General features: G+C 36.1%; 53 protein-coding genes (1 of these 53 running past the window's edge). 31 read left to right on the plus strand and 22 right to left on the minus strand.

Features of this window, described 5'->3' with window-relative positions; all coding sequences use genetic code 11:
* Positions 1-649 precede the first annotated feature (649 nt).
* From J2S19_RS02285 to J2S19_RS02300, 4 genes are read right to left on the minus strand one after another with little or no spacing between them, the layout of a single operon-like run.
* Positions 650-1,723: a Gfo/Idh/MocA family protein gene (locus J2S19_RS02285; RefSeq protein WP_307336613.1), complete on the minus strand. Its 1,074-nt coding sequence runs from the start codon at positions 1,721-1,723 to the stop codon at positions 650-652.
* Positions 1,724-1,735: 12 nt separating this feature from the next.
* Complete coding sequence (locus tag J2S19_RS02290) at positions 1,736-2,473, minus strand: ThuA domain-containing protein (protein ID WP_307336616.1); 738 nt, start codon at positions 2,471-2,473, stop codon at positions 1,736-1,738.
* Between the two features lie 56 nt (positions 2,474-2,529).
* The gene (locus tag J2S19_RS02295; RefSeq protein ID WP_307336619.1) at positions 2,530-3,690 is read right to left on the minus strand and encodes a Gfo/Idh/MocA family protein; all 1,161 of its coding nucleotides are present in this window, start codon (positions 3,688-3,690) and stop codon (positions 2,530-2,532) included.
* Between the two features lie 23 nt (positions 3,691-3,713).
* Entirely contained in the window at positions 3,714-4,757 is a 1,044-nt protein-coding gene (locus J2S19_RS02300) for a LacI family DNA-binding transcriptional regulator (RefSeq protein WP_307336622.1), read from the minus strand.
* A 344-nt stretch (positions 4,758-5,101) separates the two neighbouring features.
* On the opposite strand from J2S19_RS02300, the gene J2S19_RS02305 reads away from it, so the two are divergent.
* The 12 genes from J2S19_RS02305 to J2S19_RS02360 all read left to right on the plus strand — a co-directional run bounded on the left by J2S19_RS02305 (position 5,102) and on the right by J2S19_RS02360 (position 26,282).
* Positions 5,102-10,174: a rhamnogalacturonan lyase family protein gene (locus J2S19_RS02305; RefSeq protein ID WP_307336625.1), complete on the plus strand. Its 5,073-nt coding sequence runs from the start codon at positions 5,102-5,104 to the stop codon at positions 10,172-10,174.
* A 1,158-nt stretch (positions 10,175-11,332) separates the two neighbouring features.
* Positions 11,333-11,719: a hypothetical protein gene (locus tag J2S19_RS02310; RefSeq protein ID WP_307336627.1), complete on the plus strand. Its 387-nt coding sequence runs from the start codon at positions 11,333-11,335 to the stop codon at positions 11,717-11,719.
* Positions 11,720-11,856: 137 nt separating this feature from the next.
* Positions 11,857-12,855 carry a LacI family DNA-binding transcriptional regulator gene (locus J2S19_RS02315; protein WP_307336631.1) on the plus strand — a complete coding sequence of 333 codons (999 nt, stop codon included), beginning with the start codon at positions 11,857-11,859 and terminating at the stop codon, positions 12,853-12,855.
* A gap of 211 nt (positions 12,856-13,066) precedes the next feature.
* Positions 13,067-13,837, plus strand: coding sequence for a sugar phosphate isomerase/epimerase family protein (locus J2S19_RS02320; RefSeq protein ID WP_307336635.1), 771 nt, complete (start codon positions 13,067-13,069; stop codon positions 13,835-13,837).
* Positions 13,838-13,859: 22 nt separating this feature from the next.
* Complete coding sequence (locus J2S19_RS02325; protein WP_307336639.1) at positions 13,860-15,167, plus strand: extracellular solute-binding protein; 1,308 nt, start codon at positions 13,860-13,862, stop codon at positions 15,165-15,167.
* Positions 15,168-15,320: 153 nt separating this feature from the next.
* On the plus strand, positions 15,321-16,253 hold the full coding sequence (locus J2S19_RS02330) for a carbohydrate ABC transporter permease (RefSeq protein WP_307336642.1): 933 nt from the start codon (positions 15,321-15,323) through the stop codon (positions 16,251-16,253).
* Positions 16,250-17,074 carry a carbohydrate ABC transporter permease gene (locus J2S19_RS02335; RefSeq protein ID WP_307336645.1) on the plus strand — a complete coding sequence of 275 codons (825 nt, stop codon included), beginning with the start codon at positions 16,250-16,252 and terminating at the stop codon, positions 17,072-17,074. The genes J2S19_RS02330 and J2S19_RS02335 overlap by 4 nt, the downstream gene beginning before the upstream one ends.
* Positions 17,075-17,223: 149 nt before the next feature.
* Complete coding sequence (locus tag J2S19_RS02340; RefSeq protein WP_307336648.1) at positions 17,224-18,264, plus strand: Gfo/Idh/MocA family protein; 1,041 nt, start codon at positions 17,224-17,226, stop codon at positions 18,262-18,264.
* A 465-nt stretch (positions 18,265-18,729) separates the two neighbouring features.
* Positions 18,730-19,422, plus strand: coding sequence for a response regulator transcription factor (locus tag J2S19_RS02345; protein WP_307336650.1), 693 nt, complete (start codon positions 18,730-18,732; stop codon positions 19,420-19,422).
* Positions 19,400-21,589, plus strand: coding sequence for a sensor histidine kinase (locus J2S19_RS02350; protein WP_307336653.1), 2,190 nt, complete (start codon positions 19,400-19,402; stop codon positions 21,587-21,589). The genes J2S19_RS02345 and J2S19_RS02350 overlap by 23 nt, the downstream gene beginning before the upstream one ends.
* 507 nt (positions 21,590-22,096) lie before the next feature.
* Entirely contained in the window at positions 22,097-24,859 is a 2,763-nt protein-coding gene (gene ppc / locus J2S19_RS02355) for a phosphoenolpyruvate carboxylase (protein ID WP_307336655.1), read from the plus strand.
* Positions 24,860-25,319: 460 nt separating this feature from the next.
* Positions 25,320-26,282, plus strand: coding sequence for a 2-hydroxyacid dehydrogenase (locus tag J2S19_RS02360; protein WP_307336658.1), 963 nt, complete (start codon positions 25,320-25,322; stop codon positions 26,280-26,282).
* Positions 26,283-26,368: 86 nt separating this feature from the next.
* On the opposite strand, the gene J2S19_RS02365 is transcribed toward J2S19_RS02360, so the two are convergent.
* Positions 26,369-26,542 carry an SE1832 family protein gene (locus J2S19_RS02365; protein ID WP_307336661.1) on the minus strand — a complete coding sequence of 58 codons (174 nt, stop codon included), beginning with the start codon at positions 26,540-26,542 and terminating at the stop codon, positions 26,369-26,371.
* Positions 26,543-26,925: 383 nt separating this feature from the next.
* Here J2S19_RS02365 and J2S19_RS02370 point away from each other — a divergent pair, with 383 nt between their 5' ends.
* Positions 26,926-27,876, plus strand: a complete 951-nt coding sequence (locus tag J2S19_RS02370) for a sugar kinase (protein ID WP_307336664.1) — start codon at positions 26,926-26,928, stop codon at positions 27,874-27,876.
* Positions 27,877-27,889: 13 nt separating this feature from the next.
* On the plus strand, positions 27,890-28,525 hold the full coding sequence (locus J2S19_RS02375; RefSeq protein ID WP_307336667.1) for a bifunctional 4-hydroxy-2-oxoglutarate aldolase/2-dehydro-3-deoxy-phosphogluconate aldolase: 636 nt from the start codon (positions 27,890-27,892) through the stop codon (positions 28,523-28,525).
* Between the two features lie 94 nt (positions 28,526-28,619).
* On the opposite strand, the gene J2S19_RS02380 is transcribed toward J2S19_RS02375, so the two are convergent.
* Positions 28,620-28,904 (minus strand): hypothetical protein, encoded by a 285-nt coding sequence (locus J2S19_RS02380; protein ID WP_307336670.1) that lies wholly within the window; start codon positions 28,902-28,904, stop codon positions 28,620-28,622.
* Between the two features lie 359 nt (positions 28,905-29,263).
* Between J2S19_RS02380 and J2S19_RS02385 the strand changes: the two genes are divergently transcribed.
* The 3 genes from J2S19_RS02385 (at position 29,264) to kduI (ending at position 31,809) form a co-directional block, all read left to right on the plus strand.
* A complete protein-coding gene (locus tag J2S19_RS02385; protein WP_307336672.1) occupies positions 29,264-30,028 on the plus strand; it encodes a DeoR/GlpR family DNA-binding transcription regulator in 765 nt (254 codons plus the stop codon).
* A gap of 137 nt (positions 30,029-30,165) precedes the next feature.
* The gene (gene kduD, locus J2S19_RS02390; protein WP_307336675.1) at positions 30,166-30,921 is read left to right on the plus strand and encodes a 2-dehydro-3-deoxy-D-gluconate 5-dehydrogenase KduD; all 756 of its coding nucleotides are present in this window, start codon (positions 30,166-30,168) and stop codon (positions 30,919-30,921) included.
* 57 nt (positions 30,922-30,978) lie between these two features.
* Complete coding sequence (gene kduI / locus J2S19_RS02395) at positions 30,979-31,809, plus strand: 5-dehydro-4-deoxy-D-glucuronate isomerase (protein WP_307336678.1); 831 nt, start codon at positions 30,979-30,981, stop codon at positions 31,807-31,809.
* A 116-nt stretch (positions 31,810-31,925) separates the two neighbouring features.
* On the opposite strand, the gene lepB is transcribed toward kduI, so the two are convergent.
* The gene (gene lepB / locus J2S19_RS02400; protein WP_307336681.1) at positions 31,926-32,474 is read right to left on the minus strand and encodes a signal peptidase I; all 549 of its coding nucleotides are present in this window, start codon (positions 32,472-32,474) and stop codon (positions 31,926-31,928) included.
* 323 nt (positions 32,475-32,797) lie between these two features.
* Here lepB and J2S19_RS02405 point away from each other — a divergent pair, with 323 nt between their 5' ends.
* A complete protein-coding gene (locus J2S19_RS02405) occupies positions 32,798-33,160 on the plus strand; it encodes a VOC family protein (protein WP_307336684.1) in 363 nt (120 codons plus the stop codon).
* Positions 33,161-33,263: 103 nt separating this feature from the next.
* Here J2S19_RS02405 and J2S19_RS02410 read toward each other — a convergent pair whose 3' ends face one another.
* Both J2S19_RS02410 and J2S19_RS02415 read right to left on the minus strand, forming a co-directional pair.
* Positions 33,264-33,860, minus strand: coding sequence for a hypothetical protein (locus J2S19_RS02410; RefSeq protein ID WP_307336687.1), 597 nt, complete (start codon positions 33,858-33,860; stop codon positions 33,264-33,266).
* Between the two features lie 149 nt (positions 33,861-34,009).
* The gene (locus tag J2S19_RS02415; RefSeq protein ID WP_307336690.1) at positions 34,010-35,629 is read right to left on the minus strand and encodes an RICIN domain-containing protein; all 1,620 of its coding nucleotides are present in this window, start codon (positions 35,627-35,629) and stop codon (positions 34,010-34,012) included.
* 292 nt (positions 35,630-35,921) lie between these two features.
* Between J2S19_RS02415 and J2S19_RS02420 the strand changes: the two genes are divergently transcribed.
* The 3 genes from J2S19_RS02420 (at position 35,922) to J2S19_RS02430 (ending at position 38,677) form a co-directional block, all read left to right on the plus strand.
* The gene (locus tag J2S19_RS02420; protein ID WP_307336693.1) at positions 35,922-36,488 is read left to right on the plus strand and encodes a TetR/AcrR family transcriptional regulator; all 567 of its coding nucleotides are present in this window, start codon (positions 35,922-35,924) and stop codon (positions 36,486-36,488) included.
* Between the two features lie 323 nt (positions 36,489-36,811).
* Positions 36,812-37,750 carry an SDR family NAD(P)-dependent oxidoreductase gene (locus J2S19_RS02425; protein ID WP_307336696.1) on the plus strand — a complete coding sequence of 313 codons (939 nt, stop codon included), beginning with the start codon at positions 36,812-36,814 and terminating at the stop codon, positions 37,748-37,750.
* 234 nt (positions 37,751-37,984) lie between these two features.
* Positions 37,985-38,677 (plus strand): YesL family protein, encoded by a 693-nt coding sequence (locus J2S19_RS02430; protein WP_307336699.1) that lies wholly within the window; start codon positions 37,985-37,987, stop codon positions 38,675-38,677.
* A 163-nt stretch (positions 38,678-38,840) separates the two neighbouring features.
* On the opposite strand, the gene J2S19_RS02435 is transcribed toward J2S19_RS02430, so the two are convergent.
* The 4 genes from J2S19_RS02435 to J2S19_RS02450 form a co-directional block, all read right to left on the minus strand.
* Entirely contained in the window at positions 38,841-39,017 is a 177-nt protein-coding gene (locus J2S19_RS02435; RefSeq protein WP_307336701.1) for a hypothetical protein, read from the minus strand.
* Between the two features lie 153 nt (positions 39,018-39,170).
* The gene (locus J2S19_RS02440; protein ID WP_307336703.1) at positions 39,171-39,356 is read right to left on the minus strand and encodes a hypothetical protein; all 186 of its coding nucleotides are present in this window, start codon (positions 39,354-39,356) and stop codon (positions 39,171-39,173) included.
* A 109-nt stretch (positions 39,357-39,465) separates the two neighbouring features.
* On the minus strand, positions 39,466-39,690 hold the full coding sequence (locus J2S19_RS02445; RefSeq protein WP_307336706.1) for a hypothetical protein: 225 nt from the start codon (positions 39,688-39,690) through the stop codon (positions 39,466-39,468).
* 258 nt (positions 39,691-39,948) lie between these two features.
* Positions 39,949-40,740, minus strand: a complete 792-nt coding sequence (locus J2S19_RS02450) for a Cof-type HAD-IIB family hydrolase (protein ID WP_307336708.1) — start codon at positions 40,738-40,740, stop codon at positions 39,949-39,951.
* A gap of 226 nt (positions 40,741-40,966) precedes the next feature.
* Here J2S19_RS02450 and J2S19_RS02455 point away from each other — a divergent pair, with 226 nt between their 5' ends.
* Entirely contained in the window at positions 40,967-41,167 is a 201-nt protein-coding gene (locus J2S19_RS02455) for a cold-shock protein (protein ID WP_307336710.1), read from the plus strand.
* A 262-nt stretch (positions 41,168-41,429) separates the two neighbouring features.
* On the opposite strand, the gene J2S19_RS02460 is transcribed toward J2S19_RS02455, so the two are convergent.
* Entirely contained in the window at positions 41,430-43,103 is a 1,674-nt protein-coding gene (locus tag J2S19_RS02460; RefSeq protein WP_307336713.1) for a ribonuclease J, read from the minus strand.
* Positions 43,104-43,265: 162 nt separating this feature from the next.
* On the opposite strand from J2S19_RS02460, the gene J2S19_RS02465 reads away from it, so the two are divergent.
* The 3 genes from J2S19_RS02465 to J2S19_RS02475 all read left to right on the plus strand — a co-directional run bounded on the left by J2S19_RS02465 (position 43,266) and on the right by J2S19_RS02475 (position 45,647).
* A complete protein-coding gene (locus J2S19_RS02465; protein ID WP_307336718.1) occupies positions 43,266-43,685 on the plus strand; it encodes a hypothetical protein in 420 nt (139 codons plus the stop codon).
* A 180-nt stretch (positions 43,686-43,865) separates the two neighbouring features.
* Positions 43,866-44,546, plus strand: a complete 681-nt coding sequence (locus tag J2S19_RS02470; protein ID WP_307336720.1) for a Crp/Fnr family transcriptional regulator — start codon at positions 43,866-43,868, stop codon at positions 44,544-44,546.
* 102 nt (positions 44,547-44,648) lie between these two features.
* Positions 44,649-45,647, plus strand: a complete 999-nt coding sequence (locus J2S19_RS02475; RefSeq protein ID WP_307336723.1) for a multicopper oxidase domain-containing protein — start codon at positions 44,649-44,651, stop codon at positions 45,645-45,647.
* 560 nt (positions 45,648-46,207) lie between these two features.
* Here J2S19_RS02475 and J2S19_RS02480 read toward each other — a convergent pair.
* From J2S19_RS02480 to J2S19_RS02515, 8 genes are all read right to left on the minus strand, one after another.
* Positions 46,208-46,438, minus strand: a complete 231-nt coding sequence (locus J2S19_RS02480) for a DUF2249 domain-containing protein (RefSeq protein ID WP_307336725.1) — start codon at positions 46,436-46,438, stop codon at positions 46,208-46,210.
* A gap of 127 nt (positions 46,439-46,565) precedes the next feature.
* Positions 46,566-46,862, minus strand: a complete 297-nt coding sequence (locus J2S19_RS02485) for a metal-sulfur cluster assembly factor (RefSeq protein ID WP_307336726.1) — start codon at positions 46,860-46,862, stop codon at positions 46,566-46,568.
* Positions 46,863-46,882: 20 nt separating this feature from the next.
* Positions 46,883-48,130: a hypothetical protein gene (locus tag J2S19_RS02490; RefSeq protein ID WP_307336728.1), complete on the minus strand. Its 1,248-nt coding sequence runs from the start codon at positions 48,128-48,130 to the stop codon at positions 46,883-46,885.
* A gap of 20 nt (positions 48,131-48,150) precedes the next feature.
* Complete coding sequence (locus J2S19_RS02495) at positions 48,151-48,378, minus strand: DUF2249 domain-containing protein (RefSeq protein ID WP_307336730.1); 228 nt, start codon at positions 48,376-48,378, stop codon at positions 48,151-48,153.
* A 1-nt stretch (position 48,379) separates the two neighbouring features.
* Complete coding sequence (locus J2S19_RS02500; RefSeq protein WP_307336733.1) at positions 48,380-48,622, minus strand: DUF2249 domain-containing protein; 243 nt, start codon at positions 48,620-48,622, stop codon at positions 48,380-48,382.
* Positions 48,623-48,806: 184 nt separating this feature from the next.
* Entirely contained in the window at positions 48,807-49,949 is a 1,143-nt protein-coding gene (locus J2S19_RS02505) for a zinc-dependent alcohol dehydrogenase (protein ID WP_307336736.1), read from the minus strand.
* Between the two features lie 24 nt (positions 49,950-49,973).
* Positions 49,974-50,336, minus strand: a complete 363-nt coding sequence (locus tag J2S19_RS02510; RefSeq protein WP_307336738.1) for a spore coat protein — start codon at positions 50,334-50,336, stop codon at positions 49,974-49,976.
* Positions 50,337-50,348: 12 nt separating this feature from the next.
* Positions 50,349-50,558: a spore coat protein gene (locus tag J2S19_RS02515; RefSeq protein WP_307336740.1), complete on the minus strand. Its 210-nt coding sequence runs from the start codon at positions 50,556-50,558 to the stop codon at positions 50,349-50,351.
* 150 nt (positions 50,559-50,708) lie between these two features.
* Here J2S19_RS02515 and J2S19_RS02520 point away from each other — a divergent pair, with 150 nt between their 5' ends.
* The 6 genes from J2S19_RS02520 to J2S19_RS02545 all read left to right on the plus strand — a co-directional run.
* On the plus strand, positions 50,709-50,909 hold the full coding sequence (locus J2S19_RS02520; RefSeq protein ID WP_307336743.1) for a hypothetical protein: 201 nt from the start codon (positions 50,709-50,711) through the stop codon (positions 50,907-50,909).
* Entirely contained in the window at positions 50,902-51,198 is a 297-nt protein-coding gene (locus J2S19_RS02525) for a spore coat protein (RefSeq protein ID WP_307336746.1), read from the plus strand. Before J2S19_RS02520 ends, J2S19_RS02525 begins: the two co-directional genes overlap by 8 nt.
* Positions 51,199-51,886: 688 nt before the next feature.
* Entirely contained in the window at positions 51,887-52,735 is an 849-nt protein-coding gene (locus J2S19_RS02530) for a DUF6574 domain-containing protein (RefSeq protein WP_307336749.1), read from the plus strand.
* A gap of 150 nt (positions 52,736-52,885) precedes the next feature.
* Positions 52,886-54,322, plus strand: coding sequence for a zinc ribbon domain-containing protein (locus J2S19_RS02535; protein ID WP_307336753.1), 1,437 nt, complete (start codon positions 52,886-52,888; stop codon positions 54,320-54,322).
* The gene (nagZ, locus tag J2S19_RS02540) at positions 54,322-55,635 is read left to right on the plus strand and encodes a beta-N-acetylhexosaminidase (protein ID WP_307336756.1); all 1,314 of its coding nucleotides are present in this window, start codon (positions 54,322-54,324) and stop codon (positions 55,633-55,635) included. The genes J2S19_RS02535 and nagZ overlap by 1 nt, the downstream gene beginning before the upstream one ends.
* 399 nt (positions 55,636-56,034) lie before the next feature.
* On the plus strand, positions 56,035-57,671 hold the 5' portion of the coding sequence (locus tag J2S19_RS02545) for a zinc ribbon domain-containing protein (protein WP_307336759.1). The gene runs 304 nt beyond the window's last position; 1,637 of the gene's 1,941 nt are visible here — the first part of the coding sequence; its start codon is at positions 56,035-56,037; its stop codon lies beyond the right edge, outside the window.

The following is a 57,671-nucleotide window of genomic DNA, read 5'->3' on the forward strand; positions in this document are numbered from 1 at the left end:
AAAGAGCGGCGGCGAAATGTTCTTCATAAAGGAGATGAAGACCAAAAATTAAAAAGAGCGGTGGCGAAATGTTCTTCATAAAGGAAATGAAGACCAAAAATTAAAAAGAGCGGCGGCGAAATGTTCTTCATAAAGGAGATGAAGACCAAAAATTAAAAAGAGCGGCGGCGAAATGTTCTTCATAAAGGAGATGAAGAACAAAAATAATCAAGAGTGCCAGTGAAATGTTCTTCATAAAAGAGATGAAGACCAAAAATAAGTAAGAACGCCAGCGAAATGTTCATCATAAAGGAGATGAAGACCAAAAATTAATAAAAGCACCAGCGAAATGTCCTTCTAAATAGAGAAAAAGAAATAAGTGCTTAAGTGATATAACCTATATCCGAAAGTTGAAAAATGAGCTCATTAGAAATCTTCCTCATTAAAAAGATACTATTATCAATCCCCAATAAAACGTCCACACAAAAAATATGATTCAGAAACCGCAAAAAGAGTGAGTCATAAATCATTATTATAAATAGCTCTGCTCTACATTGCAGCTATACCCAACATAATGGCCCTCCAATAAAATGAAGGGCCAATACACAACTGTCTAGCATCTCTTAAGCTATTATGTTAAGAGTCATTTATATTGTTTATTTTGATTAACCTACAACGACTCCGGCCGTTCACAGCTACTTGCCATCACATAATGTGTACCGTTATCAGAAGAATCGTGGAATCCATGCATTGCTTCTAATACATGATAAGCAAGTTCGCCGTTAGCACGGTGTTGTGTTTCTTCAATAATTGCTTTTGCCATATCGGCAACACCGAGACCGCGACTATTTTGCGAGAAGCCATAGGAAAGTGGGACTTCGACAAAATCCTGTTCATCACGCTTACGAATTTTCACTGGGCCACCAAATGTGTTTGGATCTGGGACGAGTAGGGTACCTTCACTTCCGTAAATCTCAATTGGTGGTAGGGAAGAATAGCCAAATGCATCAAAGGATGTTGTAATCGTGCCGATTGCACCAGAGTGAAAATCGATTGTTCCGGCAATATGTGTTGCTGTTTCAACTTCGATTTTTTCTCCTGCCTTTGGTTGACTAGTTACAACCCGCTCAGGATAACTAATTCGTGTAGAGCCAGATACTCGGCGGATTGGACCTAATAAAGCGACTAAAGCCGTTAAATAGTAAGGTCCCATATCGAACATCGGCCCGCCACCAGTCTTATAGTAAAAGCCAGGGTCTGGATGCCAATGCTCATGACCACGACAAATCATAAATGCAGATGCACCAACTACTTCGCCAATTTCACCTTGTTCAATTAATTTAATCGCTGTTTGGATACCAGCACCTAAAAATGTATCTGGGGCGCTTCCAACTAGCTTGTTATGTTTTTTAGCTGTTTCAAGTATTTTCTGACCATCCTCACGAGTAACAGCTAACGGTTTTTCTGTATACACATGCTTTCCTGCCTCAAGTGCTTTGATACATACTTCAGCATGTGCTTGCGGTATTGTTAAATTAATCACTAAGTCGATATCTGGGTCTTGTAGCAGTTCATCTACAGAATAAGCATTTGGAATATTGAATTTTTCAGCCTGAGAGGCAGCGCGTTGCAAATCTAAATCTGCACAAGCAACCAATTCAAGATGATCGAGCTTTTTGCAGTTTTCCATATAGATAGAGCTAATATTTCCACAACCGATAATGCCGATTTTTATAGATTTCAATGTGATTCCCCCTTATTGGCTGTCTCCCATACCAGTATAAACTTTACCTGTTGCAAAACGATTCGCCTGAGCAAGTTCCTGAGCACGTTCTTTCCCGCTAGCTGCCCATAGGAAGCCACGGCGCATAATTTGTGTAACCTCAGGCATTGCTACGATATTCGCTTGATGTCCTAATGAATTATAAAATACATTACCAAGTCCCCATTTCTTCGTCCAGACAACCGGCATATCAACGGCTTTATTTGCAGCATGTGGACCATCAACAACAGGGAAGCGGGTTGTAGCTAGTACTTCTACTGCTGGATCAAAGTGAAGGTAATATTGCTCACTAACAACTTTAAAATCAGACAGACCTTCCAAAAGCGGGCTAGTTGAATGTTTAATATTCACCATGTATTCGACACCATCATTACCAGGATGAGCAACCCAATTCCCACCGGTCATGAATTGCCAGTCAACATTGTTACGGAATGAGTCACACATACCGCCGTGACAGCCTGCTAAGCCTACACCATTCATCACTGCTTCTGAAATATGAAGGACATATTTTTTCTCGATATCTCCCATTGTCCAATGAGGAACAATTAAGTCTAGTGACGCTAACTTTTCAGGGTCAGCATATGAATCTAATGAATGTGAGACTTCAACTTGAAAGTTTTCCTCTTCTAAGATTGATTTAAAAATATCAGCTACTTGTTCTGGTTCATGACCATCCCAGCCACCCCATACGATTAAGGCACTTTTTTTCATTGCACTTCGACTCCCTTACATGATTTAGTTTGATAGAGATACACTTTTACATGACATTAAATATCTGAAATCGTGATCCATTGGCGCTTTTCAATTGATTGGTCAACAGCTTCTAAAACTTGCTGACATTTAACACCATCATGGAAATTCGGAACCGGCTGACGGTCTTCCTTGAAAGCGTTCATCAGTTCGACAACTTCATGAATAAACGTATGCTCATAACCAATCGTATGACCTGGTGGCCACCAATTATCCGCAAATGCATGAGCAGGATCTGTTGCGAGTACCCGGCGGAAGCCCTGAACATCGTCACGGTCATCTGTAAAATAAACTTGCAGCTCGTTCATCCGTTCAAAATCAAAAATGACACTGCCTTTACTGCCGTTAATTTCGAATGAATTTGTGCAACGATGGCCTGCTGCATAGCGTGTAGCCTCAAAACTGCCTAATGCACCATTTTCAAAACGTGCTAAAAATAAAGTTGCATCATCAACAGTAACTTCACCTTTTTCGTCCGACTCACTACCTGTAGCAGATAATCCTGACATATTTGCAGGGATTGGACGTTCTTTCACAAACGTTTCGCTCATCCCGATAACTTCAGTCATGTCACCGACTAGGTAATGAGCTAAATCAATAAGGTGTGCTCCTAAATCGCCATGTGAACCAGAACCGGCGATTTCCTTTTTTAGTCTCCATGCGAGCGGGAAATTCGGGTCAACAAGCCAATCTTGTAAAAACCATGCCCGAAAATGATGGATTTTACCTAGTTTTCCTTCATCGACTAGTTTTTTAGCGAGCATGACAGCTGGGGCAAAGCGGTAGTTAAAGCCAACCATATGCTTAACACCCGATTCCTCAACCGTTGCGAGCATTTCTCGTGCATCTGCCAATGTAAGCGCTAACGGTTTTTCACAAAAAACATGTTTGCCTGCTTTCGCAGCGGCAATTGTAATTTCTTTATGTACATCACTAGGTGCATTAATATCTATCAAGTCGATATCGTCCCTTTGTAAGAGACTTTTCCAGTCAGTCGTATATTCATCCCAACCAAATTGTGCCTGGGCTTGTGCGACATCTTGTTCATTACGTCCACAAATCACTTTCATCACAGGCTTTACTGTATTAGGGAAAAACAGAGGGAGGTCCTTATATGCATGACTATGCGCTTTACCCATAAATTTATAACCAATCATCCCAACGTTAATTGATTTCATAAAAAACATACCCCTTTGCATGATTAATTTGACGGGGACTGTCCCCACCTCGATGATTGTCGTTCAATGAATGTTACTGGTAATCTCTCATTTATAAAGGTATCAGTAGGTTGAGAGATTAATTGCAGAATTTTTTTTGCTGCAAGCTGCCCCATATCAAATAATGGGACGTTTACAGTACTTAACGATGGAGTCGTCATTCTCGACATCTCAGAATTATCATAGCCAATTAGGAGATAATCGACTGTTGCGCGATAACCTAAATCTTGGAGGCCTTGCATAAGTCCGATAGCCATTCGGTCGTTTGCTGCAAAAATAGCTTTGCATGTTGAAAGGTATGGAGCAATATCTGCTGCGATTTTATAGCCGCTTTTTCGACTGTAATTTCCTTGGAAAATATAATCAGTGTTCTTAACAATCCCTGCCTGCTCAAGAGCTAAACAATAGCCTTCTAACCGCTCACTACTATTTGAATATTCTAACGGTCCATTTAAAAAGATAATTTGTTCAATACCTTGTTTAATCAATGTAGAAACCGCTTCCAAACTACCTTGAACGTGATTGGCATCAATTGAATGAAACAAATGGCCAGTATAAGTTTGATTTATCAGGCAATAAGGTAACTGTAATTCATGTAATCTTGTTAATGCTTCTACTTCACCAGTGGCATTTTTCGAGCCGAGTATGATTAACCCATCGACCTTTTGAGAGCGGAATAATTGGACATAGTCTTTTGGCTCATCTGGTGACTGAAAAAGTAAAAGCAATCCATATCCCATTTCGCCGAGCATAGCACCGATACCACTCATTAGTTCTGAAAAATAATGTGTGCTCATTATTCGAACCTTTGGTAAATATGGAACAATTACACCGATATTATTGCTTTTTCCTTTCGCAAAGCTTTGCGCAATTGCATTTGGATAATAATTTAATTGTGCTGCAGCTTCAAGGACTTTTGTTTTCGTCTCTTCGCGTATGGGACCCACCTGATTAAAAACCCGTGAGACAGTTGCTTCAGATACTCCTGCTAATTTTGCTACGTCTTTACGATTTGCTATCGGAATCACCTCCATTGTGCATCATGGTGTTAAATTTAAAATGTACACGCGTTCATTATCTCGAGTTTTTGGAATAGTGTCAATAATGTTTTTTTTACATGATTCTACATGACCTATTCTAAATAGGAATGAAAGCTGAAAATGGTACAAATGTTATAAGAAGTAGTTAGGTGTAAAGAATGGTTTTTAGCTAACATCTGATTTTTAAACATTGACATCTGTTTTTTAACTACTCAATTAGCGGACAAGCAAGTAATATACAAATTGTAAGCGTTTACCTACCGGATGAATTGGAGGTGAAGTTTGTACTGTTACACTAGAAATTCAATCAATTTTATGAAAGGGAGATGAAGATGGACGCAAAGGGGAAGCGTAATTTTAGACGATTGTTAACGATGTTTTTATCAGTTTTACTCGTTATTTCTTCTGCTCCAATTACAATGCAGACTGCAAGCGCAAATGAGGCTGTCTTGTATAAGTTTGATTTTGGTACTGAAAGCAGTAAAGTTCAGGAAGGCTTTACGAAAGTAACGGCAGCTACTGGTTATACAGCTGAAGGAAAATATGGATTCGCTGACATAGGAAAAGTAACGGAAGCGGACCGCGAGACGTCTGACCCGCTTACGTCAGATTATATTTCGATGACTGATACAGCCTTTCAAGTTGATTTAGAAAATGGTGACTACAAAGTTACCGTTTATGCAGGTGATCAAAATGAAGCTACATCAGTTGGTGTTAAAGCAGATCTGATTCAAAAGGTTCAAGACATGACAATTAATGCGGGAGAATTTGTTGAACGTTCCTTTGACATCGCACTCATCGATGGTCAATTAACGATAGAGTTAACTGGGAATTCTCCAAAATTAAATGGGTTAGTCATTGAAAAGCTGCCAAAACGTACTGCCGCAGAGTATCCAACCGTTTATATTGCTGGAGACTCAACAGTACAAACATATGATGAGTATTGGAAGCCTGAAGCAGGTTGGGGGCAAATGATTTCCCGTTACTTTGATACAAAGGTAACATTTGATAATCATGCAATAGGCGGCAGAAGCACGAAGACGTTTATGAATGAAGGCAGACTTGATGCAATTTTACGTGATATTAAGCCGAACGATTATTTTCTCATTCAATTCGGTCATAATGATGCAACTGTCAGCAGACCTGAACGCTATGTAACAGTTCCTGAATATAAAGTTTTATTAAAGGCTTATGTGGACGGAGCGAGACAACGTGGTGCAGAACCAATCTTAGTTACACCAGTTGGAAGAAGAGATTTTAATGCGAGTACAGGTAAATTCAATGTAAGTTTCCCAGAATATGTTCAAGGAATGAAAGAAGTAGCAGAGGAGAATGATGTTCCACTAGTTGATTTAAGTGCACTAAGTGTTGCGTATTATGACACGATTGGGCCTGAGGGAACTCTTGCTGTTTTTCTTCATACAGAGCCAGGAATGTACCAAGCATTCCCGAATGGTTCACAAGATAACACTCATTTTCAGGAATACGGTGCGATCCAAATTGCGAGATTGTTGTCAGGTGGACTTAAAGACCTTAATGTTTCGCTCTCATCCTATGTTCAAGATATTGAACCACCTGCCGATGTTCCTGCAAAACCATCAAATGTTAGTGCGAGTGGGATAAGTAATGCTGGGGCGGTGTTAACTTGGGAAGCGGTTGATTCAGCAGATATTTATAAAATTTATCGTAAGCGTTCAGACGAAACAGACTATACATTAATTGGGACAGCTGCAGCACCAAAATTAACAGTTTCTGGGCTTGATGAAGGTAAATCTTATCAATTAGCTGTTTCAGCTGTAAATGGTAAAGGGGAGTCTGAATTATCAGATCCTGTCACAATTTCAACAAAAGAAGCTACTACAAAATTTGATTTTGGATTAGCGGGTAACCCAGTGGCAGAAGGTTATACAGAAGTGAATCTTTCGTCTGTTTACACACCTGAAAAAGGCTATGGAATTGTTGACCCGACTGGAATGATCGGTAGAGACCGTGGAACTGGCGGAGATTTGCTGCGCGATTGGTTAGGTTATTTTAACGTTGGTTGGAAATTTAACGTCGATGTGCCGAATGGCCTTTACGCAGTTAAAGTTTATGTTGGTGACTTTTTAGGAAGCGCGAGAACAACGATTCAAATTGAGGGACAAGATTTTGGACAAGTATCAGCCCCAAGCAGAAACTATACGGAAAAAATCATTCCACAAGTTTCTGTAAAAGACGGACAAATGAATTTTGACTTTGGCGGTTCAACAGGAATTGTCAATGGAGTGGAGTTAACACCAATCTTATTGGCACCATCAGAATTGACTTTAGATAATAAAAATATGGACCCTGCAAAGCCATCTGTAACACTTTCCTGGAAAGAGGTTGAAGAAGCAGCATCCTACAACATTTATCGAAATGTAGCGGGGACGAGTTCAATCGAAAAGGTAGGTACTGCAACAGAAAGCACATTCACAGACAATTCGGTACGTGTCGGAATAAAATATGAATATACAGTAACTGCTGTCGATAATGCAAATGTTGAAACAGTACCTTCGTTGCCTCTAGAGGTTAACATGGTCGATGATTCGCAAGAAATTCCTAATCCTCCTGAAAACATTAAGGTAGGAAAAGTAAATAAAAACGATATTACGATTAAATGGGACAAAGTGAAGGAAGCGGCAACATACAACATATACCGTTCTGAAAAGAAGGATGGTGAGTATATATTAGTCGGTAAAACAGACAAGACAAGCTACAAGGACGAAACCGTATTAACAACGATTCCTTACTTCTATAAAGTTGCAGCTGTAAATGCAGGTGGTGAATCAAAGCTCTCAGAAAGTGTTGAAACACCGGCAGTAACAGTGTTAAAGCGCCAAATGGAAGATTTGACTCGTGCACCAGTAGCTGTGAAAACAGAGGAAGGTGTTTATGTAAGCTGGCGTCTATTAGGAACCGATTCTGATGATATTAGTTTTAATGTGTACCGTGATGGAAAGAAAATCAATTCCTCACCAATTAAAGCGAGTACAAATTTCATTGATAAAGATGGAACCGTTGATGCTGTTTATGAAATTAGAGACGTCGTTGGCGGAAAGGAAACAAAAGAAAAGGTAACAACGAACGTATTAAGTAATAACACCTTCGACATACCGTTGCAAAAACCAGAGGATGGGGTAACGCCATTAGGTGACCCATACTCATATCGAGCAAACGATGCAAGTGTCGGTGACCTTGATGGTGACGGTGAATATGAAATCGTCCTTAAATGGGACCCAACGAATTCAAAAGATAATTCACAAGCAGGCTATACGGGAAATGTTTATATCGATGCATATGAGCTTGATGGAACGTTAAAATGGCGCATTGATATGGGAAAAAATATTCGTGCAGGTGCCCATTATACACAATTTTTAGTTTATGATTTTGATGGCGACGGTACAGCAGAAATCGCAATGAAAACCGCTGATGGTACGATTGATGGACAAGGTAACGTAATCGGCAGAGCAGATGCTGACCACCGGAACAGCTCTGGTTATGTTTTACAAGGTGATGAATTTTTAACGGTCTTTGATGGAAAAACTGGCAAGGAGCTGCAATCAACTGATTACGATCCACCGCGTGGAGATGTTGCATCATGGGGCGATGGATATGGTAACCGCGTTGATCGCTTCCTAGCTGGTGTAGCATATCTCGATGGCGAAAACCCTAGCATCGTCATGGCAAGAGGATATTATACAAGAACGGTGTTAGCAGCTTATAACTTTAGAGACGGCAAGCTTACAAAACAATGGACATTCGATTCAGCGTCTGAAGGGAACCGTGACTATGCTGGTCAAGGATATCATTCATTAAGTGTTGCTGATGTGGACAATGATGGGAAAGACGAAATCGTATATGGCCAAATGGTCGTCGATGATGATGGTACAGGACTCTACACAACAGGCTTAGGTCATGGCGATGCATTACATGTAAGTGATTTCCTTCCAAGTAGACCAGGACTAGAAGTATTCGCAGTCCAAGAAAATAAAGGTGCTGAATACGGCTATGATTTACGTGACGCTGCAACAGGAGAAATAATTTGGGGCCAAAAAACAGGACAGGATACAGGGCGAGGCTTAACCGCAGATATTGACCCAAGACATGATGGTGCAGAAGCATGGGCAATTTCAGGTGCATGGAATAGTCGTGTCGGTGGCTTACACACAGCTAAAGGCGAAAAAATTTCAGAGAATATTCCATCCTCAAACTTTGCGATTTGGTGGGATGGTGATTTACTACGTGAGTTAGCCGATCATAAATATGATGATGCAAAAGGTGCAGGTGTAGGAACGATTGATAAATGGGACTATGAAAATGAAAAACTAGTAAACTTAGTAACTGCGGAAGGAACGCTATCAAATAATGGCACAAAAGGTACACCTGCATTACAGGCTGACTTACTAGGTGACTGGCGTGAAGAAATTATTTGGAGAACGGAAGACAGCAGTGCGTTACGCGTATTTATGACAACAGCCGAAACAGAACATCGCATCTTTACGTTAATGCATGATCCGCAATACCGCCTTGCAATCGCCTGGCAAAATGTTGGTTACAACCAGCCTCCACATCCAAGCTTTTTCATTGGAGAAGGAATGGAGCAACCGAAAACACCTAATATCACAGTCGTGCCTGTCAAACGTCCAGACAAAACTGCTCCAGAAACAAAGCATGAAATTGTCGGTGAAGAAAAAAATGGCTGGTATAACAAACCTGTCACTGTAAACTTTTCTGCAGAAGATGGTGACTCAGGTGTTGAAGCAACTTATTATACACTCAACAAAGGTGAAGAAATATCAGGAACTTCAGTGAATATAAAAGAAGATGGTAAACATCATATCGATTACTGGAGTATCGATAAAGCTGGGAATAAAGAAGCTGCAAAATCAGTAGAAGTAAATCTTGACCAAACTGCACCAACAATTACTTTCTCAGCAAAAGAAGACACAACGTTTAAAGTAAATGATAATATTACGATTACTTGTACTGCAAAGGATGATTTATCAGGTATTGATGAGTCATCATGTGACGAACTATCTGCAAAAAAAGCATATGAAATTGGTATAGGTAAACATAGTTTGTCAGCTGAAGCGATCGATAAAGCTGGAAATAAAACGACTGATTCGCTAAACTATACGATTATCGTAGACTACGATAGTCTAGCAGCATTAACTGAGCAATTCTTTGACAACAAGAAAAAGGCAAAATCACTCGTTGAGAAGCTTAATCAAGCAGAGACATCAGAGAAAAAGGGAAATAAAAATGCCCGAAATGGCCAGCTAGGTGCATATTTGAACCAAGTAAAAGCTAAGAGCGGCAAAGATATTACAAAGCAAGAAGCTGAAATATTAACGAAATTAGCTGAAACTTTATTAAAAAAATAGAATGTAATGAAGAGGGTGACTCAGGCCGTGTCTGTTCCTCCAAAACACTAATGTTTATAGAGTGATTGGGAGGAATTATGATACTGATTTGAGTCACTCTCTTATATTTAAACGAAGTGAATATGATATAATTTCACAAGGACAATTCGTATTTAGATGTTAAATTATTTGAATGAGTTCGACCACCGACAAATACATTAAAACAAATCTATTTTACACATTGATAGACAGGCATGATTTTTTCGACTCATCCGCCTTATGTAGACGAATTCAGCTCGGAAACTATCGCGAAAAGTCCTTCATCCGTATTATGAAGACGATTTTTGTTCTGGAACAATATCGAAAAGTTCTTCATCCGTATTATGAAGACGATTTTTATTCGGAAACAATTTGGAAAAGTTCTTCATCCGTATTATGAAGACGATTTCTGTTCGGAAACAATATCGAAAAGTTCTTCATCCGTATTATGAAGGCGATATTTGTTCGGAAACTATCACGAAAAGTTCTTCATCCGTATTATGAAGACGATTTCTATTCGGAAACTATCGCGAAAAGTTCTTTATCCGTATTATGAAGGCGATATTTGTTCGGAAACATTCACGAAAAGTTCTTCATCCGTATTATGAAGACGATTTCTGTTCGGAAACAATATCGAAAAGTTCTTCATCCGTATTATGAAGACGATTTTTGTTCGGGAACTATCACGAAAAGGTCATCATGCGCATTATGAAGACGATTCTGGAGATGGCTCATTTCCTATTTTGCCTTCATTGGATGCCATTTTGACTCTCCTTAAAACCACGCAAATTAATGTTCCATACCATGCATGCCATTCAGTATATCTATAAATTTTCCATACTTCAAAAAATTACTATATTCTGTGTAAATGAAGAGGTATACTATTTAAAACTAGTAGAATAATGGTCTTTTCAACATGTATTTTTACTACATTTCATCAATATAATCAATGGAGGGGATTGGGTACGAAAATAAAGAAAGAGTGAAACAGATGATGGGTGAAGCGGGGCAAATTATGGTAGTTCACCAATCGATGTGATTATTGTAATAATATAATAGTCATTTATCTACTTGTTGAAGAATAGCTGCATTTCATTCATAGCAAAGAAACAATATACTAGTTAGCGAGGTTGAAAGACAATGATCATAAAAAGAAAGTTATTAACGGCAGTGCTCAGTAGTTTACTATTTAGTATCGTATTTATGGTGCCTGATGGCTTAAATATGAATGGATTTTTAAATTTATATTATATGAATTTTATATTTGTCATTACATATGGTGTCATCACTTCGTATATAAGTGACTGGATTAGTGAAAAATTTATTACGAAGACATCTACACGTGAGCTTGTTTCTTTACTATTACATTGCTTATTTGGTTCTGTGTTTTTCCTTTTAAGTCTCATCTCTGCAGTCATTTTTTTCATTACTGACCGCTTATTAAGAAAGGTTAACATTAAATGGTCTGTTGTTGTGACGGCGTTATTGATTGTCATCGTCGTATTTATCCTTGGTCTTACACTTTAATTCAGACTAAAGATAGAAGGATGCGTTTTCTGATTTGGCTAAATTTTCTAAAAATAAATAAAAAACACTTGCAGATGTTCTGCGCAGTCTTTATACTGTAGATGTAATCGATTACATTCCGCCGAGGAGTAGAAGCAATGGTGAAGATGAGTGATGTAGCACTTAAGGCAAATGTTTCGACAGCGACTGTATCAAGAGTCCTTCACTCTCCAGAAACTGTAAAGGAACAAACACGTCAAAAGGTGTTAAATGCAATAAAAGAATTGAATTACCAACCGAATATTTTAGCTCGACAATTAAGAAAAAATGAAACGAAGACGATCCTTGTCGTAGTTCCAAACATTATGAATACCGTATTCTTAGGGATTATTGAGGGAATTGAGGCCGAAGCTTCTAAAAATCAATATAAAGTCCTTTTAGGTAACACGAATAATGATGTCAAGAAGGAATATGGTTTAATAGATCTCTTAAAGCAAAAGCAAACAGACGGGATGATTTTATTTTCTGCACGCCTTGAAGAAGATATACTACATGAGCTAAGTGAACAATATCCAATCGTACTAACTGCAGACTTTATCGATGGTTTAAAAGTACCAACTGTTTCAATAGATAATATTAGTAGTAGTAGAAAAGCTGTTTTACATTTAATTTCATTGGGCCATACGAGAATTGCCCATATCTCTGGTCCATTAAGTAATTCGAGTGCTAGAGACCGTTTTAAAGGTTATGAACAGGCGCTATATCAGCATTCAATGGAAGTTGGTAGTATGCTTGTTCAAGAAGGGGATTATAGTTTAGAGTCTGGCTACAACCAAATGCGGAAGTTACTTGCACTAGAAAAAATGCCAACGGCTGTATTTGCTGCTAATGATGAAATGGCAATTGGGGCAATTAAGGCAGCAAAAGAACATGGTCTGAACATTCCACAAGACCTAGCCATCGTCGGATTTGATAATATCCATTTTTCATCAATATTTGAACCCAGGTTGACAACGATTGCCCAGCCGTTGTTTAAAATGGGGCAACTCTCAATGAAATTATTATTAGCGCAAATTAATGGTTCAGTAAGTGAAAAAACACAATATATATTAGAAAGTGAACTAATTATTAGAGATTCATGTGGAGGCAAGGAATAGGGGTCCTTGCTTACATTCTACTTATGTCTATTCATCTACTAAACTTTTATCGTGTAAAATGTAATCCATTACATTTTAAGGAGGTGATCGCCGAATAACATAGGTGTTGTACTTGATTAAAATGTAATCGATTACACTCTATCGTTATTTAAATCATTGAAAATAAGAGAAACGACAAAGCATTTTCAATCAATTTAAGGGAGTTGAATAAATGAAAGAAACTCAAATTGCACTTCAACTTTATACATTACGTAATGAAACAGAACGAGACTTTGTCGGCACGCTAGAAAAAGTAGCGAAACTTGGTTATAAAGGTGTTGAATTTGCCGGTTATGGTGGTTTAACTGCAGCGGATTTAAAACAGACACTTGATTACCTTGGATTAAAGGCAACCTCAAGTCATGTCGCACTTACATTATTAGAAAGTGACCTCGGGCAAGTTATTGATTATCAGCAAGCTATTGGAAATCGACATATCGTTTGTCCGTTTTTACCACCTGAAAGACGTACAAAAGAGTCGTATTTCGAACTTGTACCTATTCTAAATGAAATTGGTCGCAAATGTGCTGAAGCAGGGATAACGTTTTCTTATCATAACCATGATTTTGAACTAGAAGCCTTTGACGACGGCCGTAAACCTCTACAATTTTTATTAGATGAAACTAATCCACTGTGGGTTAAGGCAGAATTAGATATTTATTGGTTATCAAAAGTAGGCGAAAGCCCAGTACAATGGTTAGAAAAGTATGCTGGTAGAACGCCGTTGCTTCATATAAAAGATATGACGACAGATGAGGAAAAGTTTTTTGCTGAACTCGGAACTGGTGGAGTGGACTTAAACAGTGTTTTAAATCAAGCCGAGAATGCTAATGTTGAATGGTATATCGTTGAACAAGACCAAACAAGACGAACACCGTTAGAAAGCATCGAGATAAGTATGAAATATTTGAAGAAGCGAATGAAGCAAGAACAGGGGATTTAAAAACATAAGGGGGTAAATTGTAATGGTTAAAAGATTAATTTCTCTAAGTCTTACATTATCACTGCTTTTTTTGGCTGCGTGTGGTCTTAACGGGGGGAGCTCAGCAGATAAAACAACGAGCGATAGCAAGGGAGAGGAAACGGCTTCAGGCAAAAAGCAAGAGCTTGAATTTTGGTACATTGATACAGGGGAAAAGGAAAAAGTTTATTTAGAAGCGGTAGAACGATTTAAAGAAAAGCATCCTGATGTTGAAGTAAAAACATTACAAATTCCAAATGATGCATACAAACAAAAATTCTCAGTTGCAATGAGTGGTGACGAAGCCCCTGATGTATTTCATAACTGGGGTGGCGGTTGGCTTAAAAACTTTGTAGAACAAGACAAGGTTCTTGATATTACGGCTGACACTGACAAAGAGCATTTTAATGAACTAGCTTTGGATAATTCAACATTTGAGGACAAAGTATATGGAATGCCATTAAGTTTATCGATTGACGTCATTTTTTATAATAAAGAAATTTTCGAGAAGTATGGCTTAACACCACCAAAAACGTATGAAGAGTGGTTATCAGTCATAGATACATTAAATGAAAATAAAGTCATACCAATTGCATTGGCTAATCAAACGAAATGGCCAGGTGCATATTATTTAATGAATTTTGCAAGTCGGATTGCAGGTCCGGACCTATTTGAAAGTGCCTTAAATCGTGAAGGGAAAGGATTTGACGACGAAGCCTATATTCAGGCAGGAAAATACATCCAGGAGCTAGTCGATAAAAATGCATTCAATCCTGGTTTTAATGGTGTGCCATATGATGAAGGCCAAGGTCGACAACTTCTTTATTCCGGTCAGGCAGCAATGATGGATATGACGATTTCCTTTTTAAATAATGTACGTCAGGAAGCACCTGAATTTGAAGAGAAACTCGATTTCTTCTTGTTCCCTACAGTACCAGGTGGAAAAGGTGACCAAACACATCAAGGTGCGGGTACTGGTCCAGTTTGGTCGGTCGCAAAAAATAGCGAACATCCAGATTTAGCAGTTGAATTGATAAAGGAGCTTACAAGTACTGAAACAGCTCAAAATTATACAGATCGAACTGGAACATTAACCGCTGTCAAAGACATCGAGCCTGCAGACGAATTTACAAAGCGTTTTTATGAGGTTGTTCAACAAGCTACACATTTACAAATGCCGTATGACCAAACATTACCTCCAGAGCTGGCTGAGCTTCATAAGGACACAACCCAAGCAATTTTTGGGAAGGAAATGACACCTGAAGAAGCAGCTAAGAAAATGGAAGAAAAGGCTAAGGAAATACTTAAATAAAAGTCTATGTTCAATAGTTTTCGAGAGTTTCTTTTCATGGATTTTGATTCCCTATAAAAAGAAATCACTATTGTAATTTCTTACTTATGGCCTCACATATTTAACCATAAAGTGTGAGGCTCGTAGACTTTTAAGTGAATCAGGAGGGATTATGTGGAGGTCAATGTAGATGTATCTAGGCGTCCGGCAACAACGCGTACAAGAACCAAGAAACTGAAAAACTATCTCACAATCGGTTTGTTTATTGCACCTGCTCTCATTGTCTATTCAATTTACGTCCTATACCCGATCATTTCAACGTTGATATACAGCTTCTATGAATGGGATGGTATGGGCGTAGGGATATTCGTTGGGTTTGATAACTATATCCAGCTATTGAAAGATACTGTGTTTCTAACAGCTTTGAAGAACAATACATGGGTCGTATTGACCTCGGTATTTGCACAAATACCGTTAGGATTAATTATGGCACTAATGCTATTTACACCAATTCGCGGTATTCGTTTCTTTAGCAGTATTTACTTTTTCCCATTTTTAATGTCAACGGTTGCCGTTGGTATGCTTTGGGTGTTGATGTATGACCCGATTAACGGAATCATTAATCAAATTGTCAATGTATTCGGTTTAGAAAATGTTGCATGGCTGAGTCAATCAAATACAGCTCTATTTGCGGTATTACTTGTCATCGTTTGGCAATTTGCTCCTTTTTATATGATTCTCTTTAAAGCAGCTATTGTAGGAATCCCTGAGGAATTATATGAAGCGGCAGATATTGACGGGGCAAGTCCGATGATGAAGTTCTTTAAGATAACGCTTCCATTACTAATGCCTACTATAGTTAGTTCTTCTATTCTAGCGGTCGTAGGATCGTTAAAATCATTCGATATTTTTTATATTATGACTGGCGGAGGTCCGAATCACGGTACAGAGCTTTTAGGAACATATATGTTTAAGCAGGCGTTTATTAACTTCAATATGGGGTATGCCAGTGCCATCGCATTTATTATGTTCTTCTTAGCTTTAATGGTGACAATTATTATTCAAGCAATGGACTACTATCGTAAGAAGAAAGGAGCCTATGTATGATAGTTAAAAAGTTATCAAGAATGCCAATCTATCTACTTGCATTGTTTTTGCTAATCTTTACTGGGTTTCCGTTTCTTTATATGTTATCGACGTCATTAAAAACACAAAGTCATTTCTTTGAAGAACCATTTAAATTGTTCTCATCGTTTAACTTAGCAAACTATGAAACTGTTTTTAATATGGGATTAACGAGATACTTTTTTAACAGTATACTCGTTTCAACTGTTGCTGTTATTGCAGTAATGATTATTGCTTCATTAGCAAGCTATCCATTAAGTAGGATGAACTTTAAAATAAATAAAGTTGTCTTCCTATTGTTTATTTCAGGAATGATGTTACCGATTCATGCAACACTTATTCCTATTTTTAAATTATCACAAAGCTTCGGTGTGTTCGATACACTATGGGCATTATTAGGCCCATACATCGCCTTTAGTTTACCGATTTCAATCTTTATTCTGACACAGTTTATGCAGGAAATTCCGAAATCACTAGAAGAGGCAGCAAAGATGGATGGCTGTAGCCACTTTGGTATCTTTTGGCGAGTTATTTTACCGATGCTGACACCAGCTTTAATGACTGTACTAATTTACAACTTCATCCATTTATGGAATGAGTTTATCTTTGCGCTTGTGTTGCTCTCAAGTCCTGAAAATATGACATTGCCTTTAGGATTACAAGATTTCAAAGGTGAATTCTCTGTCAATATACCAGGTTTAATGGCTGCATTAACATTAGCAAGCTTACCGATATTAGTTGTTTATTTATTTTCACAGGAAAAAGTAGTAAAAGGTCTTGCAGGTGGAGCAGTAAAAGAATAAATAACTCTATTTATAAGGCTGTGGACAATGTTGCTTTAGATTTAGCTGTCGTTTTAGATTGAGTTGCTCCAACCAATCTTTTATAGAATTGATCAAAATCAACAACCAATTTGCATAGATAATAGAACTTAAAATAGTAGGAGGACTTGATGATGAATATGAAAGTTGGCGTGATAGGCTGTGGGAGTATTGCAAGGCTTCGTCACTTAATCGAGTATTGGGAAAATAAACACGTTGACATAGTAGCTGTTTGCGATCTTGAAGCAAACAGAGCAGAGGAAATGGCTGAAAAATATGGTGCACAGGCTTTTACTAGCTATGAGGAATTATTGAAAGTAAAGGAAATTGATGCGGTCAGTATTTGCTTACCAAATGACTTACACGCTTCTGTTTCAATCGAAGCATTAAATGCTGGAAAACATGTTCTTTGTGAAAAACCAATGGCAACGACATCTGAGGAAGCTGAGGATATGATTGAAGTTGCTGAAAGAAATAGTAAAACATTAATGATTGCGCATAATCAACGCTTTGTTCCATCACATCAAAAGGCAAAACAGCTGATTGATAGTGGTGAAGTTGGAAAAATTTATAGTTTTCGGACATCATTCGGACACCGTGGACCAGAAAACTGGAGTATTGATGGCAGAAATAGCTGGTTTTTTAACAAGGACCAGGCAATCATTGGAGCGTTAGGTGATTTAGGTGTCCATAAAGCAGATTTAATCCGTTACTTGCTAGGTGATGTAGCTGAGGTTGGTGCTTTTGTTGAGACGAGTGCTAAGGAAAATACCGAGGTTGACGACAATGCGGTTGTCATATTGAAAATGGAGTCTGGTGTGATAGGTACACTTGCAGCTAGCTGGTCATATGTGTCAGGCGGCGATAACTCTACAGTTATTTATGGAGAACATGCGATTTTACGATTAGAAGATGATCCGAATTATTCACTGATAGTTGAATATAAAAATGGTGAAGTTGTAAAATATGAATTAGATAAAATTCAAACAAATGATGAAGGTGGACAAACAAATTCACATGTAATCGACCATTTTGTAGATTCGATTGCCCAAGATAAAGCCTCACTCATTACGGGAGAAGAGGGTAAGAAATCACTCGATGTTGTATTAGCTGCCTTGAGATCAAAAGAAACAAAAAAAATAATAAGCTTGCAAGAAGTACTTGTAAAATAGTTCAGGAAGGTGACTATACGCCAAATTATTGGGTAATAGTTACCTTTTTTAGTTATTAAATCTTCATAAATAACTCCTTAATCTTAAGAAATTCTTCATTTTCCTCGTACTTATATGTTAAGAACTCTCACTTATACTGTCATTAAGAAAGGGTTTATATCTTTTAGACTTGTTTTAGCAGTTACACCGGTAAAAGCGCTAGCTATATGACCGAAGCCTCGAATATGGAGCAGCAACGGGTAAAGAGAAGCAATCTATATGACCGAAGCCTCGAATTTGGTGCTGGAACGGGTAAAGAGAAGCAATCTATATGACTGAAGCCTCGAATTTGGGGTTACACCGGTAAAAGAAGCGCCAGCTATAAGCCCGAAGCCTTGAATATGCAGCTGCAATGGTGAAATAAAGTAGTAGCTCTCATGAAAAAATGAAAAGATTTGATATACTTTGAGGTGAGGAGTTGAAAAAATGAAAAGCTATTGTGTACTAGTTGTTGATGATGATAAAGAAATCCGTGACGGTATTGAAATATATTTAAAGAATGAAGGAATGACTGTGTTAAAGGCTAGTGACGGTCTGGAGGCTATTGAGCGGTTAACAGAGCAAGAAGTCCATTTAATCTTACTAGATATCATGATGCCTAAATTAGATGGGATTTCCACAACCTTCAAAATCCGTGAAAAACAAAACATACCAATTATTATGTTAAGTGCGAAAAGTGAAGATACGGATAAAATTTTAGGCTTGCAGGTCGGTGCTGACGACTATATAACGAAACCCTTTAATCCGTTAGAGCTTATTGCGAGGGTTAAATCTCAACTACGAAGATATGTCCAGTTAGGACACTTCGAAGGTGGAGCAAAGCAAATTGATTTAAATGGCTTAACAATCGACCAGTCTGCTAAAGAGGTCGCAGTAAATGGAGAACCAGTTAAATTAACACCTATCGAGTTCAAAATTGTCGAACTATTAATGACGAATGCTGGTCGGGTCTTCTCTATTTCTGAAATATATGAAAAAGTGTGGAACGAGCCTAGCTATAATGCTGAAAATACTGTGGCTGTCCATATCCGAAAGATCAGAGAGAAAATTGAAATTGACCCTAAAAATCCGAGGTACTTAAAGGTGGTATGGGGAATTGGATACAAAATGGAAAAGTAAATTTACCGTTTTAATATGGGTGGTATTAATTTCATTTGGTATAAGTGGGATTCTTACAATTTTTCTTAATAACCATGAATATATGAAAACAAGCTATTTTAAAACAAGCGATTATGAAAACTTGGAAAAAGAATTAATAAACTATGTAAATGCCTTTGAAATTTCCTATCAGACAAAACAAGAGCTACTAGAATCGCTGACAGTGTCGGATGAGGAGATTCATGAACATCGTTATCGTTATGGTGATTTGGCAGAACAAATAGAGACGATTAACGAACAGTATCAGACCCAAACGACAAACGCGATTGAACAAAATAATCAAAGTGTTATTGATTATTATACGAAGGAAAGAGACAAGAAGATTGCAGACATTACGAAAAATTTTGAAAGTGACGAGTATATCGAACAGAAAATTCTTAAAGAAAAACAGAAACGCGTTGATGAATATTATCGAGAACTTGAACAAAATCGAGAAGATTACCAGTTATACAAGGAAGCTTTTCTCTATTACTTAAAAGATACAAAAACGGAGAAAGTCTATACAAATCTACCATCGAAGAAGGAGGCTGAGATTAAAAAATATATAAACGAGAACGAGACAATTTATAGCCGTGCCTACGAAAAATCTGAGTCAATGCAGCTTATCTATGATTATGAAGATATTTTACCTGAGTCAAAGTTTGAACCAGTACGCCTTAAAGGAGAAGTTGCTTTTGCAAAAGAAATCCCAGCTGCTAATCCTATAGCAGCCAGTTATAAAGATTATAAAAATCAACAAAAGTTATTTTTGCTATATACATTAATTGTGATTCTATCTTTAATTACGAGCTTTATTATAGGAAGAAAGAAGAATATGATTCAAAAAATCGTATCAGAAAAGTGGTTAACTTTGTATCGAAGAATACCAATTGATGCAGCGATCGCCTTGTTGTTTACATCAGCTTGTATTTCTATTTATATTATCGTAGATATCAATTTTATATATTATGATTTTTTAATAGACCGAATACTTTTTCACTTTTTAATAATGATTCTATTTGTTGGCTTTACGATTGTTCAAGGAATGTTTTTAAAGGTTAGATTGCAAGGAACATGGACGGAAAAAACAGTATGGAAGGACACATTTATTTACAAAATTTTAAATTTATTTAGAACTGCGTTTTTAAATCGACGTGTTGGAACCCAAGTTTTCCTATTACTTGCAATTGTATTTTTATTTGGTGCAGGTACATTGCTTGTCTTGATTGCACCTGTCTTTTTGATTATATACATTCCGCTCTTTTTTCTAGTAGGCTTACCATTGTTTTTTATGATTATAAAAAGAATTGGTTATTTTAACAAAATTATCTTGAATACGAATGCATTAGCAAACGGAGAGTTTGAACCAGACCTCGAAATAAAAGGCAAATCAGTTTTTGCAAGGCTTGCACATGACATTAACATCATGAAGCATGGCGTGAAAACATCACAAAAAGCACAAGCTAAAAGTGAAAGACTAAAAACAGAATTAATAACAAACGTTAGTCATGATTTGCGAACACCGTTAACATCAATCATTACGTATTCGGAATTATTGAAGAATCCTTTGTTAACTGATGATGAACGTGTTAGTTATCTTGATATCATCGACCGAAAATCTAAACGCCTTAAAGTACTAATCGATGATTTGTTTGAAGCATCCAAAATGGCAAGTGGGAACATTCAATTAATGACAGCAAAGGTCGACCTTGTTCAGTTATTACAACAAGCCTTAGCTGAATATAATGAAACAATTCAGCAATCAGAGCTTACGTTCCGAATTACGAAGCCTTCAACACCAATTTACGCCTGGGTCGATGGACAAAAGGTTTGGCGGGTGTTCGATAATTTAATAGGGAATATCCTAAAATATTCATTAGAGAACACTAGGGCTTATATCAATATTAAGGAAGTGGACGATAAAGTGATGATTACTTTCAAAAATGTATCGAGATACGAGCTCAGCGAGGATACGGACGAATTAATTGAACGGTTTAAAAGAGGAGATCAATCCCGTCATACTGATGGTTCAGGTTTGGGACTTGCGATTGCAAAATCAATTATTGATTTACATGAAGGTACGTTTGATTTAGAAGTTGATGGTGACCTCTTTAAAGTCATTATTATGTTAAATCAGTTAAAAGAATAAACAATTTCCCTATGTTTGTCGTCAAAATTTCAAACATGGGGTTTTTTGTCTGGATAATACATTTCAGCAGATGTTAAAAAGTACGAATAATTGGACAATGAAAGGAAATATCATGGATATTGGGAGGTAATGCAAGTTCCACTAGTACAGTTTAGAAATGCTCACAAACAATTATCCCGAAAAAATGATATGAACTTAGTTGAAAATTAGAAAATGTAATTTAGTGGATGGACATAGGTATTTTTAGCGTTTTCATTTTAAAGACTATTAAGAATATTCGATCTGCTAGGGTTTGAAAAATTTTACTAGAGTAATATTATTTGGAATAACCTGTAACAAAAAGGAAGGTTTTTGCGCTATTGATGAGAAAAATAGATGAATTTGATACGATTCATCTTGAATAGATATTAATTTCGAGAATTTTTAATGGAATTATCCGCGAAAAATGATATGATAGAATTATCTTACTATTTAAATAGAATTACAATTTTGAGGGATGGTGACACGATGACAACTAGATTAGAGACAAATGATAGTAGTCTTCCATTAAGACGAGATGTTAAATCTCTAGGACATATACTTGGAGAAATCTTAGTTCATCATGGGGGTACAGAATTATTAGATACTGTAGAAAGTTTAAGAGTGAAAGCAAAAACTCTTCGCAATAATTTTGACGAGAAAGTTTATCACGATTTAAAAGAAGAAATAGTTAATTTAAAACCACCGATGCGAAAGCAAGTGATTCGCGCGTTTTCAATTTACTTCCATCTAATTAATGCCGCAGAGAGTAATCATCGAATTCGCCGTCGCCGCGAATATCAACTCCAGGATAATAGTGTTGTACAACCAGCTTCAATTGAAAGTGCTGTATTAGCATTGAAAGAGAATGAAATTGGTGTAGATACAATCCAAAAGGTTCTTAACACATTATCACTGGAACTTATTATAACTGCACATCCAACAGAAGCAACTAAACGTTCTGTTATTGAAATACAAAAGCGAATCGGAAACATTTTAAAAGCGCTTGATAATAACATGATTACAAATAGAGAACGTAAAAAGTTAGAAGATAGCTTGTTAAATGAAGTAACGATTCTTTGGCAAACTGATGAATTACGTGACCGTAAACCGACAGTAATGGATGAGGTTCGTAATGGTCTTTATTATTTCGATCAAACATTCTTTGATGTATTGCCTGATATTCATCAGGATCTTGAAGAAGGACTGTCAGAGCAATTTCCTGAGCACCAATGGAATGTTCCGAACTTCCTACACTTTGGATCTTGGATTGGTGGAGATCGAGACGGAAATCCAAATGTAACCCCTGAAGTAACATGGGAAACATTAGAACATCAACGAGAGCTTGCACTAAAAAAATACGAGGAAGCATTAATCATGGCGATGAAACGCTTCAGTCAATCAACGACACGTGTTGAAGTTAGTGAGGAGCTTTTAGAAAATGTTGAGAAGGATGAACAACAGTACTTAACGAAAGAAGCGAGATGGCATGTTGAGACAGAAGTTTATCGTCGTAAAATTGCTGTTATCATCGCTCGTCTTAAAGAAGTAGGGAAATCAGATCTTGGATATCAATCAGCTGAGGAGCTACTTGAAGATTTAAACATTATCCAGCGCAGTGTCGCGTTACATCAACCAGCATATCAAGATTTGAATATGTTGAAAAAATTAATTCGTCAAGTTCAATTATTCGGATTCCACTTAGCAACACTTGATATCCGTAATCATAGTGGTGAACATGAAGCAGCGATTACTGAAATTTTACGAAAAGTAAAAGTAACTGAAAACTACGCTGAATTATCTGAAGAAGAAAAGCTGAAAACGCTTGAAAGGGTATTAAAAGACCCTCGACCTGTCTTATTATTAAATGAAGATTACACGAAAGAAACACAAGAGATGTTAAAAGTATTCTTCATGATTAAAAAAGCACATGACACTTTTGGTAAAAAGGCGATTACAGTCTATCTAGTAAGTATGACACAATCTGCAAGTGACTTACTTGAAGTGTTAGTACTAGCAAAAGAAGCGGGCATTTACCGTTTACATGCAGATGGAAAAGTAGAAAGTCATCTGAATGTTGCACCATTACTTGAAACAGTTGATGACTTAGTTGCAGGTCCTGCAATAATGGAAACATTATTCAATATGGATGTTTACCGTAATCATTTAAAAATCCATGGAGATTCTCAAGAGATTATGCTTGGTTACTCTGATGGAAGTAAAGATGGCGGTACGTTAACTGCTAACTGGAAGCTCTACAATGCACAGCTTGAAATTCACGATATGGCGAAAAAATATAATATCGGCTTAAAGTTTTTCCACGGTCGAGGTGGCTCGCTTGGTCGAGGTGGCGGTCCTTTAAATCGAAGTATCCTTTCACAGCCTGCTGAAACACTTGGCGACGGTGTGAAAATCACTGAGCAAGGCGAAGTGCTATCAGCAAGATACTTATATGAGGACATTGCGTACCGCAGTCTCGAGCAGGCGACATCCACATTAATTGAGGCTTCTGTTAACTTATCAGAGGAATCTGAGCAACAGCACCATCGTGAAACAGCTTGGGAAGAAGCGATGGAAGAAATATCTGATATTTCACTAAGAAAATATCAATCATTAGTATTTGAAGACCCTGACTTTTTAACATACTTTACAGAAGCAACGCCATTAAATGAGATTGGTGAGTTGAAAATTGGCTCACGTCCAATGAAACGTAAAGATCGTAATCGCTTTGAAGATTTACGTGCGATTCCATGGGTATTTGCTTGGACACAAAGTCGACAACTATTACCAGCTTGGTATGCAGCAGGTACTGGTTTAGAAGCATTTATTAATAAAGGAAAAGATAATCTTAAATTACTGCAACGGATGTATATTGAATGGCCATTCTTCCGTTCAACAATTGATAACCTACAAATGGCTTTAATGAAAGCAGATATTACAACAGCAAAAGAATATATTTCATTAGTGAAGGATCAAACGATAGCTGATCGAATCTTTAAAAATATTGTTGATGAATACGAGAGAACAAAAGAGGTTCTTCTCAGTATCTCAGGTGATGAAGAATTATTAGATCATACACCAAATATTAAAGAATCAGTATACCGCAGAAATCCATATGTAGATCCATTAAACTTCTTACAGGTTGAACTAATCAAAGAACTACGCTCACAAGAACAACCTGACGAAGAACTACTAACAGAAGTTTTACTAACAATCAGCGGCATCGCCGCAGGCCTACGCAATACAGGCTGATCCAAAGGAAGCAGGGGGACGGTTCTCCTGCTTCCTTTTTGACTTGGAAAATCACTCAAATAATGGCTAAATGTCAATCATAAAAAAGGATTAGACCCTAGTTATCAAATCGAGCTTAATCCTTTATAGGCCCTTTTCTAAAAGATTAGGGCTTTTTTTATACTAACCTTATAAAGATATTGTTTAAGCTGACTGTGAGACTCCTAAAGTTTGCTAGTTCGTGACAGCAGAGCTAGAGACCTGCTCACCACCGACCCCGCGGAAAGCGACTACTGTAGCGGAGACCAACTCTAAACGATAACTTAGTAAAAAGCAACAACGTTAACGAACAATAGCCTAAAAAAACCCTTCTTAATAAATCATTTTACCGATAATCATAAATTGTTTAAATTTGAGGCAGGAATCAGGACATCATTACTTGAAATAATGGTAGCAACGAGAAAAATCGAGGAGTGATTCGATGAAAAAAAAGGTAATTGTTTATAGAAAAGTACCTGAAGATGTTATCGAAAAATTAGCAGAACATGTTGAAGTCGTTTATTATAAAAATTTGACTGAACAGAATTATGATGACTTTCTAAAATCTTTGCAAACAGCGGATGGCTTACTGGGAGCAAGCTTAAAAATCGATGATGACTTCCTCCAAAAAGCCCCGAAATTAAAAGTTATTGCGAATATTTCAGTAGGTTATGATAATTTTGATTTAGAAGCATTAAAGAAACGAAAGATAATTGCTACGAATACTCCTGGTGTACTAGTCGATACAACAGCTGATACTATTTTTGGTCTACTATTAGCAACTGCAAGAAGAATGCCAGAGCTAGACCAATACGTAAAATCAGGAAAATGGCAAGGAACGAAGGACGAGGATTTATTCGGTGTTGACGTCCATCATAAAGTACTAGGCATTATTGGCATGGGAAGTATCGGTAAGGCCATTGCAAAACGGGCACATTTTGGATTTGATATGAAAATCTTGTATCATAACCGTTCCCGTAATGAAGCGATTGAGACAGAGTTTAATGCGGAATATTGTCAGTTAGATGAACTGTTAGCAAATTCTGATTACGTCTGTTTAATGATTCCACATAGTGCGGAAACAGATAAGCTGATAGGTAGCAGGGAATTACGACTCATGAAAAAGTCTGCGATTTTTATTAATGGCTCAAGAGGTAAAAATGTCGATGAAAAAGCACTAATCAAGGCATTAGAGGAAAAATGGATTTTGGCAGCAGGGTTAGATGTCTTTGAAACTGAGCCAGTGCCATTAGACAATCCGCTATTACAGCTAACAAATGTAGTAACATTACCGCATATAGGATCCGCTACAAAAGAAACACGCGATAAAATGGCAAGGCTGGCTGCAGAAAACATATTAAAGGGAATGCTAGGTCAGACTCCTCCAAATGTAATTAAATATTAACAAATTGAATAACGATAAATCTTACCGTACCATTTACATCAATAGGTGCAACATAAAAAAGGGAAGGACTTAGTTCCGTCCTTCTTTTACTCAGTAAGCATAGAGCGATACTTTGCTAAACTCTCTTCAATTTCGGTTAGTTTAGCCTCAAGTCGTTCTGTTGAGTTTCCTGTTGATTCTAATTTTTCAATATCTCCTTGAGTTCGTACATAGTCCATTTTTAACTCATCTATCCTTTGATTAATCTCATTTTTATTCATATGAATCACCCTTTCTCCTTAATCTATAATGTAAGTTTACCAAAAATAATAGATTGTTACATGGAGATTTGTTAGTTTAGTATCATTCAAACTCCTAGTTATGAGCTAATACACGTATATTTTAACCTCCATCAGGCTCCTCGAAATTAGTTGAAAGTAACCTTATTAATTTACGTAAACCAAAGTCCTAAAAATGAAACTGTAAAAGTTAATAGTATTTATGATAAAGAAGAGACTTTAAAGGTAATTTTCGAACAAAAACGTACAATATTTATAAAAAAACAGTAGAGAAAATATGATGACCACTATATACTATTCTGTATAGACATGTTTTTGAGGAAGTATTCTTCTTAACTTCTTAATGATGACAAGGGGGAGTTCTAATGGATGTTGTAACAATAGGAGAATCAATGGTTGTCTTCACGCCGACAAGTGACGGCTTTATGAGGAATGCAAGTCAATTCACAAAGAAAATTGGTGGTGCCGAATCTAACGTTGCTGTTGGTTTAGCGAGATTAGGTCATAAGGCAGGCTGGATAAGCAAACTTGGTGATGATGAATTTGGAAAAGCGATATTAGGCTTTTTAAAAAGTGAGAATATTGATGTCAGTAATGTATCAATTGATGAAGAGGCACCTACAGGCATTTATTTTAAAGAGCCAAGACGTCAAAACCATATGCGTGTCTACTATTACCGTAAGGGTTCAGCAGCTAGTAAATTAACACCGTTTGACTTAAATCAGGAATATATAGCAAGTGCAAAATACTTACATATTACCGGTATTACTCCTGCCTTAAGTGAAAGTTGTAAGGAAACAATTTTTGAAGCTATTAAACTTGCAAAAAGACATGGAAGAACGGTTGTTTTTGACCCTAATCTTCGTTTAAAGCTTTGGGATGAGGCAACAGCTAGAGCAACTTTACTTGAAATAGCATCAGAAGCAGACATTGTCTTACCGGGTATTGCTGAAGGGGAATTTTTATTTGGGGAACGTGACCCGGAAAAATTAGGTCAATTATTTTTAAATCATGGTGCATCTTTAGTCGTCATGAAAAATGGAGCGGAAGGGGCTTTTTATTTCACAGAAAAAGAGAGCGCTTTAATTCCGGGATTCCCAGTGAAACATGTCGTTGATCCCGTTGGTGCAGGTGATGGATTTGCAGCTGGTTTTCTTTCGGGACTTCTTGATGGCTTAGAGGTAGGCAAGGCTGTCGAACGTGCTAATGCAGTAGGAGCACTTGTAACAATGGTAACTGGAGATGTAGACGGATTGCCAGAACGTGATGAACTTGAACAATTATTATCTAAAAACGAAGAGGATGTTGTACGATAAGGGGGAAATGACGATGAGTCATATTGAAATCATTAAAGAAACAGGGGTAGCCGCGGTTATTCGTGGTGCAACAAAGGAAAATATTGTCCCAATAGCAGAAGCGTTAAGTGCGGGAGGGGTAAAGGTTTTAGAAATAACTGTCGAAACACCAGGAGCATGTGGAGCGATTGAAACAGCTTCCCAACAATTCGATGATGTATTAGTAGGAGCAGGTACAGTTTTAGATGCTGAAACTGCTAGAACGGCCATTATGGCAGGTGCGAAATTCATCTTTTCTCCAACAACTAATCCAAAAACAATCCAAATGGCAAAAAGATATGGAGTTGTCAGTATACCAGGTGCACTAACTCCAACTGAAATACTAACTGCATATGAATGCGGAGCAGATATGATTAAAGTATTTCCAGCAAATGTTTTTGGACCGAGCTACATCAAGGATGTCCATGGCCCGCTTCCACAAATTCCGATTATCTCAACAGGCGGTATTTCCGTTGAGAATGCAGGTGATTATATTAAGGCAGGTGCTGTAGGGGTTGGTGTTGGGAGTTCTTTAGTTAACACTAAGAAGGAACTAACAGCTGCATATCTAGAAGACATAACGAAAACAGCAGCGCAATTTATCAATGCGGTTAAGGACGCACGCAGTTAATATTTTACTACTTATGCATTTGAAGCAGTGTGAAGTGAAACTCACACTGCTTCAATATGTATGAACTATAAATATAAGGACGAATTAATATAAATTAAGCAACAATATTTCTTTGTACTAAAATAGAACGGTCAGCATCAGATGCTGGTTCATATCCTTTTTCAATCGTGCTAATAACAGTTTTTTTGTTAGTTGTCCAACATTGCACGAGACCCCAAATCCCTAATGTAATTGGATTTAGGAAAAACCATTTGATCACTTCTCCCCATTGCCCCCTGAAAATAGCAACCCAACCACCGAAAAAGAATGTAGTCCAAGAGAAACCAACTTTCACCTCTTTTACTACTCCAGTACTATTTTTTAAACGTACCTTTGCCAATATAACCACTCCTAAAAATAGAATATAAAAAGATTTCATGATAATTATACCAAAAGATATAGTTAAATCTACCTAAATTTTCAGATATCATTGAATATAACAGTTCTAAAGTATTATTTTTGATTAAATCACTCATTTTAGTTAAGAGCTTAACATTTCACTTTATTATATTGAAAGGTTAACTGCGTTAATAGCATTCTTATCTGTAATCAATTTCTAATTTAATGTGAATCTAGGTAGCAGAAATAGAAGGAAATTTCTTATCCTACTATAAAATCTATACAAAAATATGTTTGTTTTTGTTCATAATTGTTCTATAATAGAAAAATCAAAATGGTTTATACGGGGGATAATTAACGATGCTTTCTGTTGAACGACACGAAAAAATATTAGAGCAACTCGATAAAAATAAAATTGTAAAGGTCTCGGAACTGAGTAAACAATTACAAGTTACCGAGAAAACAATTCGGGGAGATTTAGAATTATTAGAGCAACGAGCTTTGCTGAAACGAATACATGGTGGTGCTGTCATTGCAGATGGTGAGGGAAGAATGCTACCTATTGCAGAAAGGCAGTCAGGTCACAGTGAGATTAAACATGCAATTGCCAAGGAGGCAGTAAAGCTAATTAAACCAAATGAAACGATCCTTATGGATGGTGGGAGTACAACAAGTGCGATCGCTGAACTGTTAGGTGATTTTCCAATTACAGTTATTACAAATGATTTAAAAATTGCAGGCATACTCCTTAAAAAGACGACAGTACAATTAATGGTTTTAGGTGGTACGCGAATCGATAATTCTTCATCATTAATGGGTGCCCAAGCGACAGAAATGCTACAACGTATTCGAGTAAACCGCTTATTTTTTGGTACGACAGGTATATCAACCGAACATGGTCTAACTGTTTTTAATAGTATCCATGCAGATTGGAAACGCCAAATCCTTAACTGTGCTGACCATGTCACATTACTTGCAGATTCTACAAAATTTGAAAAGGTTGCTCTCATAAATTTTGCACAAATCGATGAAGTTGATGAAATTGTAACAGATAGCAGACTTCCTTTAAATGTAATGAATACCCTTGAAGATAAACAGGTTACGGTTCACCTCGCAAATGTATAATCTAGCACGAAAGTAACAATTAGCGAAAAAAGATGACAAACGAACATTTAACCGTTGTCATCTTTTTTATTTATGATATAATCAAACCATAACGAACATAAATAAACATTAATAAACGAACTTGGAGGTGTAAGGGCATGGAATCTCTTTTTTCATTAAAAGGAAAAGTCGCATTATTAACAGGCGCTAGTCGAGGGTTAGGGCAAGGTATGGCCGTCGGATTGGCAGAAGCAGGGGCTACCGTTATTGGTGCCGGTATGAGTGATATGTCTGAAACTCGCAGCAAAATTGAAGCACTTGGTACTACTTTTCATGAGGTGAAAATTGATTTATCAGAGGATTATGCTGCGGCAAAATTAGTTACAGAAAGTCTATCCTTAACAAACAAGATTGATATTTTAGTAAACAATGCTGGAATCATTCGCAGGGAAAATGCTGAGAATTTTACAGACGATGATTGGTATGAAGTCATTAAAGTAAATCAACATGCTGTTTTTCAATTATCTCGTGAAGTTGGTAGACATATGCTTGAAAATGGCTCAGGGAAAATTATTAATGTCGCTTCGATGCTATCTTTCCAAGGTGGTTTAAGAGTTCCGGCTTATACAGCTAGTAAGCATGCTGTTGCAGGATTAACAAAGTCACTAGCTAATGAATGGTCAAGCAGAGGTGTAAATGTAAACGCTATCGCGCCCGGTTATATGGAAACAGATAATACAGCACAGCTCCGTGCTAACACTGAGCGGAATGAATATATCACATCAAGAATTCCACAAGGACGATGGGGCACACCAGACGACTTAAAAGGTTCTGTTATTTTCTTAGCATCAAAAGCATCTGATTACGTCAACGGTCATATTTTATGCGTAGACGGTGGCTGGATGAGTTCTTAATTATTAAAGATTTAAAATATAAATCACACACTTAACAAGTGAAAGGGGAATTATATAATGGAAATCAGACATACGACAAATCCAACAGATTTTAAAGCATATCAAACTGAGCGTTTACGAAGCGAATTTCTAATGGAATCATTATTTGTCCAAGGAGAAATAAATCTAGTATACTCTCATTACGACCGTGTAGTAACAGGCGGAGCAATTCCAACAACTGGTTCATTAAAATTAGAGGATCCAGATACGTTAAAAACTGAGTATTTCTTGGAAAGACGTGAAGTAGGAATTATTAATATCGGTGCTGAAGGTACAGTTTTAGTTGATGGTGAGGCATATACATTAAACAAACGAGATTGCTTATATGTAGGATTAGGGAACAAAGAGGTATTATTTGAAAGTAATAATGCAGCAGATCCTGCTAAATTCTATATCGTGTCGACTCCGGCACATAAACAATATCCAACAAAAAAGGCGCCAATTGAAGAAGCAGAACCAACACGTTTAGGATCTGATAGCGAATCAAATAAACGGACAATTTATAAATATATTCATGGAGATGGAATTCAAAGCTGTCAATTAATGATGGGGATGACATTACTAGAACCAAACAATATGTGGAATACAATGCCAGCTCATACACATGACCGCCGTATGGAAGTCTATTTATACTTTGATATGGAACCAGAATCAAGAGTATTCCACTTCATGGGCCAACCAAATGAGACACGTCACATCGTTGTCCAAAATGAACAAGCAGTCCTATCACCGCCATGGTCGATTCACTCTGGTGTAGGCACAAGCAATTATACATTTATTTGGGCAATGGGAGGAGAAAATTATACATTTACAGACATGGATACTGTTAAAATGGAAGATTTAAAATAAAAAAATAGTGACCCACCTGGAAAAGGAGGGTCACTATTTTTGATAGTTTAACAACTTAATCCCCCGTGCTGAAAGGTGGACTTACAAGCTGCTATCTAACTATATTGTCACAATTATTATTTAGGGATTCCAAGCCCTTGAAGCGGATAAATACGGAATACGACTTCACCAATGATCGAATCGTAAGAGATGAATCCAAAAGCCCTGCTATCAATACTTTTTATTCGATTATCACCCAATACGAACAACATATTCTCTGGTACGGTTGACTCACCCGTTATTTCTTCTAATGTAAAGTCCTCAGTTAGATTTAGTGTTGGAGATTCAAGCTTCTGATTTTCTAAATATGGTTCATCGAAAACTTTTCCATTTATGTAAAGCTGGTCATCTTTCATTTCTATATGGTCCCCAGGAAGCCCGATTACCCTCTTAATATAGTTTTCACCTTTATTGTTCGGTGAATCAAATACGATACAATCAAAACGGTGAATTTCTGTTGTTTTACTGATAACAACTTTGTCCTTATTTTCAAAGGTAGGTGCCATGGATGCACCAAGTACAGTTGTTGGAGAAAATAGAAAATGTCTGCAAATAAACGCGATAACAATTGCTAAAGCAATTGAGTGAATCCATGAATAGATTTCCTGTTTCTTCGTTTTTTCCATTGTAATCCTCCTATGGTAGATTGCTAGTCTTGCATACAGATGTTATCTAAATCGATCTCTAATTGTAAATCGAAGACATTCGCAATTATTCCTTTACATGTTTTGAACAGCTTTTTATTATCTTCTATTTAATGCCCGCTATCTCCTGCACCATGTAAGTTATTTGCTCGATTGTTTTCCAAATTAGACATTCACTCGACACTCTATTCGTACTGTTTCATCATCAAACAAATTCGTCAAATAAATTTTTAAAAAATAACAGGATAATTATAACATATATGGAATTAGTTATGAGAAAAAATTCAATTAGGAGATGAGAAAGTATGAGTGAGCAGGTCGTTGATAGAATTGTTGAACGAATTGATGCAGTATTTCTTCCGGTAAGAAATCTTGAGGAGTCATTGTCATGGTACCAAGAGGTTTTTGGCTTTGAATTACGATGGAAAAATGAGAGAATGTGTGGGTTATCAATCGCCCCAAATTGTGGGTTTCATTTAGTGCAAATTGTAGATTTTAAACCGGTAGACTCGTATACACCATTTAATTTTGTTGTGAAAAATGCTGAGGAAACACGCCAGCATTTCATGGAGAAAAATATTACAGTTTCGGAAATAAGACCTGGTGAACCAAAACGGTTTGATGTTACAGATGTAAACGGAAACATGATAAGTGTTATTGAGCTGTAGAGTAATTGACACTATTTGAATAATATAGGATTGAACGACGTTTTGATATGACTTTTAAGGAGTAATTAAACTTTCATTGAAATGTATAGTACTAGTGAAATGATTAGAACATTTTTTCAATGCCATGCAATTCAATTTGTTCAACTTCAAGACGTGTATCTAGATAGTCATATTCTGCGATGATTTTTAGTTTTCCTTTCTTAAAGAATGCAAGTAATCTTTTTGCCTCGTTTGTTAATTTCGGTTGAATAGTATTAAGTAATGCTCTTTTTGTTAGGAATTCTGATTCAGCAAATTGCTCTTTTGCTGACAATTTTGGAATTGAATCGATACCAGATATGTAATTGAGAGCTAATGAGCGCAAGAATGAATAACCATTACAATAATCATTATAAGTCTCTTCTAAAATAGTGACAGCATCACCTTTATTTGAAAGTAGCATTTCTAAATATAAGGTGATTCTTTCTTGTTCAAAAGATGCAAAAGGTATCATCGGTTCAAGAATTTTTAATAATAAGCTTTTTACATATTTATCACGATAATTCAATTCAATCAAACGAAGGTAGAAATCACTGTTATATACTTTTTCGATTTCTTCTGTAGAATAGAGCCATTTTTCGAAATCAGATAGTGATAATATGCCTTTGTATAATTTGTAAAACTGTCTTTCCATTTCAAGTTTAGCAGCTATGTTATTCAACTCCCTATTTTTTGTATATAATACACTGTTGGACGATACCTGAGTCCTTACTACCGCTGTACAAATAGAACTTAGCTGACTAATAGAAATATAGTCAGCCATGAAGTTTGTTCTTAAACAAGTATTTCACTCACGCCATTTAGCAAGAGTTAATTTACTTTTACAATTTGCCATAGCTGATTTGAGCCATTATTAAATGTCCATTGACTGCCATTGCCGCCATCCTGATTAGACTTAGCATGAATTTCTAACGCTTTTCCGCTATTACGATTGATGATTTTATAATATCCCTGGCCTGTTTGTGTTATTTGCCATTGCTGATTCGTTCCGTTTACATCAGCCCATTGTACAACATTTGCACCATTTTCTAACGAGAAATTATAAACGTCTAATGCTTTGCCACTATTTTGATTCACAATGTTAAAGTAACCGTCACCGTTCATTCGTAAATACCAATTTTGACAAGTACATCCATTGCTGCTCCATTGTTGGACGTTCGCACCATCTGTTAAACTGGCATTTGCTATTTCTAATAGCTTGCCACTATTGCGGTTTACAAGCCTATAGACAGCGTTTTGCTCAAACTGGCTTGAGCCATTGCTTATATTTCCCGTGACAGAATTTGTACTTCCAGCCTCATTGCTTACAATTGTACCACCAGTTGTAATCGAATTGTACACGACTTGATTATTTGTTGAAGCCCCAGTAATTCGTATCCCTGGATTGTTATAACCTGAGTATGTCTTAATTTCATTGTTTGCTAGTACGTTGTTACTTCCAGGTGCGAGTCGGATAACTGACTCAGGGTTTAATGAACGGTTACTTTGTTGGATAATATTATTAGTGAACGTATTGTTATCTGCTTGAACGAGTATTCCATGTATCCGGGAATCGATAACTGTATTTCCTGTAATAATATTATGATGGGCGCCACTTAGTATAAAAATCCCTCTAGGGTAATTTTTGATTGTATTATTTTTAACAGTATTATATGCACCGCCATTCGGGATTCGAATTCCACCGTAGCTATCCGATTGCTGATTTTGATTCAAAATTCGATTATCTGAGACTGTTGTATAGGTTGCTCGAGAAAGATTAATTCCACTACCACCTAATGAGTTAGTTATGAGATTGTTTGTGATTTCAACATTTGTAAAGTCACCAACTGGGTATCCTTCAGCCCCAGTTGCAATTGAATGTCCGCTTGTTCGGTCAAACACACTGTTTTGGATGGCAGAGTCTTGCAATCTTCTTAAAATGGCACCATTCGTTGTGTCGCGAATTTCTATATTGTCAAGTGTAAGGTTCCGAACCTTTTGATCAATTAACATCCCGCCTATTTGACTTAGACCTTTAGAGGCACGATTTGTGCGGTCCCCATCAAAAGTAAGGTTTGAAACTGTTACATTTAAGTCAATCGAATTTGTTGGTAAAATCGGGTTACCAACAATATAATTAACACCGGACTCCATTTTCTTAATAACAGTTTGTCCAATTCCTGCCCCAACAAGATTTACTCCTTTATGAAAACGTAGCTCTTTGTCGACGTAATAAGTACCGGCAGGAAGATAAACAGTTCCTGCAACACCTCGATCATAAAAATATTTCATCGCAGCATGAAGTGCATCTGTTTGAGATGATTGAACACCAGGAGTCACACCAAAATCTCTCGCATTAATAGTTTCCGCTGCTCTTGCCTCGGAATGGACGAGTATAATTGAGAAGAGGAAAGCGATAAGGTATAATCCACAATTCTTGACCAATTTCATTTTAGAAAATCTCCTTTAATTAATTAATTCTGTTATGGGTAACTTAGAGAATGCAGTAGCAAAAACCCATTTATAGCAATCAACATTCACCTCCTGAATATAATTATTAATGACAATGCAAGGGTAACAAATACAGAAAATTCAAACAATGGTTCAATGATACCGTTTACATTTTGGTGTCTATAGGACAAAGCAACGATAGTTAATGTCAAGATTAATTAAAACTTTTGTTGACAATATGGTAAAATTTGATATCATTTAATTGAACAGTGGTTAATAAGGAGATAGTCAGATGGCAGCTAGAAAAGCAGGAAAAGTTGAATTAACGAGAGAAATGATTATGGATGCAGCAAGAGATTTGTTTGTTCAAAAAGGTTATCAGCATGTATCAATGCGCCAAATTGCGAAAGAATTGAATTATAGTCATGGGGCTATTTATTATCATTTCCAAAACAAGGCAGAGCTCTTTTATGCACTTGTAGAGGAGCACTTTAAGATGCTTGATAATAAACTTCAGAAAATCCTTGCGCAAGATAGTGATAAGCGGACAAAATTAATTTCGATACTTGTCGGATTTATTGAATTTGGTCTTACACATCAAAGCCATTATGAAATTATGTTTCTAATAAAAGACGAAGAAGTCCAAGCGCTAATAAGTGATGGCCCAAATAAAAGCTACGATAAATTTGCACAAAGTATTTACATGTTAACTGATAAAGAGCTATCAATTAAAGAAATTTGGTCCATTTTTTTATCATTACATGGTTTTGTTACACATTACTGCAGACATGTAAATAGTTATGAAGAAGTAAAAGAATTGGCGATTTCCCATGCAGAGTTTCTCATTAAGGACATGTAAATAATTTAAGTCTTTTGAATTAAAAGGTATGTTTGTTCAAGATTAATAGTTGAGCAATTCAAAATGACTTCATACTGTAAGCAAAGGTAACAAAGGATGATATAGTCTAACTCAACTGAAGATTCGGACCACATTTTTCGGTCTTAATTTAAACGAGAGAGACAATATATATGTGCGAAGTGAAAGCCTGATATTTGTAAGCAATGGTCGATGATAATAACATAAAGCGTGAACTAAGAGAGAAATAATAATGTTAGTCTGCGAGAAAGATTTTTTTGACCTGAATTGACCACTGGTTAATAAAATACAAAGGGGATGTACAAATGAAAAAGGTGTTAGTATTAGGTGCTTCAGGTGGAATGGGGTATGCATTAGTTATGGAGTTAGCAAGCAGAGGTATTGAGGTGATTGCCTTTGCAAGAAATAAAGAAAAGCTTGATGAATTATTTGGTCATATGTCACTTGTTACGACTGTTAGTGGAGATATCTTTATTATCGAATCGTTAATGAAAGCTGCAACTGGAGTGGATAGTATTTTTCATGCTGCAAATATCCCTTACTCTCAGTGGCATGTAAAGCTTAGGCAATTAGTCAGCAATATTATTAAAGTATCAGAAGCACAGTCAACAAAGCTGATTTTTGCAGATAGCATCTATTCATATGGCCGGAAACCAAACGAACTTGTTCGTGAAGACTCGCCAAAATATCCGCATACTGTAAAAGGAAAACTAAGATTGGAAAATGAACAATTAATCAAACAATCGACTGTACCCACACTTATTGCACATTTTCCTGATTTTTACGGTCCTCATGCGTCAAACACATTGCTGCACTTTACGCTCAATCCAGTAGCTAAAAATAAAAAAACACGCTTCATTGGTGACCCAACGATTGCAAGAGAATTTATCTATACTCCTGATGGTGCCAAGGCTCTAGTAAATTTAGCATTAACTGAAAAAGCTTATCATCAAAATTGGAATATACCGGCGTACGATGTTATTACGGGTGAAGAGATTATTAAAATACTTCGTGAAGAGTTAAACTATGAGAAAAAGGTATCGATTGTAACAAAAGGTATGATTCAATTTCTAGGTTTATTTAGTAAAAATATGCGTGAAGTGGTAGAGATGTTTTATTTGAATGAGGAACCCGTCATATTATCAGGTGAGAAATATGAGGCTGAAATTGGGAGGTTACCGAAAACTCCTTATAAAGATGGGATTATTGCTACGATTAACCAAATTAAGCAGCAACAGATTTAATCCATTTAAAACCATAGTCAAGTCTGTATAAAAGTTCAATGACTAGACTTAGGCACGTCTAGTAGCTTTACTTTCTCTCAAGTAAAGAAGTATCGACATGAATAAACAGGAAGTTAGCCAAAAAATACTAATGATATGACAACGACACGCCCTGAAAAAAACGCTTACTGGAGGCGCTATATGATATAATAGTCTCAAAAGATATTAATTGATATTAAAGGCGGGTTTTTAAGAATGGGAAATATGATGAGTGGATTAAATAGAATTTTTGAGTGGATTATGAGGCTTTCGGTAATTAATGTACTCTGGATTGCATTTAATCTGCCTATTAGCTACTTACTTTTAACATTATTACTCGCAGATGATTCATCTGTTATGATAATGATTTTAATGACTATTGCTGCTTTAGCACCTTTTTTATTATTTCCAGCAACAACAGCTGCGTTTGCGGTTGTTAGAAAATGGGTGATGGGCGATCCCGATGTTCCACTATTTAAATCCTTTTGGGGTTTTTATAAGGAAAACTACGTTCGGAGCTTGGTAGGAGGACTATTGTTTACATTATTTTGGATTATCTGGGCAGTCGACTTCTATTATTTCTCACAAATAAATATCATGATTAGCTCTGTCTTCTTAGCTGCTGGTTTGTTTCTCATATTATTTACGTTTTCATTTATTTCAAATACTGTTCATACTGTTTTGCCATTTTGGCAAAGTGTGAAAAACTCTTTTTTCATTTCGTTAGTTTATCCGTTCACAAATATATTAACGATTGTTGGAGTGGGAGTAATCTTATATGTAAGTTTATCAACGTTTACATTTCTCTTGCCTTTTTTTACAGTATCAATTATCTCGATTATCGCTTTTACCGGTTACTATCAGAAAATGAGTAAAATAGTTGATAATAAAAAAGCAACAAATGAATAGGAAACAAGCCGAATCTGCCCTCAGTTCGGCTTGTTTTAATTACTTATTGAAATAGAAATCCAAGTATTTTTACGAATATAAAATAAAGAGCCGACCTATATTGAGGTTGGCTTTGCAAAAGGTTCATCATATTAACTATGATAAGCGCTAATGTTTAGATAGATTAAGCGTTTTCATAAATAACGCCTTTAAATTTGATTTTTAACTGTGGATGCTTTTCCTTTTTTAAGTTCTTTTGAATATCCTTAATTCTATTTAATGCATCAGTCATTCCACTCGCATTTATTTTATGTTCAATTGTCTCATTTCCTGTATCGATTAAAAAGACAAAATGTTTCATCTCGCAAGTCTCCCCTTAGTTGTGAATATTTTCATTACCTTTATTATAGTATATATGAACTAGCTTTTGTAAGCGTTTTTATAAATAAATGTGAACGATTTGTGAATGCGTTTTCAAAAATGGTTTTACTCAACAAATGTTGAGTAAAGTCCGCTAAAATAAGTAAATGGCAAAAGCAATAATTGTTAGAATCGCAAGGATAATATAAATCCATGATAGACGTGAAATATTTCCTTTCGTTTGTTCATCATAATTATGGTCACCCTTGCCACCTAGTAAAATAGTACCAACTAGTGCTAAAATACCTATAAGGATTACGAGAAAGATTGCAAATTTCATGACAGTCCTCCATAAAGAAAGTTATGTGCATACTTATACTATAGCGTAAATTTCCGATATTAGAAGGATGTTTTTTAATATCATGTTCTGTCATTCATTTGTTCGCTGCTTAAAGGACATTTGTTTTATTACTCGAGTCCTCAATTTTCATCTGTTCTAGCTCTAGTCGTAATTTTTCAGTTTCTATTTTAAAGTTCTCATGTTTTAGTTTTTCAAGCTCAAGTTCATCTTTTATCATTTTATGCTTTCTTTTTGATTGGCTTTCAAAATGACTTGTGATGATAGCGATAATTGGGATTGAAAAAATCATGACCACTGCTACTAATCCTGTCAACGTAATCTCACCTCTTCCCAATCATTTCTTGATTCTCCTATTATTTTACATGAGGTCATGTGTAAATACCATTAACCTTTATAATCAATTTTTCATTTATTCATACGAATCATAAAGAAAAAGGTTCCCTTTTAATAAGTTTTTTTCCTACTAATAAGATTTGAATTTTCCACTATGCTTTGCGAAATGAAAAAGCTGTCGTAAAACGAGGAGCAATAAATAACTCGTTTTACGACAGCTTCATTCATTCTTCACTTATTACTCAACAAGACCTAATGTTTTTAGTCCATTATAGATACCTGATTCGGTTACTTTCGTTGTTTTATGCTTGGCATATTGGAATAACTCCGGATGCCCATTGCCCATCGCAAAGCCCTCACCAACAAGGCTAAGCATTTCTTTATCATTCATCCCATCACCAAACGCAATCGCGGCTTTAACAGGGATGTGTAAATGGTCTAATATACTTTGAACCGCAACACCTTTGTTCACACGATCTTGAATCACATCGTAGCAATGACGTAAACCATCTACATTTACTTGTGATAAATGTATTGTCCGATCTGCTTTTTCATAAAGCTTAGGGTCATGCTTACTTAACTGAATGAGGGTAATACCTAAAATATGTGGGGTTACCTCAGGTGTAAATTGTTCATTGTATTGTAAGTGAAAGGCTTGGAGAAATTCCTGGACGATTGGGCTTTCTAAATTAGAAAAGTAATTTTTTTCATGTGTATACAATACAAGCTCATGACCGTTGTTTTTTGCGATGTCAATATAGGTATTAACTGTTTGTTCATTCATCGGAGATTTAAAGATGTCCTTCCCTTTATAGATGGCATATGCTCCGTTGTAGCCGATATACGAATCAATGTTTAGTTCTTCGGCAATATGTGAAATTTCATGTAAAGGTCTGCCTGTTGCAAGAAAAACCTCTATCCCTTTATTTTTCACTTCTGCAATGGCTTGTTTAGTCGACTTCTCAATCGTGTCATCCGGCCTTAATACAGTGCCATCAATGTCTAAAAATAAGATTTTGTATTTATTCATCATCTTCTCCATACGTTTAGTTTTTTTTCGAATTATGATTGTTGAACCTATCAAAATTTTAACATATATATGATATTTTGTGAAAATCGCACCAAATTGAAAAAAGCAGTTATACCGAATAAAAAATTTTTTTTTGCATTTTATGTTTAATAATTTTACGTAGGGACATAATAATAATCGAAATTATCATCAAACATCGTTTGAATGATTTAGGAGGAAATTGTAAATGGCACAAGGAAGAGTAAAATGGTTTAATGCAGAAAAAGGTTTTGGATTTATCGAAGTTGAAGGTGGAGAAGATGTATTCGTACACTTTTCTTCCATTCAAGGAGAAGGTTACAAAAGCTTAGATGAAGGCCAAGAAGTTACATTTGATATTGAACAAGGTAACAGAGGTCCACAAGCTGCTAACGTTCAAAAAATATAAACCAACATAAACCAATTCAGGTTTGCAAGTAGGTGAACCTAGAAGGAATATAGAGTATTCTCGTATTCTTTTTGAAGAAATGGGACTGCCCAATAATTAAAACGTCCATTCTATGAATCATTCATAAACGGGCTGATTATTAGGCAGTCCTTCTTCTATTTTATTCATGGATTGAATTTTTGCTAATTTGCTGTAGTGAAGCCCTTCATTAAATAAAATAAACAAAGAGTAAGCAATGTTTGCAAACTCTTTGTTTATTTATTTAAATTTCAATAATAATCGGAAGAATCATCGGTTTGCGTTTCGTATGTGTAAATAAAAATTGACCGATTGTTTTCTTTATATTTTTCTTCATAATGTCCCATTTGTAAATGTTATCCTCTTGCAGTTCGATTACAGTTTTTTTCACAAGGCGATTTACGTCTCTAAGAAGCTGCTCAGAGTCTCGAACGAACACAAATCCTCTTGTAATTGTATCTGGTCCAGATATAATTTTTCTTTCGGCTTTGCTAAGTGTAATGACGATGATAATCATTCCATCCTCTGAAAGCTGTTTTCGGTCACGAAGGACGATTTCACCAATATCGCCGACACCAACACCATCGACATACGTATCGCCTGCAGGGAGCCTTCGAGTTTTTGCTGCAGTCTTATTTTTAATGTCGACTACATCTCCATTTTTAATAATGAAAATATTATTTTTGTCTACTCCGACTTGTTCGGCTAGCTTTTGATGCTGATAAAGCATTCGATATTCCCCATGAATTGGAATAAAATAAGTTGGCCTCATAAAGGTGAGCATTAATTTCAAATCTTCCTGGTAGCCATGTCCTGATACATGCATTTTCGTAGAACTGCCGGAACCGTATATTACATTAGCTCCGAGCGTATACAGATTATCAATAATCCGTGACACATTACGTTCATTGCCTGGAATTGGTGATGCTGCAAAAATTACAGTATCCTCTGGTAAAATTTCGACATTACGATAACTATTAGTAGATAAGCGTGCAAGTGCGGCCATTGGTTCACCTTGACTGCCAGTACATAGTATCGCAACATGTTCTGGTGCAAACGTGTTTATTTCCTCAGCATCAATTAACATCCCCTCAGGAATTTGTAAATAACCACGTTTTATCGCCACATCAACTACGTTTATCATACTTCTTCCAAGCAATGCTAGTTTTCGATTTGTTTTTATTGTTGCATCTACGACTTGTTGGACACGGTTAATGTTTGATGCAAATGTTGAGATTATGACTTTCCGTTTTGCTTTCATGAACGCTTCTTCTACATGGTCACCGACAATTCTTTCAGAAGGTGTAGAGCCTGGTCGTTCTGCATTTGTACTTTCTGATAATAAGGCTAGCACACCGTTTTTCCCGATTTCGGCCATTTTATGAATGTCGGCGTATTGTTGATTAACAGGTGTTAAATCAAATTTAAAATCTCCTGTATGTACGACATTACCTTCAGGTGTATCGAAAACAATCCCTAAACAATCAGGAATGCTATGATTCGTTTTAAAAAAGCTAACCTTTATGTTCTGAAACGTTAATTCAGACTCTGAGTGTATTTCGATGAGCTCAGAATCACCTAAAAGTCGATGTTCCGTTAATTTTAATTCGATTAAACCTAGTGTAAACCGAGTCGCATAAACAGGTACTTTTAACTTTTTTAAGAAATACGGAATTGCACCGATATGGTCCTCGTGTCCATGAGTTACTAGTAACGCCCGAATTTTCTCTTTATTTTCTTCTAAATACGCAAGGTCAGGGATGATTAAATCGATTCCTAACAAGCTTTCATCAGGAAACTTTGAACCGCAGTCAATGACGATAATTTCGTCTTCATATTGCAAAACATACATGTTTTTCCCAACTTCATTCACACCACCAAGAGCGAAAATCGATAGTGTATTTTGCTGTGTGCTCAAAATCTTACCTCCCAACATGTTTTATTAAGCCGTAGTATTCCCTTATAGAGTAGCTTTTATCATATCCGTCTACTAAGTTTTCGGGAACAAGTGATTTTTTTAGTGAGAATGGAATAGGTTGTATGAAGAATAGCAGCAAAATATGAATAAGGAGGAAATGAGATGAAGGTAGTTGACAAGCTAAAAAATTTTATCGTCGAACAGGATGTGTTACCTAAAGCGATACATATCAATCCAAAAGCATTGCAAGAAATCGAGAATGAAAAATTTGTCTATGTGTTACCCGACACAAAGGGAACTCCTGTGAAAAGGTTTATGGGCATTGAATTGATTGCTTCAAGCGATGTGAAAGAATTTAAAACGATTGAACAAGAAGGAAAAGGTGAGCGATGGATTGTAAAGCAAGAAGTAAAAAAGATTAAAGAAAGATGTATGAAGCTGAAGCTAGACGGTGAGATTGTAAAGGATGTTAGTCTTTTATTATCTTACATTAGTTATTTGGAAAGAGAATTAGAGGATAAAACAAACTATTTGAGTTATTTACGAACGAATGCAGTAGAACAACGACAAGATGGGCTATAATAATCATAGTTTAACTTAAAAAGGGTCTGTTTTCTCGAGGGGAAAGTATGAGAAAACAGATCCTTTTCTCGATAATTTGTTGAATTGATAATTGTTCTCAGAATCGTCAATTTTACAAGTGCAAATTTCTTTATAATAAAGGTATTGAAACCCGTCAGTATAAACTCGAGGAGTGACAGAATGGACAGGAAAATAGAAACATTACGGAATATCCCTATTTTTAGTGGACTTGATAACGATGAGCTCCATTACGTCCAAAATATTGCAATAAAACGAAGCTATAAGAAAAAAGCAATTGTGTTTCTGGAAGGTGAGGAACGTGAGGCTGTTTTCTTTATTCAATCTGGGATACTAAAGGCATATAAAATTGATGAAGATGGGAATGAACAGGTCATCTCGCTTTTGCATGATGGCGATATGTTTCCACATGTCGGCTTCTTTGATGCATCACCATATCCGGCAACTGTTGAGGTAGTTCAAGATGTGGAGCTGCTCGTTGTGTTAATCAATGATTTTGAAGAACTCGTCATGCAGCAGCCACAGATTGCGATTAAAGTGATGAAAATCATGGGAAAGAAAATCTTAGATTTGCAGCAGCGTGTCCAAGATTTTATCTCTAAGGACGTGACACACAGACTTGTCGAAGTATTAATTAAACTTGCAAAAGAGCAAGGAATAAAAAATAAAGAAGGTATATCACTTCAAATTCCAATTACTAATCAGGATTTTGCTAATATGGTCGGAACCTCACGTGAATCAATCAACAGAATATTAAATCAAATGAAGAAGAATAAGCTTATCTTAACAGATCGTAATGGAATTTTTATATATGATTTGGAGAAATTGCAGAATTTCCAATAATTAATTCAACAAATCGAATAAATATGTGACTAACTTCACAAAGATGAAATGTTCTTCCTTTTATACTTGAGTTGCGGACTAATAATAAGGGAGAACGAATAGATGGAAATAAACTATAAAAAATTAATTATATCAAATGTTATTGGCTTAACAATGCTGGCTGGCTGTGCAACAAATGAGCCACCTCCTACTAACATAAGCACAGAAGAGACAGTTTTTAAACCACATGAGGGTGTAAATCAAAGTCCGATACCACTTGAAATAAATCGGTTGAATGAAAATGAAGTCCAGATTAATATGACTGCACAAATTACCGATATTGAAATTGACAAGGGTGTCTTTTATAAAGCATGGACATTTAATGGTGAAGCACCTGGTCCAGTTATCGTTGTAAAGGAAGGGGATTTCATTCATTTTTCATTAAAAAATATGGACCCGGCAGTACCGCATAGTATGGATTTTCACGCTGTTCATGCTGCACCTTCGGAAAAGTTCATAGATGTTATGCCTAATGAATCAGGAACTTTCACATATGAAGCAAGTAAGCCAGGGGTATTTATGTATCATTGTGGAACTGAACCTGTCCTCCAGCATATTGCAAATGGAATGCATGGTGTGATGATTGTTACGCCAAAGGGTGGGTATGAAACAGACAAAGAAATTGCGAGAGAATATGTTCTTATCCAAAATGAATGGTATGACTATAATAATCTTGAAAGCATGAAAAATGAAGAACCAACACATGTTGTGTTTTCAACAAAAGCATTAAAAACAGATGAATTAAACACAAATGGCAATGCATTTAGCTTAAAGGAAATGCCATTACAAGCTAAAGTCGGCGAGAAGGTTAGACTATATTTGAACAATGTGGGACCAAATGAGACAAGCTCCCTTCATGTAGTTGGTACGATTTTTGACGATGTGTATATAGATGGAAATCCAGCTAATCATCTTGAAGGAATGCAAACAGTTCTGCTCCCGGCAAGTGGAGGAGCAGTAGTAGAATTTACTGTAAAAGAAGCAGGAACATATCCGATTGTCACACACCAGTTTAACCATGCAGAAAAAGGTGCAATTGCACATCTAGAAGTAACGAATTAATGATTAGAATAGATTGAACAATTGTTGAGTGATGACTTTTGTTCAATCTTTTTTTGTTCAATATTTATAGTTCATTGTATACCTCCGATAATTTTTAGTCCGATGTCTCTCCAGTAGTGCAGCGAGAGAGGCTCACCATTCACCCTTATTGCTAAGTACTGTAGCAGCATTCTTCCAATACGTAACAAAGTAAATAACAACAATTTATATGTTTACAGCATTATATAAACCTTTTATAGAAGATAGGATTAGGAGCCGGTTTCCTTATATAAACACTAATTAATAATAATTGAAAGTATTCTAGTATCTGCTACAGTTGATGGACATTCATTTTATGAGAAAATATGGTCTTGCCGCATATGATCAGGCTAACTTATTCATAATCTTAAAGGGTAAGGGTGTATGGATGCATTTCTCTTGGGGATACTGGGATAGAGTTATTTGAAACAAACAGAGCCGCCTCAAAAAGTATTCTCTAAAAAGGATTAATAGAATGAGAGATTACTTTTTGAGCCAGCTTTATAGGGAAATGGGAACGGGCTTTATTTACTTATTTGTTATTATTTTTTAATTATTGAAACACGCCAAACATCAGGGCCTTCTTCAAGATAGTGCCACTCAAATTGATCAACATACTCAATCATGAATTGATAGCGAAGTGGTAATGGGTCGTGGTCATTCACAATTTCCATTACTTCACCTTTTTGTAGAGATTCAAATGTACGAATAATGGTTGGATGTTTTTCCTTTGGTTCATATAAGCGTACATCAATAGTTGTTGTAATTATCATTTTTATTCCTCCTTATGAACGATTACTATGAGACAAGTTTCACAAAATTAGCAAGGAGTTCCATCACTTATCTCACAATTAATAGTTTCCGATGGTAACTGTATGTGTAATATTATTCGTTCTAGCATCACCCCCATAAAAAAGCTTTTGCTGCTTTTGACATCTTATCTGGTGTCCATTCGGGTTCCCAAACGATATTTACATGAACTTCACGAGTTTCTTCATGAAGAGAAACAGCATTGATTACTCCAGTTTTAATGCTGTCATGTAATGGACAGCCAGGAGTTGTTAACGTCATCGTAATGTCAACGATGCCAGTTTCGATTATATTTACGTTATACACGAGACCAAGGTCTACAATATTTACGCCTAGCTCAGGGTCATCAACTGTTTTAAGAAGTTCAAAAACATCTTGTTTTTCCATAATAAGAAGCTCCATTCATATTATTTAGATAAAACTTTTATCATTTCAAAGAAATAAGCAATGCTTGTTAAAACGAGAATTATTTGTGAGATACGAAACATCATCGGCATATTGAGTACCATTGCTATAATATTGGCTAACATACAAAGGAAAATCATGATGAAAATACATTTGCCATTTTTTTCGTTTGTCATTTCTTTTAGAGAAAGAACTTTAGCCTTGCCGATTTTTTCACTATAACGATAAGTCCACCATAGAAACGGGAGGATTTTGAAAAGATAGCCTAATATACTTAGGGAGATCCATCCCGTTAACACAACATAAACGACTGCTGTGATGTGAACCGTTTGATTTATACTAACGCTGGTGAGTATAACAGTGATAATTGAGACTATACTTATTGGCCAAGCACAAAGAGCAACTTTAACACCTAGATCAAGGTTTTTCTTTAAGCGTTTGCTTAGAATAATTCGGATTTGCAGCATGAAACAAAGTAAACCAGCTAAAATAAGTGAATAGCCTAACCAAGCAAAAGTGTCGTATCTAGTAACTTGTTGTCCAACAATTAATAAAATACCAAGATTTATAAAATGAATCGTATATTGTGGTAACTTACTCTCATAACCATGTGACAATGTAAACATTGGGATTAATTTATAAGAAAAGCCAATGATAATAAGTGTAAACCAGCCAACTGTACCAAAGATAATGTGTATATAAAGGAACCGGTCATGCCATTCATCTAAATGTGGGATAAGGAAATCTAATGCTAACCAAATGCCGAATAGAATAGTTAGGAAGAAGTAAATTAATGATAGTTTAATAGCGAACCCAATTTCAGTTTTCTTTGCACCTCGTATACTTATCCACATATTTATTTCGAATAATATGATAGCGATTAATGTAATAAGAGAAAAAATAACAAGTCTGCTAGGGGAAAAGTCGATAAAACCCCAACTGATACCTAACACTCCAACTACGTAGAGGACATATTGGCTATAGCCTAAGCGTATACTAAAAATATTCACTTGCATGGCGACAGGCACTAATTGATACATCGCTCCCATTGTAATCATGACAGCAAAACCGAGTATTAGAATATGGACTGCAGCCCAAATAGTTGGTATACGTGCTACATCAATAGTTAATGAATTTGTTCCATTAAGTAATAAAGATTGTGCAACAATGAACAAAATAAGACCTGAAAAAATAAATAAAAGAGGTAGTCGAATATCTTTACTATTAAATGTATTTTGCGCAGGGATCATATTGGAAACTCCTTTCACGATTAGAGTTTAGCCTTTGTAATCATGATTTGATAACCTCCGTCTGGGTGTGGGGTTGTTTCATGTGTAAAGCCTAATTCCTCTAATTCTGGATAAAGAAACATCGGTGGTCTGTCGTTTATTATGATGAGGTATTCATCACTTGCGAGTGCTTCAAGCTTTTTTAAGGTTCGGATCATAGGCTGCGGTGGTTCTAGGCCACGATTATCTACTATATAAGGATTGGTCATCTTATTCTTCCTTTCTAAATAATACGGTCCAATGTTTCTTTTCAAGCTGATTTATTTCAATGGTAAAGCCTTTTTTCTTCATAATTGTTAGTAAAGGTGTCGGCTTAAAGGGTGCATGTAACAGAAAGGTTTCTGATTTTTTTAACAGTTTAACAGTCGTCATGATTTTTTCAAAAGGGTCACCTTTTTCTTTTAAAATAGGTCTTACGTCCAACTCGATTACGTTTTTTTTATTAGTAGTCATCACCCGTCATTCCTTTCTAGTAAACTATGCATGTATGTAGTGTACTAAGTTCTAAAGCATAATTTTGTGATGTGCATCACAATGATTGAAATGAATAAAAAGGGTGTCTTTAAACGTTTTGACTCCCTACAGAAAAAACTTTATCAGGAGTTTGTCCTTTTGTTTAAAGACACCCTATTAAGTATTATTGATGAGGCTTGAGGATTACTTTTATACAATTATCCGTTTTTGTGTCAAACACTTCATAACCGTGTTTCGCTTGGGAAAGTGGAATTTGGTGTGTGACGATATCGCTAAAGTCCAGCTTTTTATCTGTTACCAATTGATATAGTTTTGGTATTAATGGGATTACATGTGCTTGGCCCATTTTCATTTGCACGTTCCGTTGAAAAATATCCCCTAATGGGAAAGCGTTATATCTCATGCCGTATACACCGGTAAGTTGAATTGTTCCACATTTTTTCACAGCCTGGCTTGCCGTAACAATTGCACCCATTGCACCGCCATGAAGTTTTAAGCCTGTTGCAAGAAACTCCATTGGTGACATTTTTCCATCCATTCCAACACAATCGATGACAACATCTGCTCCACCGTTTGTGATTTCTTTCAAGTATTCACCTGTGTTTTTCTCAGTCTCAAAATTTACAATTTCAACGTTATTCGTCCGTTTTGCATGTTGTAATCGATAATCGATATAGTCAACTGCAATTACTCGTTCAGCTCCAAATAACCAGGAAATTTTTTGTGCTAATAAACCAACTGGGCCACATCCTAGGATAATAACGGTATCACCCTTTTTAACTCCGGCATTCTCCACAGACCAATAGGCAGTTGAAGCTGCATCAGATAAGAGAACTAAGTTTTCATCACTAACTTCACTGTTCTCGGGGATTTTAAACGGAGTGAAGTTTCCATAAGGTACACGTAAATACTCAGCTTGCCCTCCTGCGTAACCACCAGCATTTTCGGAATATCCAAAGTAGGAACCCATTTCAGCATTTTTATTTGAATTATCACATTGGCTTGTTAAGTCATGATTACAATACCAGCAGTGTCCACAGCTAATATTAAAAGGAATGATTACACGGTCCCCTTTTTTAACTTTTGTTACATCAGGACCAGTCTCTTCGACAATTCCGATTGGTTCATGTCCGATAATATAGTTTTCGGGTGTGTTCGGTATCATTCCGTGAATTAAATGCAGGTCAGAACCACATATTGCGGAGCTAGTGACTTTAATGACTATATCATCAGCTTTTTGAATCCTCGGGTCTTCAACCTCTTTAACAGCAACATCCTTTATGCCTTGATATGTAACTGCCTTCATCCTATTCGCCTCCTAAAAATTCCTCTATTTATTCGGGGTTGCAAATGTTCCTTGTCTATCTGTATCAGTTGGGAAGAGCTCCATACTTGCTATTGTTAAGGCCATATCTGCAGACTTAATATCTAATTCAATTTGCTTTTCAAGATCGTTTGGATAGAGCCACCCTTTTTCAATCATTAATTCTGAAATTTCCTGATGCAAATCAATAGCTTTTTCCATTTGCCGATACAAAGCTTGTCTCAATTCAGAACTTGCTGTTTCAGTTAGGGCAACAGCGTAGTAGCGGATTCCAGTCTTGACTGACAATAAGAAATCTAACGCAAAAGCCGAATCAGCCATTTTCGGCATACCTTCTGCATATTTTGGGTCTAAATAGTCCTCATTCATCAATGATCACCTCTAATAATTTGTTCGTGCCTTTTCGTATAGACCTTTTAATTCTTGGATAGCTGCAACTGATTGTTCAACATCCTTTTGCATAAGCTTTTTCAAGTCATTATCAAAACAAATGCCAATCATTAATTTAGAACGTATTAAACAAATTGTCTTAAAATTTAACATCTCATGGGTATCCATCGTTTCATGATAGGCAAGTGCATCTTCACTCATAAATTGTCACTCCTTTTTTACTTGTTAAGATGCCCGATAAATGCAAAAAAGTATAATAATTCACACTCCAATATTATCCAATTCTTTTATCGAATAAGATGATATTGTTTTGTTATTCTATTACTAAGAATCATTGGAGGAGCAGATAATATGACACAACCATTCGGTTTACATGAAACACTTGAGGTACATGAACTTCTAACCTTTAAAAACCTTGGTTTGACGAAGTCCTTTACGATGAGAGGCTTTGTACAAGACGTTGAATTAAAGGATTTGCTTACTGCAGACGTTGAACGCGGCAGAAATTTCATTAACCAATTACAGGAGTTGGTAGGTGATCTAGATGAATGATTTCATAAAAAAAATCGTTGGAATGGGTGGAATGACGGACCAAGTGATTGCAACTGATTTTCTAATTTCCACAAAAGCTGAAATTAGAAATATAGCATTTGCACTTACAGAAGCATCATCACCGAAAATAAAGGATACTTTAAGAGAACAGCTCAAAAACGCGGTTGATACGCATGAAAAGTTAACAAGCTATATGATTAACAAAGGAATTTATCATCCGAGTGATATAAAAGAGCAACTAAAAACAGATTTAACAATTACACGGACAGCATTAACTTTAACAGATTAATTTATCGGCTAACAAAAAGTGTCTAGCCCTTCTAACAAACACAAGTATATTGTGTTTTGGAAGAGGTAGACACTTTTATTTTGTTATATGGCACTTTTCTTTAAGATTGTGGCTGCACTAACCTTTTTAAGGTTTGTTGGAGCTGTTTGCTTATAAAGGGTTGACTACTTAACCTAGAGTTGGTATTTTTCTGCGGTGAAATGATGTGTTTCATTGCTCAGGAATATCTTTCGCTAGTTTGTAAGTTACTAAACCTTTCATATGATAATTTATTATTTTCGATTTCGCGCTTAAAACGGGTTTTAATTAGATTACATAATAAATTAGCTTTAACTTCGCCATGAACCAATATATAAAAGGTACTTATAAATATCAGTCTCAAAATCAACAATTTAAAATAAAAGAATCTTTATTAAATTGCCATAATTAACATACATATTACACTAGAGCTTTTTAAGGGGGATGAAGCTTTATCGTTTATAAAATATATAAAAAATAGGAGTCCTAAGCAAAAATTCATCATGAAAAATAAGAAAGTCAAGATTAACCCTACACTCTAACTAAATTATGTGTATAATAAAAGACGGATTAAAGAAACATGTCTAGTTTCCTCGAAATTTAACACAATTTGTAAAAGTAGAGGATAATAGAATGATTTTCTCACAAAAATAGATTAGGAGGAAGAAATGTGAATTGTAGTAATTGTGGACACCTTAATGAGGGTGGAAAGTTTTGTGTAAAATGTGGGACGAAGTTAGCTGGTGACTCAGCAACGGTTGAACAACAGCAATCGGCAACAATTGAAAACCAAGCTGCTCATGTACATACACAGCCTGTACAACCAGAACAGCCAACACAACCTGTACAGCCAGTTCAACCAGCTGAACCAAATAAGCATGTTGAGACAGCTAAAGCAATGTCGAAATTATATTTCTCATATTTTATTCAAGGGATAAAAAATCCTACAACGGCTGCACAAAGTGTTCGTGAAGAGCAGTTTATAAATGGCCTAATTACAATGATAATTTATGCACTATGTGTACCGTTAACTTTATACTTCGGTATTAAAGCAGCTCTTTCAGATATGTTTGGCGAATTCGGTAATGAACTATCATTTTCAGTTGTCTTAAAACCGATATTCTTTAGTATAATCATTTTAGGACTCATTGCGCTTGTCACTTTCGCAGTCATTAAGCTTGGTAGAGTACAAGTAACCATTAAAGATGTATTTGCTAGATTCGGGACATTCCTTATTGTTCCAACAGCTTTTATTCTCATTGGCTTTATACTTTCATTAATACAAGTTGAATTGTATACGTATTTATTATGGGCTGGCTTAGCAGGAATGCTTTTTGTTATTCCATTTACAATTTTTAGCTTCAAAAAAGATGTTACATTTGGATTAGATGCTGTATATGGAACATTGTTAACTTACTTATCAATCGTTATTATTTTCAAAGTGACAATTGATAGTGTTTTAGGTGATTTATACAAATATATTGGATTTGATTCTAGTTTCTTAAACTTTTTTAATTAACTTTTAAGAAATGAAGTATTTTCATAACGAGGGCAAGCGTCAGATTCATTTGGCGCTTGCTTTTGTTCAAGACCAGTTATTTGTTTCGGTCATTGCCTTGTTCCTTTTAAAAATAAAAAAATAAGTAAACTTATAGAGGGGGGATTCTCTATGGAATTTTGTCGGAATTGTGGTTCAAAATTGATAGAAGGGCATCAATTTTGTGCTGAATGCGGTGAACCAGTAAAATTGACGAGTCAGCAAGTACAAAAGCCAAAAGAGGAAACACCAGTAAAGCAAACAAGAAGTCAAGAAGTGAATCATGCACAGACACCAATTCCTCCTAAACAACCTTTATTTAAAAGTAAAAAATCTAAAGTATTAACAATTATCAGTGTCATCGTTATCGCACTTCTAGCTGGAGGATATTATTTTGTCAAAGACATGACATCACCTACGTCAGTTGCCGAAGGTTTTATTCATGCGATAGATAGCAAGGATTCCGGAAAGGTTAAGGGGTATATTAATGGTGGCCAGTATGAAAAAATCACGGACAAAGAGGTTAAAGCATTTTTATCCTACTTACATGAACATCCACAAATGCTCTCAGCTATTACCGATGGATTATTAGCTGATGCAGAGTCTTTAGAGGAAGGAAGCGCAGGCTCAATTTCTGAAGACTCAAATTCATATGCCTCATTGAAAAAAAACGGGAAAAAGTGGTTATTGTTTGATCATTATTCTGTGAAAATGGAAACTTACTATCTTGAGGTTGCGACGTCACATGAAAAAACTGAAATATATGTGAATGATGAAAAGAAAGCAACGATTGATGATGACAAGACAATAGGGCCATTATTACCTGGGGAGTATAAGATAAAAGCAGTTATCGATGGGGAATACGGGAAGGTAGAAGATGAAATCAAGATAGAAACTGAGGATTTTGAAGACGAAACAGATTCTATCCGCTTTGATTGGTCCGATTTTTACGTGTATGTATATTCTAATCATGATGATGCAATTCTATATGTAAATAATAAGAGTACTGAATCTGAAATTGGTGATATTGATGAGCTAGGACCTGTACCATTAGATGGTTCAGTTAAACTTTTTGTGCAAAAGAAATTCGGTGAAGAAGTCAAAAAGAGTAAAGTTGTTACCCTTAAAAAAAATACAACAGATGCTGAACTTTATATAGAATATGATGATACTGCATTGATTGAGGATTATGATTATGATTCGATTGACGCAACTAATGATGCTGCAAATATCCATGCGACAATACTTCAGCACTACGAGAGTATCTCAAATGATGATTTTGCATCAGCATATGACAAGTTCTCTAGCTCATATCAATCAAAGGTAACATTTGAAGGATGGACGAAAGGCTTGCAACAAAATATTAAAGATGAAGTGACAAAGTTAGAAATATCGAACATTGAAGGAACAACTGCTAAAGCAAATGTAGAAATGACTTCATATGATGAGCAACCTGATGGGAAAACATTAGTCCAAGAATGGGGTGGAACCTGGAATCTAGTGAAGGAAAGTGATGGTTGGAAACTTGAAAAAGCCCAATTAGAAAAATTAGCTTCCAGAACGGAATAATGAGAAAATCAAACAAAACAAAAGGAATGAAGCGATTCATTTCTTTGCTATTTCTACTGTTGGCATTGATTGTAGCAGCAAGCTATATTCTTAATTTGAATGGCAATGATGAAATGACGAATAGCAAAAAACAAGTCAATCCACATACTTATTCAGAAAAAGCGATCGAAACGAAGGAAGAACAGGTTTCAAAAGAAAAAAAGGCTGAGACGACATTTACTGAGCAGGAACAGACCGAGACCTCTCTTGAAAATAAGGTTAAAGATCTGTTGTCTACAATGACATTAGATGAAAAAATAGGTCAACTCATGGTAATCGGTTTTAACAGTAAGCAAATTGACAGCCATGCTAAGGAAATGATTACAGACTATAATGTTGGTGGAATTATTTATTATGACCGTAACATGGAAACACCTGCACAAGTAACAGAATTGAGCAATCAACTTCAGAAATTAGCTTTAGAAACTGATAAACAAATTCCTTTACTCATCAGCATTGACCAAGAGGGTGGTCAAATTGTGCGGATGAAGGAACAGGTCTCACCAATACCTTCTCAGCAGGAGCTTGGAAAAAAGGGAGATGCAAATACAGTATACGAAACAGCAGTTAAAAACGGTCAAGAGTTAAAGGCGATGGGAATACATGTAAACTTTGCTCCTGTTCTTGATTTGTCAGATACTGATAGTCGTTCATTTGGTTTGGACCCTAATAAAGCTGGTATGCTAGGTGAAAAGGTGATTGCTGGCTTTACTGATGCAGGTATAACAGGAACATTGAAGCATTTCCCAGGGAATGGTAGAAGTGATATTGATCCACATCATGAAACTTCATCAGTCGAAGCGGACCAACTTGATCTTGAGAATAATGATATTTACCCATTTAAAAAAATGATCGATGAAGTCGATAATCAAACGTTTTTCACAATGGTGACACATATTAAATATCCTGCCTACGACAAGGATAATCCAGCAAGTATATCGCCGATAATAATAGGTGATTTGTTAAGGGAAAAGCTAGGGTACAAGGGAATTGTTGTCACAGATGACCTGGAAATGGGTGCAGTCAATAAATATTTTACTTATAAAGATTTAGGCTCAAGTGCCGTTGCAGCTGGAGCAGATTTGTTATTAGTTTGCCATACATTAGAAAGTCAAAAAGAAGTTATTGCCGGAATTAAGGAAGCTGTTGCGAACAGGAAATTATCTGAAGAACGTATTGATGAAGCAGTAACAAGAATCTTAATGTATAAACTGTCTTCAATTACTGAAACAGAATCTGATATTGAAAAGGCAAAAAAGACGGTTGGTAATTAATTAAGGCTGTTTTCGTAAACATTGTTGCTTTTAACTGAGTTGTCGTTTAGGGTTTATTTCCGCTACAGTGCTCGCTTTCCGCGGGGTGGGTGGTGAGCCTCCTCAGCGTAAACGCCTGCGGGGTCTCACCTCTCCCACGCATCCCGCAGGAGTCTCGCACTTCCGCTCCAACAAACCCTTAAAAAGGTTAGTGTAAAAAGCCACAATCTTTTAGAAATGAGCCTTAATTAAAAACGCTGTTTTCGTAAATCATGAGGTATTTACATCATGATGGTATAGTTTGTTGTAGGTATTGTCCTCACAAAGGCCGAGGTGGAAAGTTCCAGCCTTCAGGATTTACCTGCTAACAAACTTCCTATAAAAGCAATAGAAAAATTAATGGGAGTAGGGGAATAAAAAATGATGTATTGTTCAAACTGTGGTGCACAGCATGAAGAGAATTCAAAATTTTGTGCATCTTGTGGTACAAAGTTTAACGTGGAAGTTAACACAACTCAAGAAACGATTAACAATGAGCCAGAAATAAACATTGCCCAACAACAAACAGCAGCGAATATTGAAACGGGTAACAACACAGTTGTAAAGACGAGAAAACCACTATCTACACTTAAAAAATCACTTATTGTAGCAGGGATTGTCGTAATAGCCGGAGTAGGAACAGCTGCAGGCATGCTCCTACATAAATCACCAAAAGAGCTGTATTTGTTATCAGAATTAAACTCTTACAATCAAATGGTTGAGAATCTTGATAGCAAATACGGTGACAAACTAGAATTTCAAGAAAAGGCACTTGAAAAACCATCAAGCTCTGAAACAACAATTAGCGCTGATTTTGAGATTGAATCTTTAGAATCAGACCCAGATGTTCAAATGGTAAAGGATATTTTAAGTGAAGCATCACTTAAAGCAAAGACAGAAATGAACCCATTAACGAATGAAGGCTTCTATTCTTTAGGTGTCGACCTTGCTAACGAAGAGGCTGTTAATGTTGAGTTATTTCAGTCCAAGGAACAGCTGGGCGTTAAGGTACCTGTTTTATATGAGAAGTTCTTATATGTAAATCTAAACGAGTTCGGTGAAGTCATGCGAATGATGGACCCTAGTTATGATGGGCCAGACACTTTAGAGTTTTCAGATCTACAATTAAAAGACCTTGAATTAACAGATAAGGAAAAAGAACATTTACAGAAGCGTTATACAGACTTTTTATTAGATCATTTAAAAGATGAACAATTTACACTTCAAAAAGGTGTTAAATATGAACACGATGGCCAAAACCTTAAATTAGACAAAGTAACATTTGAAATGTCTAAATCAGAAGCAAATCAATTTGTTATTGATTTCATTGATTATGTGATTGAAGATTCGAAGTTGCACAAAATGCTCGTTGATCGAGTAGGTAAAGTTGTTGAAGCTGCAGCAACTTTAGAAGATGCTAGTTTAGAAGATTTTGATGCAAACGATATGAAAAAAGAGTTTATCGCGGAATTAAAAGATTTAAAAGCGGATTTAAAAGATACAAAGTATTTGTCAGGAATTAAATCAGAGATATTAATTGATAAAAATGAACAAATAATTGACCGCAATGTTGTGATCGGCTTTGATGAGGGTTCATCACATGCAGATTTAAAAATAACAAGTAAAAATGTCCCGTTAGAGGATAATGATAGATATAAAGAAATGAAGATTTCCGTTGTGACAGATGAAGATGAAGACTTTGAAGTTGCTTTTGAAATGACTAATAATATCGAAGCAAAGAAAGCAGATAATGTCATTGAAAATCTTAATTTTTCTTTCTATGTAACAGAGTACGGTGACTCAAATGAGATTTCACTTGGTGTTACATCAAATTACAAAGGGAAACCTGGTAGTAAACAAACGGTAAATCATGAATTTGATTTGAAAGCTTCAGGAGATGAATTTTATGACTTCCCTTCTGAAATATCGGGAACAATCGTTGAATCAAAAGAAATTAACTTGAAGAAAGAATTCGCTAATGAGAAATATGACTTCACATTTAATGTGGAAGATAGCTA

The organism is Metabacillus malikii (assembly GCF_030813355.1).
GTDB lineage: Bacteria > Bacillota > Bacilli > Bacillales > Bacillaceae > Metabacillus > Metabacillus malikii.

Coding starts and splice junctions, on each gene's coding strand:
- J2S19_RS02425 (WP_307336696.1), top strand. CDS start 36,812: ATGAAAAAGGTGTTAGTATTAGGTGCTTCAGGTGGAATGGGGTATGCA.
- J2S19_RS02385 (WP_307336672.1), top strand. CDS start 29,264: ATGCTTTCTGTTGAACGACACGAAAAAATATTAGAGCAACTCGATAAA.
- J2S19_RS02440 (WP_307336703.1), bottom strand. CDS start 39,356: ATGAAATTTGCAATCTTTCTCGTAATCCTTATAGGTATTTTAGCACTA.
- J2S19_RS02450 (WP_307336708.1), bottom strand. CDS start 40,740: ATGAATAAATACAAAATCTTATTTTTAGACATTGATGGCACTGTATTA.
- J2S19_RS02335 (WP_307336645.1), top strand. CDS start 16,250: ATGATAGTTAAAAAGTTATCAAGAATGCCAATCTATCTACTTGCATTG.
- ppc (WP_307336655.1), top strand. CDS start 22,097: ATGACAACTAGATTAGAGACAAATGATAGTAGTCTTCCATTAAGACGA.
- J2S19_RS02325 (WP_307336639.1), top strand. CDS start 13,860: ATGGTTAAAAGATTAATTTCTCTAAGTCTTACATTATCACTGCTTTTT.
- J2S19_RS02515 (WP_307336740.1), bottom strand. CDS start 50,558: ATGAGTGAAGATGCACTTGCCTATCATGAAACGATGGATACCCATGAG.
- kduD (WP_307336675.1), top strand. CDS start 30,166: ATGGAATCTCTTTTTTCATTAAAAGGAAAAGTCGCATTATTAACAGGC.
- J2S19_RS02455 (WP_307336710.1), top strand. CDS start 40,967: ATGGCACAAGGAAGAGTAAAATGGTTTAATGCAGAAAAAGGTTTTGGA.
- J2S19_RS02415 (WP_307336690.1), bottom strand. CDS start 35,629: ATGAAATTGGTCAAGAATTGTGGATTATACCTTATCGCTTTCCTCTTC.
- J2S19_RS02420 (WP_307336693.1), top strand. CDS start 35,922: ATGGCAGCTAGAAAAGCAGGAAAAGTTGAATTAACGAGAGAAATGATT.
- J2S19_RS02360 (WP_307336658.1), top strand. CDS start 25,320: ATGAAAAAAAAGGTAATTGTTTATAGAAAAGTACCTGAAGATGTTATC.
- J2S19_RS02370 (WP_307336664.1), top strand. CDS start 26,926: ATGGATGTTGTAACAATAGGAGAATCAATGGTTGTCTTCACGCCGACA.
- J2S19_RS02505 (WP_307336736.1), bottom strand. CDS start 49,949: ATGAAGGCAGTTACATATCAAGGCATAAAGGATGTTGCTGTTAAAGAG.
- J2S19_RS02345 (WP_307336650.1), top strand. CDS start 18,730: ATGAAAAGCTATTGTGTACTAGTTGTTGATGATGATAAAGAAATCCGT.
- J2S19_RS02320 (WP_307336635.1), top strand. CDS start 13,067: ATGAAAGAAACTCAAATTGCACTTCAACTTTATACATTACGTAATGAA.
- J2S19_RS02510 (WP_307336738.1), bottom strand. CDS start 50,336: ATGAATGAGGACTATTTAGACCCAAAATATGCAGAAGGTATGCCGAAA.
- J2S19_RS02500 (WP_307336733.1), bottom strand. CDS start 48,622: ATGACTACTAATAAAAAAAACGTAATCGAGTTGGACGTAAGACCTATT.
- lepB (WP_307336681.1), bottom strand. CDS start 32,474: ATGGAAAAAACGAAGAAACAGGAAATCTATTCATGGATTCACTCAATT.
- J2S19_RS02305 (WP_307336625.1), top strand. CDS start 5,102: ATGGACGCAAAGGGGAAGCGTAATTTTAGACGATTGTTAACGATGTTT.
- J2S19_RS02490 (WP_307336728.1), bottom strand. CDS start 48,130: ATGATCCCTGCGCAAAATACATTTAATAGTAAAGATATTCGACTACCT.
- J2S19_RS02475 (WP_307336723.1), top strand. CDS start 44,649: ATGGAAATAAACTATAAAAAATTAATTATATCAAATGTTATTGGCTTA.
- J2S19_RS02435 (WP_307336701.1), bottom strand. CDS start 39,017: ATGAAACATTTTGTCTTTTTAATCGATACAGGAAATGAGACAATTGAA.
- kduI (WP_307336678.1), top strand. CDS start 30,979: ATGGAAATCAGACATACGACAAATCCAACAGATTTTAAAGCATATCAA.
- J2S19_RS02365 (WP_307336661.1), bottom strand. CDS start 26,542: ATGAATAAAAATGAGATTAATCAAAGGATAGATGAGTTAAAAATGGAC.
- J2S19_RS02290 (WP_307336616.1), bottom strand. CDS start 2,473: ATGAAAAAAAGTGCCTTAATCGTATGGGGTGGCTGGGATGGTCATGAA.
- J2S19_RS02375 (WP_307336667.1), top strand. CDS start 27,890: ATGAGTCATATTGAAATCATTAAAGAAACAGGGGTAGCCGCGGTTATT.
- J2S19_RS02485 (WP_307336726.1), bottom strand. CDS start 46,862: ATGGAAAAACAAGATGTTTTTGAACTTCTTAAAACAGTTGATGACCCT.
- J2S19_RS02430 (WP_307336699.1), top strand. CDS start 37,985: ATGGGAAATATGATGAGTGGATTAAATAGAATTTTTGAGTGGATTATG.
- J2S19_RS02340 (WP_307336648.1), top strand. CDS start 17,224: ATGATGAATATGAAAGTTGGCGTGATAGGCTGTGGGAGTATTGCAAGG.
- J2S19_RS02480 (WP_307336725.1), bottom strand. CDS start 46,438: ATGATAATTACAACAACTATTGATGTACGCTTATATGAACCAAAGGAA.
- J2S19_RS02525 (WP_307336746.1), top strand. CDS start 50,902: ATGAATGATTTCATAAAAAAAATCGTTGGAATGGGTGGAATGACGGAC.
- J2S19_RS02405 (WP_307336684.1), top strand. CDS start 32,798: ATGAGTGAGCAGGTCGTTGATAGAATTGTTGAACGAATTGATGCAGTA.
- J2S19_RS02310 (WP_307336627.1), top strand. CDS start 11,333: ATGATCATAAAAAGAAAGTTATTAACGGCAGTGCTCAGTAGTTTACTA.
- J2S19_RS02520 (WP_307336743.1), top strand. CDS start 50,709: ATGACACAACCATTCGGTTTACATGAAACACTTGAGGTACATGAACTT.
- J2S19_RS02295 (WP_307336619.1), bottom strand. CDS start 3,690: ATGAAATCAATTAACGTTGGGATGATTGGTTATAAATTTATGGGTAAA.
- J2S19_RS02470 (WP_307336720.1), top strand. CDS start 43,866: ATGGACAGGAAAATAGAAACATTACGGAATATCCCTATTTTTAGTGGA.
- J2S19_RS02315 (WP_307336631.1), top strand. CDS start 11,857: ATGGTGAAGATGAGTGATGTAGCACTTAAGGCAAATGTTTCGACAGCG.
- J2S19_RS02465 (WP_307336718.1), top strand. CDS start 43,266: ATGAAGGTAGTTGACAAGCTAAAAAATTTTATCGTCGAACAGGATGTG.
- J2S19_RS02535 (WP_307336753.1), top strand. CDS start 52,886: ATGGAATTTTGTCGGAATTGTGGTTCAAAATTGATAGAAGGGCATCAA.
- J2S19_RS02495 (WP_307336730.1), bottom strand. CDS start 48,378: ATGACCAATCCTTATATAGTAGATAATCGTGGCCTAGAACCACCGCAG.
- nagZ (WP_307336756.1), top strand. CDS start 54,322: ATGAGAAAATCAAACAAAACAAAAGGAATGAAGCGATTCATTTCTTTG.